Annotated in this window: 53 protein-coding genes and 4 tRNA genes (2 of these 57 cut by a window edge); 30 read left to right on the top strand and 27 right to left on the bottom strand. The window is 71.3% G+C overall.

The window, feature by feature from the left end; genetic code table 11:
• From ACIRB1_RS25745 to ACIRB1_RS25725, 5 genes are all read left to right on the top strand, one after another.
• Positions 1–180: the end of a 2-aminoethylphosphonate ABC transporter substrate-binding protein gene (locus tag ACIRB1_RS25745; protein WP_403467121.1), read on the top strand. The gene continues 876 nt to the left of window position 1, outside the view; the window shows 180 of its 1056 coding nt (coding positions 877–1056); its start codon lies beyond the left edge, outside the window; it ends in the stop codon at positions 178–180.
• Positions 181–431: 251 nt separating this feature from the next.
• Complete coding sequence (locus tag ACIRB1_RS25740; RefSeq protein ID WP_352184365.1) at positions 432–1211, top strand: HAD-IIA family hydrolase; 780 nt, start codon at positions 432–434, stop codon at positions 1209–1211.
• Positions 1212–1312: 101 nt separating this feature from the next.
• Positions 1313–1864: a hypothetical protein gene (locus tag ACIRB1_RS25735; RefSeq protein ID WP_403467120.1), complete on the top strand. Its 552-nt coding sequence runs from the start codon at positions 1313–1315 to the stop codon at positions 1862–1864.
• Positions 1865–1870: 6 nt separating this feature from the next.
• Entirely contained in the window at positions 1871–2554 is a 684-nt protein-coding gene (locus ACIRB1_RS25730) for a class F sortase (RefSeq protein WP_403467118.1), read from the top strand.
• Positions 2555–3146: 592 nt separating this feature from the next.
• Complete coding sequence (locus tag ACIRB1_RS25725) at positions 3147–4178, top strand: glycoside hydrolase family 6 protein (RefSeq protein WP_403467117.1); 1032 nt, start codon at positions 3147–3149, stop codon at positions 4176–4178.
• 12 nt (positions 4179–4190) lie between these two features.
• On the opposite strand, the gene ACIRB1_RS25720 is transcribed toward ACIRB1_RS25725, so the two are convergent.
• Together ACIRB1_RS25720 and ACIRB1_RS25715 are read right to left on the bottom strand one after the other, a co-directional pair.
• Positions 4191–4904: a FadR/GntR family transcriptional regulator gene (locus tag ACIRB1_RS25720; protein WP_403467116.1), complete on the bottom strand. Its 714-nt coding sequence runs from the start codon at positions 4902–4904 to the stop codon at positions 4191–4193.
• A 281-nt stretch (positions 4905–5185) separates the two neighbouring features.
• A tRNA-Lys gene (locus tag ACIRB1_RS25715) sits at positions 5186–5259 on the bottom strand.
• Between the two features lie 176 nt (positions 5260–5435).
• Between ACIRB1_RS25715 and ACIRB1_RS25710 the strand changes: the two genes are divergently transcribed.
• The 5 genes from ACIRB1_RS25710 to ACIRB1_RS25690 all read left to right on the top strand — a co-directional run bounded on the left by ACIRB1_RS25710 (position 5436) and on the right by ACIRB1_RS25690 (position 10932).
• Complete coding sequence (locus tag ACIRB1_RS25710; RefSeq protein WP_403467115.1) at positions 5436–6764, top strand: peptidoglycan-binding protein; 1329 nt, start codon at positions 5436–5438, stop codon at positions 6762–6764.
• Between the two features lie 56 nt (positions 6765–6820).
• Positions 6821–7948, top strand: a complete 1128-nt coding sequence (locus ACIRB1_RS25705; protein ID WP_352184371.1) for an SPFH domain-containing protein — start codon at positions 6821–6823, stop codon at positions 7946–7948.
• Positions 7949–8045: 97 nt separating this feature from the next.
• Complete coding sequence (locus ACIRB1_RS25700; protein WP_352184372.1) at positions 8046–8654, top strand: lytic polysaccharide monooxygenase auxiliary activity family 9 protein; 609 nt, start codon at positions 8046–8048, stop codon at positions 8652–8654.
• 76 nt (positions 8655–8730) lie between these two features.
• On the top strand, positions 8731–9195 hold the full coding sequence (locus ACIRB1_RS25695; RefSeq protein ID WP_403467114.1) for a DUF3592 domain-containing protein: 465 nt from the start codon (positions 8731–8733) through the stop codon (positions 9193–9195).
• Between the two features lie 39 nt (positions 9196–9234).
• Complete coding sequence (locus ACIRB1_RS25690) at positions 9235–10932, top strand: long-chain-fatty-acid--CoA ligase (RefSeq protein ID WP_403467160.1); 1698 nt, start codon at positions 9235–9237, stop codon at positions 10930–10932.
• On the opposite strand, the gene ACIRB1_RS25685 is transcribed toward ACIRB1_RS25690, so the two are convergent.
• The 6 genes from ACIRB1_RS25685 to ehuB form a co-directional block, all read right to left on the bottom strand.
• Positions 10894–10967: transfer RNA gene (locus tag ACIRB1_RS25685), tRNA-Lys, on the bottom strand. The two genes, ACIRB1_RS25690 and ACIRB1_RS25685, sit on opposite strands and share 39 nt — an antisense overlap.
• 98 nt (positions 10968–11065) lie before the next feature.
• Entirely contained in the window at positions 11066–11824 is a 759-nt protein-coding gene (locus ACIRB1_RS25680; RefSeq protein ID WP_403467113.1) for an IclR family transcriptional regulator C-terminal domain-containing protein, read from the bottom strand.
• Positions 11825–12044: 220 nt separating this feature from the next.
• Entirely contained in the window at positions 12045–12842 is a 798-nt protein-coding gene (gene ehuA, locus ACIRB1_RS25675) for an ectoine/hydroxyectoine ABC transporter ATP-binding protein EhuA (RefSeq protein ID WP_403467112.1), read from the bottom strand.
• The gene (gene ehuD, locus ACIRB1_RS25670; protein ID WP_352184377.1) at positions 12832–13482 is read right to left on the bottom strand and encodes an ectoine/hydroxyectoine ABC transporter permease subunit EhuD; all 651 of its coding nucleotides are present in this window, start codon (positions 13480–13482) and stop codon (positions 12832–12834) included. The genes ehuA and ehuD overlap by 11 nt, the downstream gene beginning before the upstream one ends.
• Entirely contained in the window at positions 13479–14186 is a 708-nt protein-coding gene (gene ehuC / locus ACIRB1_RS25665) for an ectoine/hydroxyectoine ABC transporter permease subunit EhuC (RefSeq protein ID WP_352184378.1), read from the bottom strand. Before ehuC ends, ehuD begins: the two co-directional genes overlap by 4 nt.
• Complete coding sequence (gene ehuB, locus ACIRB1_RS25660; protein ID WP_403467111.1) at positions 14183–15100, bottom strand: ectoine/hydroxyectoine ABC transporter substrate-binding protein EhuB; 918 nt, start codon at positions 15098–15100, stop codon at positions 14183–14185. Before ehuB ends, ehuC begins: the two co-directional genes overlap by 4 nt.
• 47 nt (positions 15101–15147) lie before the next feature.
• Between ehuB and ACIRB1_RS25655 the strand changes: the two genes are divergently transcribed.
• A complete protein-coding gene (locus ACIRB1_RS25655) occupies positions 15148–15642 on the top strand; it encodes a DUF3830 family protein (protein WP_352184380.1) in 495 nt (164 codons plus the stop codon).
• 60 nt (positions 15643–15702) lie between these two features.
• Here ACIRB1_RS25655 and ACIRB1_RS25650 read toward each other — a convergent pair whose 3' ends face one another.
• Together ACIRB1_RS25650 and ACIRB1_RS25645 are read right to left on the bottom strand one after the other, a co-directional pair.
• Entirely contained in the window at positions 15703–17079 is a 1377-nt protein-coding gene (locus tag ACIRB1_RS25650) for an amidase (RefSeq protein WP_352184381.1), read from the bottom strand.
• Positions 17080–17101: 22 nt separating this feature from the next.
• Positions 17102–18064 carry a D-2-hydroxyacid dehydrogenase gene (locus tag ACIRB1_RS25645; protein ID WP_403467110.1) on the bottom strand — a complete coding sequence of 321 codons (963 nt, stop codon included), beginning with the start codon at positions 18062–18064 and terminating at the stop codon, positions 17102–17104.
• Between the two features lie 147 nt (positions 18065–18211).
• On the opposite strand from ACIRB1_RS25645, the gene ACIRB1_RS25640 reads away from it, so the two are divergent.
• The 3 genes from ACIRB1_RS25640 (at position 18212) to ACIRB1_RS25630 (ending at position 21055) form a co-directional block, all read left to right on the top strand.
• A complete protein-coding gene (locus ACIRB1_RS25640; RefSeq protein WP_352184383.1) occupies positions 18212–18997 on the top strand; it encodes an aspartate/glutamate racemase family protein in 786 nt (261 codons plus the stop codon).
• Positions 18994–19728, top strand: coding sequence for an aspartate/glutamate racemase family protein (locus ACIRB1_RS25635; protein ID WP_403467109.1), 735 nt, complete (start codon positions 18994–18996; stop codon positions 19726–19728). The genes ACIRB1_RS25640 and ACIRB1_RS25635 overlap by 4 nt, the downstream gene beginning before the upstream one ends.
• 205 nt (positions 19729–19933) lie before the next feature.
• Positions 19934–21055, top strand: a complete 1122-nt coding sequence (locus ACIRB1_RS25630; RefSeq protein WP_352184385.1) for an LLM class flavin-dependent oxidoreductase — start codon at positions 19934–19936, stop codon at positions 21053–21055.
• Here the strand turns inward: ACIRB1_RS25630 and ACIRB1_RS25625 are convergent.
• Positions 21043–23130: an EAL domain-containing protein gene (locus ACIRB1_RS25625; RefSeq protein ID WP_403467108.1), complete on the bottom strand. Its 2088-nt coding sequence runs from the start codon at positions 23128–23130 to the stop codon at positions 21043–21045. The genes ACIRB1_RS25630 and ACIRB1_RS25625 overlap by 13 nt on opposite strands.
• 375 nt (positions 23131–23505) lie before the next feature.
• Between ACIRB1_RS25625 and ACIRB1_RS25620 the strand changes: the two genes are divergently transcribed.
• Positions 23506–24828 carry a M6 family metalloprotease domain-containing protein gene (locus tag ACIRB1_RS25620; protein WP_403467107.1) on the top strand — a complete coding sequence of 441 codons (1323 nt, stop codon included), beginning with the start codon at positions 23506–23508 and terminating at the stop codon, positions 24826–24828.
• A gap of 109 nt (positions 24829–24937) precedes the next feature.
• Complete coding sequence (locus ACIRB1_RS25615; protein ID WP_403467106.1) at positions 24938–25216, top strand: DUF6059 family protein; 279 nt, start codon at positions 24938–24940, stop codon at positions 25214–25216.
• On the opposite strand, the gene ACIRB1_RS25610 is transcribed toward ACIRB1_RS25615, so the two are convergent.
• From ACIRB1_RS25610 to ACIRB1_RS25580, 7 genes are all read right to left on the bottom strand, one after another.
• Positions 25217–25290, bottom strand: a tRNA-Lys gene (locus ACIRB1_RS25610).
• Complete coding sequence (locus tag ACIRB1_RS25605; protein ID WP_403467105.1) at positions 25281–25895, bottom strand: bifunctional DNA primase/polymerase; 615 nt, start codon at positions 25893–25895, stop codon at positions 25281–25283. The genes ACIRB1_RS25610 and ACIRB1_RS25605 overlap by 10 nt, the downstream gene beginning before the upstream one ends.
• Before the next feature lie 254 nt (positions 25896–26149).
• Positions 26150–26521 (bottom strand): hypothetical protein, encoded by a 372-nt coding sequence (locus ACIRB1_RS25600; RefSeq protein ID WP_266769010.1) that lies wholly within the window; start codon positions 26519–26521, stop codon positions 26150–26152.
• A 381-nt stretch (positions 26522–26902) separates the two neighbouring features.
• Positions 26903–28237 (bottom strand): AAA domain-containing protein, encoded by a 1335-nt coding sequence (locus ACIRB1_RS25595; protein WP_403467104.1) that lies wholly within the window; start codon positions 28235–28237, stop codon positions 26903–26905.
• Positions 28234–29832, bottom strand: coding sequence for a hypothetical protein (locus tag ACIRB1_RS25590; protein ID WP_403467103.1), 1599 nt, complete (start codon positions 29830–29832; stop codon positions 28234–28236). Before ACIRB1_RS25590 ends, ACIRB1_RS25595 begins: the two co-directional genes overlap by 4 nt.
• A gap of 64 nt (positions 29833–29896) precedes the next feature.
• Positions 29897–31096 (bottom strand): hypothetical protein, encoded by a 1200-nt coding sequence (locus tag ACIRB1_RS25585; RefSeq protein WP_403467159.1) that lies wholly within the window; start codon positions 31094–31096, stop codon positions 29897–29899.
• On the bottom strand, positions 31047–32036 hold the full coding sequence (locus tag ACIRB1_RS25580; RefSeq protein WP_403467102.1) for a phosphatase PAP2 family protein: 990 nt from the start codon (positions 32034–32036) through the stop codon (positions 31047–31049). The genes ACIRB1_RS25585 and ACIRB1_RS25580 overlap by 50 nt, the downstream gene beginning before the upstream one ends.
• 218 nt (positions 32037–32254) lie before the next feature.
• Between ACIRB1_RS25580 and ACIRB1_RS25575 the strand changes: the two genes are divergently transcribed.
• Entirely contained in the window at positions 32255–32851 is a 597-nt protein-coding gene (locus ACIRB1_RS25575; protein ID WP_403467101.1) for a histidine phosphatase family protein, read from the top strand.
• Between the two features lie 16 nt (positions 32852–32867).
• On the opposite strand, the gene ACIRB1_RS25570 is transcribed toward ACIRB1_RS25575, so the two are convergent.
• On the bottom strand, positions 32868–34340 hold the full coding sequence (locus ACIRB1_RS25570; RefSeq protein ID WP_403467100.1) for a hypothetical protein: 1473 nt from the start codon (positions 34338–34340) through the stop codon (positions 32868–32870).
• Positions 34341–34610: 270 nt separating this feature from the next.
• Here ACIRB1_RS25570 and ACIRB1_RS25565 point away from each other — a divergent pair, with 270 nt between their 5' ends.
• Both ACIRB1_RS25565 and ACIRB1_RS25560 read left to right on the top strand, forming a co-directional pair.
• Positions 34611–35045 carry a hypothetical protein gene (locus ACIRB1_RS25565; protein WP_403467099.1) on the top strand — a complete coding sequence of 145 codons (435 nt, stop codon included), beginning with the start codon at positions 34611–34613 and terminating at the stop codon, positions 35043–35045.
• 142 nt (positions 35046–35187) lie between these two features.
• Complete coding sequence (locus tag ACIRB1_RS25560; protein ID WP_403467098.1) at positions 35188–36060, top strand: spermidine synthase; 873 nt, start codon at positions 35188–35190, stop codon at positions 36058–36060.
• A 27-nt stretch (positions 36061–36087) separates the two neighbouring features.
• On the opposite strand, the gene ACIRB1_RS25555 is transcribed toward ACIRB1_RS25560, so the two are convergent.
• Entirely contained in the window at positions 36088–36630 is a 543-nt protein-coding gene (locus ACIRB1_RS25555; RefSeq protein WP_352184397.1) for a hypothetical protein, read from the bottom strand.
• Between the two features lie 111 nt (positions 36631–36741).
• On the opposite strand from ACIRB1_RS25555, the gene ACIRB1_RS25550 reads away from it, so the two are divergent.
• The 3 genes from ACIRB1_RS25550 to ACIRB1_RS25540 all read left to right on the top strand — a co-directional run bounded on the left by ACIRB1_RS25550 (position 36742) and on the right by ACIRB1_RS25540 (position 40423).
• On the top strand, positions 36742–37446 hold the full coding sequence (locus ACIRB1_RS25550) for a response regulator transcription factor (protein WP_352184398.1): 705 nt from the start codon (positions 36742–36744) through the stop codon (positions 37444–37446).
• Entirely contained in the window at positions 37443–38846 is a 1404-nt protein-coding gene (locus ACIRB1_RS25545) for a sensor histidine kinase (RefSeq protein WP_403467097.1), read from the top strand. The genes ACIRB1_RS25550 and ACIRB1_RS25545 overlap by 4 nt, the downstream gene beginning before the upstream one ends.
• A 107-nt stretch (positions 38847–38953) precedes the next feature.
• A complete protein-coding gene (locus ACIRB1_RS25540) occupies positions 38954–40423 on the top strand; it encodes a cellulose binding domain-containing protein (RefSeq protein ID WP_403467096.1) in 1470 nt (489 codons plus the stop codon).
• A 243-nt stretch (positions 40424–40666) separates the two neighbouring features.
• Here ACIRB1_RS25540 and ACIRB1_RS25535 read toward each other — a convergent pair whose 3' ends face one another.
• Together ACIRB1_RS25535 and ACIRB1_RS25530 are read right to left on the bottom strand one after the other, a co-directional pair.
• Positions 40667–42094, bottom strand: a complete 1428-nt coding sequence (locus ACIRB1_RS25535; RefSeq protein ID WP_403467095.1) for a GH1 family beta-glucosidase — start codon at positions 42092–42094, stop codon at positions 40667–40669.
• A 143-nt stretch (positions 42095–42237) separates the two neighbouring features.
• The gene (locus ACIRB1_RS25530) at positions 42238–43281 is read right to left on the bottom strand and encodes a LacI family DNA-binding transcriptional regulator (protein ID WP_403467094.1); all 1044 of its coding nucleotides are present in this window, start codon (positions 43279–43281) and stop codon (positions 42238–42240) included.
• Positions 43282–43773: 492 nt separating this feature from the next.
• On the opposite strand from ACIRB1_RS25530, the gene ACIRB1_RS25525 reads away from it, so the two are divergent.
• The 5 genes from ACIRB1_RS25525 to ACIRB1_RS25505 all read left to right on the top strand — a co-directional run bounded on the left by ACIRB1_RS25525 (position 43774) and on the right by ACIRB1_RS25505 (position 50144).
• Positions 43774–45093, top strand: coding sequence for an extracellular solute-binding protein (locus ACIRB1_RS25525; protein ID WP_352184403.1), 1320 nt, complete (start codon positions 43774–43776; stop codon positions 45091–45093).
• A 275-nt stretch (positions 45094–45368) separates the two neighbouring features.
• The gene (locus tag ACIRB1_RS25520; RefSeq protein ID WP_352184404.1) at positions 45369–46361 is read left to right on the top strand and encodes a sugar ABC transporter permease; all 993 of its coding nucleotides are present in this window, start codon (positions 45369–45371) and stop codon (positions 46359–46361) included.
• Between the two features lie 14 nt (positions 46362–46375).
• Positions 46376–47296, top strand: coding sequence for a carbohydrate ABC transporter permease (locus tag ACIRB1_RS25515; RefSeq protein WP_352184405.1), 921 nt, complete (start codon positions 46376–46378; stop codon positions 47294–47296).
• Between the two features lie 165 nt (positions 47297–47461).
• Positions 47462–48916 carry a GH1 family beta-glucosidase gene (locus ACIRB1_RS25510; RefSeq protein WP_403467093.1) on the top strand — a complete coding sequence of 485 codons (1455 nt, stop codon included), beginning with the start codon at positions 47462–47464 and terminating at the stop codon, positions 48914–48916.
• 172 nt (positions 48917–49088) lie between these two features.
• Entirely contained in the window at positions 49089–50144 is a 1056-nt protein-coding gene (locus ACIRB1_RS25505) for a LacI family DNA-binding transcriptional regulator (RefSeq protein WP_352184407.1), read from the top strand.
• 32 nt (positions 50145–50176) lie between these two features.
• Here ACIRB1_RS25505 and ACIRB1_RS25500 read toward each other — a convergent pair whose 3' ends face one another.
• Positions 50177–50749 carry a TetR/AcrR family transcriptional regulator gene (locus ACIRB1_RS25500; protein ID WP_403467158.1) on the bottom strand — a complete coding sequence of 191 codons (573 nt, stop codon included), beginning with the start codon at positions 50747–50749 and terminating at the stop codon, positions 50177–50179.
• A 130-nt stretch (positions 50750–50879) separates the two neighbouring features.
• Here ACIRB1_RS25500 and ACIRB1_RS25495 point away from each other — a divergent pair, with 130 nt between their 5' ends.
• The gene (locus tag ACIRB1_RS25495; protein WP_403467092.1) at positions 50880–51647 is read left to right on the top strand and encodes a serine/threonine protein kinase; all 768 of its coding nucleotides are present in this window, start codon (positions 50880–50882) and stop codon (positions 51645–51647) included.
• Between the two features lie 95 nt (positions 51648–51742).
• On the opposite strand, the gene ACIRB1_RS25490 is transcribed toward ACIRB1_RS25495, so the two are convergent.
• From ACIRB1_RS25490 to ACIRB1_RS25475, 4 genes are all read right to left on the bottom strand, one after another.
• A tRNA-His gene (locus tag ACIRB1_RS25490) sits at positions 51743–51815 on the bottom strand.
• An 82-nt stretch (positions 51816–51897) separates the two neighbouring features.
• A complete protein-coding gene (gene orn / locus ACIRB1_RS25485) occupies positions 51898–52500 on the bottom strand; it encodes an oligoribonuclease (protein WP_352184410.1) in 603 nt (200 codons plus the stop codon).
• A gap of 134 nt (positions 52501–52634) precedes the next feature.
• Positions 52635–53891, bottom strand: coding sequence for a helix-turn-helix domain-containing protein (locus ACIRB1_RS25480; protein WP_352184411.1), 1257 nt, complete (start codon positions 53889–53891; stop codon positions 52635–52637).
• A gap of 377 nt (positions 53892–54268) precedes the next feature.
• The gene (locus ACIRB1_RS25475; RefSeq protein WP_403467091.1) at positions 54269–54592 is read right to left on the bottom strand and encodes a hypothetical protein; all 324 of its coding nucleotides are present in this window, start codon (positions 54590–54592) and stop codon (positions 54269–54271) included.
• Positions 54593–54893: 301 nt separating this feature from the next.
• Here ACIRB1_RS25475 and ACIRB1_RS25470 point away from each other — a divergent pair, with 301 nt between their 5' ends.
• Complete coding sequence (locus ACIRB1_RS25470) at positions 54894–55421, top strand: universal stress protein (RefSeq protein ID WP_352184413.1); 528 nt, start codon at positions 54894–54896, stop codon at positions 55419–55421.
• 141 nt (positions 55422–55562) lie between these two features.
• Positions 55563–55987: the 5' portion of a GPR1/FUN34/YaaH family transporter gene (locus ACIRB1_RS25465; RefSeq protein WP_403467090.1), read on the top strand. Its footprint extends 139 nt past the window's final position; 425 of the gene's 564 nt are visible here — the first part of the coding sequence; the start codon lies at positions 55563–55565; its stop codon lies off the right edge, out of view.

The following is a 55987-nucleotide window of genomic DNA, read 5'->3' as shown; positions in this document are numbered from 1 at the left end:
CAGGTCAGCTCCATCGGCGGCGGCTTCAGCGCCCGCCGGGACGTCAAGGCCACCGACGCCAACGCGACCGCCCTGACCAAGCTGATGACCGGCGTCGAGGTGTTCCAGCCGGACTGGGCGGACATCGAGAAGAACCTGACGTCGTACGTCGAGGACTGGCAGTCCGCCACCGGCAGCTGAGCCAAAGGCCCCCGTCTCCGTCCGTACCCGCACGGCCGACGTGCCCTCGCGCACCGAGACGGTCACCCTGCCGATCCCGGGGGCGTGACCAGCGCCAGGCCGCGTTTCCGCTGCACCGGCGGCAACAACGGGTACCGGGTGATCGACGGAGTCCGGCCGAGCCAGTCCTGACTAGGGTGGGGGGCGCCGGTACGGCGCGGTTCCGGCGCCCCCGCCCCACCGCAGGCACGCAACGCCAGGAGACAGAGCACATGGCAGACCGCAAGCCCATCGAATCGTGGCTCACCGACATGGACGGTGTCCTCATCCACGAGGGCGTGCCGATCCCCGGCGCCGACGCCTTCCTCAAGAAGCTGCGGGAGTCCGGCCGGCCCTTCCTGGTGCTGACCAACAACTCGATCTACACCCCGCGCGACCTGCACGCCCGGCTGCGCCGCATGGGCCTCGAAGTGCCGGTCGAGTCGATCTGGACCTCGGCGCTGGCCACCGCCCGCTTCCTGGAGGACCAGCGGCCCGGCGGCACGGCGTACGTCATCGGCGAGGCCGGTCTGACCACCGCGCTGCACGACATCGGCTACATCCTCACCGACCACGAACCCGACTACGTGGTCCTCGGCGAGACCCGCACCTACTCCTTCGAGGCCATGACGAAGGCCGTACGGCTGATCGACGCGGGCGCCCGCTTCATCTGCACCAACCCGGACGAGACCGGCCCCTCCACCGAGGGCGCGCTGCCCGCGACCGGCGCGGTGGCCGCGCTGATCACCAAGGCGACCGGCAAGAAGCCGTACTTCGCCGGCAAGCCCAACCCGCTGATGATGCGCACCGGCCTGAACGCGATCGGCGCGCACTCCGAGACCAGCGCGATGATCGGCGACCGCATGGACACCGACATCCTGGCCGGCATGGAGGCCGGGATGCAGACGTTCCTGGTGCTCACCGGCCTGACCCGGCCCGAGCAGATCGAGAACTTCCCCTACCGCCCGTCCCAGGTCGTCGACTCCATCGCGGACCTCGTCGACCGCATCTGAACCCACCCTCGTCCCGAGTCGCCCGTTCGGAGCAACGGAACGCCGCCAGGGATGCGCGCGGAGGCGGCGAGGAGGAGTCTCCAGATATCTGGAGGTTCACGATGAGTTCCCTGAAAGTCACTCTCTGTGCGAGTGTCGCGGTGGTCCTCGCGGCACTCACCCCGACGGCGTACGCGGCGGACGGAGGCGGAGTCTCGGTGACCCCCGCCTCCCCGGCCCCCGGCGCCGACGTCTCCCTCAGGATCAGCGGCTGCGCCGGTACGACGGGCACCGCGGCCTCGGCCGCCTTCGTCGCCGACGCGAAACTCACGGGCGCGTCCGGCACCCTCGCCGGCGAGACCCGGGTCCGCGGCACGCTGGAGCCGGGCAGCTACGACGTGAAGATCACCTGCGGGAACCTGACGGTCAAGGGCGCGATCAAGGTCGTGGAGAACGCGTCCCAGTCCCCGACGGCTCAGCCCTCGGAGCAGCCGCCCGCCTCACCCGTCGCTCCCGTGCACGCGGGCGGCGGCGGCACGGCGCACCTGGCGGCCGCGGACGCGCGGGCCGCCGGTCCCGGGACCGCGCACGCGGTGGTGGGTCTCCTGCTGGCCGGTGTCGCCGCGGCGGCCGTGGCGGTGCGCGGCGCCCGCCGGAGCCGCAGGACGGGCTGACCCGCCATGTTCGATCACGACAGGACCGCAGAGCACGGGCGCTCCTCCGGCACCGGACGGCTGCTGACCGGGGTCGCCTGGGCCGTGCTGCTGCTCGGACTGTGGCTGTGGGGACAGGACCTGACCGGCATCCGGCAGGGCATATCCGCGCCGGCGACCGGAGACATGGCGGCCGTCGGACGACCCCCGGAGGCCGAACTCCCGCCTGCCGCCAAGCCGTTGGGCGACGCGCTGCCCCAGCGCATCGACATCCCCCAACTCGCCGTACAGGCACCCGTGGTGGCCCGCCCGCTCGACGCGCGGGGCGCGATCGACCCACCGCCGTTCGACCAGCCCGGCGTGGTCGGCTGGTACGGCGGCGGCGTACGGCCGGGAGCCGCGGGCACCGCGCTGCTGGTCGGGCACGTCGACACCGAGACCCGCCCGGCCGTGTTCTACAAGCTCAGCACCCTCCGCCCGGGCCGCACGATCCGGGTGATCCGCGACGACGGCAAGGTCGCCGAGTTCACCGTCGACGACGTACGCGTCCTGACCCGCGACCACTTCGACGCCCAACAGGCCTACGGCACACGGCAGTCGGGCCGCGCCGAGCTCCGGCTGATCACCTGCGGCGGCTCCTTCGACCAGGCCAGCCGCAGCTACACCGCGAACGTGGTCGTGTCCGCGTATCTCACCGGCACCGGACTGTGACAACCGGGCCCGGCCGACGACCCGCTCCCCCTGAAGCCGCCGACCGGGCTGGTCCTCAACCGCACGCGCACGGGCTGCGGGAGTAACCCGGCGAACGGCGCGGGAGGTCTGGGAAAACTCGTGAATGACGTGGACCGGCCCGGAGCCGGGGCCGTTGGAAAAGACTCTAGAGCGAATGGGCGCCCGGGCCTAGAGGGCAAATGACGCCACGTCTCACACCCGTTGCTCTGTGTCATATGCACTGGTCACTGTCGATCCGCAGGGCCTCTTGCCGAGCTTCGCTCGCACCCCGCGGAACCGTCCTCGCACCCCGTCCGGACCCTTTCGCCAAGTCCCCTACAGGTTCCGAGACTTGGCCGCGGCCCGGTGTCGTCCCCAGCGCGGCGCCGGCGTCGGCGAGCGCCCGCTCGGTGAAACTCCGGCCGCGGGCTTCCGCCGCCCCGGACCCAGCCCGCCGGGCGGACTCCCGGTGCGCAGCCACCCGAAGTGAACGAGGTGTAACGGCTGGTGGACAACACCTCGGCGTTCGCGTGGGCGGCACGTCGCGTATGTCACGATCAGGCCCTGGACCGGTACAGCCGAGGGGAGCTGGATGTACGGCAGCCAGGGGACCCCGGTCCCCTACGGCACACGGGCCTCGGCGCTGGTCCTGGGAGCGGCACTGCTCATCGCGGGATGCTCCTCGTCGGCGGCCGGAGACCGGAACCCCGACCCGGGAGCGAAGATCACCCAGCAACCCGGCACAGCCGACGCGATCTGGGTCGACCCGGACACCAACGCGGCCCGCCAGCTGGCCGCTTACGCCGCGGCGGGCAACACGGCCGACGCCGGGCAGATCAGGAAGATCGCCGAACAGCCGACCGGCGAGTGGATCGGCGCGGACCACCCGAAGGCGCGGGCCCAGGCCGTCACCGAGGCCGCCACCCGCGCCGGCCGCACCGCCCTCCTGGTCCTCTACAACATCCCGCACCGGGACTGCGGCCAGTACTCCCAGGGCGGCGCGAGCGACGGCCGCGCGTACCGGGCGTGGATCGACGAGGTGACCCAGGGCATCGCCGACCGCAGGGCCACCGTGATCCTGGAACCGGACGCCCTGCTCCACCTGGTGGACGGCTGCACCCCGGCCCGCTTCCAGGCCGAACGCTACGACCTGCTCGCCCACGCGATCACGGAACTCACGGCCCTCAAGAACACACGGGTCTACCTCGACGCCGGCAACGCGGGCTGGGCCCACCCCGACGAGATCCACCAGCCCCTCCGGCGAGCCGGCATCGCCAAGGCCGACGGCTTCGCGGTGAACGTGTCCAACTTCTACTCCACCCAGGACTCCATCACCTACGGCAGACAACTCTCGGCGCAGGCGGCCGGCAAACCCTTCGTCATCGACACCAGCCGCAACGGCAACGGCCCGTACACGGCAGGCGACACGGGCGAGAACTGGTGCAACCCCCCGGGCAGGGCCCTGGGCGAAACCCCGACGACGAAGACGGCCGACCCCTTGGTGGACGCCTACCTGTGGATCAAACGCCCGGGTGAGTCGGACGGCGCGTGCAGGGGCGGCCCCAAGGCGGGCACATGGTGGCCGAGCTACGCGTTGCGGCTGGCGCGAGCATCGGATCGCTGAGGGGTTCGCCGGTCATACGCGTTCATTGGGGCAGGCACGGGGGTCGTGCGGCACCGCCGTGGACAGTCTCGTGCGCACGTTGTCGAAGTGTTCTCTTATGGCCTTCTCCGCACGCTTCGCATCCCCGGAGCGGACCGCGTCGAGGATCTCCCGGTGCTGGCGGCAGGTGACTCCGGGGTCCTGGGGGCCGGTCGCGAGGTCGGTGTGGACGCGGTGGAAGGCGTCCCAGAACGCGTCCAGGACCTCGCTCAGCAGCGCGTTGTCCAGCCCCCGGTAGAGCGTGGCGTGGAAGGCGCGGTCGGTGGCCGCGAGCCCGATCCCCTCGGCGGCCTCCCGCTCCATCCGCCGTACCAGCGCGTCGAGTTCGGCGAGATCCCGCTCGGGCAGCCGCCCCGCGAGCCGTGCGACGAGGCCCGACTCCACGGCCTCCCGCAGTTCGAGCAGCTGGAGCAGACTGTCCTCGCCCCGGTGGTGCCCGACGACCGTACGGAACGCGAGGCCCTCGACCATCGGCGCGAGCGACATCGGGCCGACGTACGTCCCGAACCCGTGCCGGATCTCGACGATCCCCATCGCCTGGAGCGCCTTGAGCGCCTCGCGCACCGAGTTCCGGCTCGCGCCGAGAAACACCATCAGCTCGGGCTCGGTCGGCAGCGGGGCCCCGGAGGGCAGCCGACGGTCGAGGATGAGCTTCTTGATCCGCTCCTGGAGGTCACGGGCTGCCATGGCCAGAGGGTATCCGGCCAAACGGGGGGAGAGTTGTGTTCCGCCCGCACGGATGTTCCCGCCACCCGGAGATGCCGCCCACGCACGAGGCCTCCGACGATACGAAGGACCCCGGCGTCGCGAGGGGATGTCGGGGCTGGGCTTTTCGGCCACGGGTCGGCACGGTGGTGGTCTCGGGGTGCGGGTGGCGGAGCCCCCGCCGCACGCGGCGACGCCGTGCGAGAACGACGATGGCGAGGCATGTTCGCGGTTTCCGCGAACGTGCCTCGCCATCGCTAGCGTGCGCCGCCAGGGACTCGAACCCCGGACCCGCTGATTAAGAGTCAGCTGCTCTAACCAACTGAGCTAGCGGCGCCTGCTGACCTGCACAACTCTACCGGACGCGGACGGGTGCTCCGGACCACCGTCCTCCCCGCTCCCGGGCCGGTGTACATCATTCGGACCGTCAACATGCGAGTCCGGAAGACAGTTGAGAAACTGGCGGACGTGCACGAGCGCGGAATTTTCCACCTGGAGTGTGAGGGGCATCGCATGGAGACTCCGGTATTCGAGGAATTCGATCCCGCGAGCGATTGCGACTGCCCCGGATGCGTTCAGCGGCGACGCCTCCTGCCGTATTCCGCGGTCGGCCGCACCGGCGGTCACCGCGCCGCCCAACGCACCCTCGTGATCGCCGCCGCCGCGTCCGCCGCGCTCACCGCGGGGCACACCGCACCGGCCGCCGCCGCCCCCCACACACCCGCCCGGCCCGGTGTCCCCGCAGGTGACAACGGTGACGAACCCGCCACCCCGCAAGGCACCAAGGCCCCTCTCCACGGCCCGGGCGGCAAACCGGCCGGTGCCGTCAAGGCCCCCACGACCACCCGCGCGGAGATCATCAACCGGGCCAAGACCTGGATCGCGGCACAGGTGCCGTACAGCATGTACGCGTACTGGTCCGACGGTTACCGGCAGGACTGCTCGGGGTTCGTCTCGATGGCCTGGGGGCTGCCGGGAAACGAATGGACCGGAAGTCTCGACCAGTACGGGGTGCGTATTGCCAAGGAGGAACTGGAACCCGGCGACATTCTCCTGTTCCACAATCTGGCGAACCCCGAGAAAGGCTCGCACGTCGTCATTTTCGGCGGCTGGACCGACTACACGCACACCTACTACATCGCCCTGGAGGAGACCCCCTCGCACGCCCGCCGCCAGTCCACCCCGTACGCGTACTGGAGCCACTCGGAGAGCTATGTCCCCTACCGCTACAAGGGCGTGACGGGCGGTACGGACGGGGTCACCCCGGTGACGCCGGTGGACGCGGGCAAGCCGGCCACGCCGTATCCGGGAGCGTCATCCTTCGGCCCCGGCGCCAACAACGCGTACGTCACCCAGCTCGGCACGATGCTCGTCGCCCGGGGCGCCGGCTCGTACTACACCTCGGGCCCCGGCCCGCGCTGGTCGGACGCGGACCGCCGGGCCACCCAGGCCTTCCAGCTCGCCCAGGGCTGGACCGGCGAGGACGCGGACGGCCTGCCCGGCCCGAAGACCTGGGAACTGCTCGTCACCGGCAAGGGCAAGAACGTCGGCGGCACGGTGCCCGTGGGAGCGGCGGGCCCGCCCGCACCGTCCTCGCACGGCGTCCACGGCTACCCGGGCAAGGCGCTGTTCCGCCCCGGCGCGAACAACAAGTACGTCACCGAGCTGGGAAAGCAGCTGGTCAAGAAGGGCTTCGGCAAGTACTACACGACCGGCCCGGGTCCGCGCTGGGGCGAGCCGGACCGGCGCAACGTCGAGGCCTTCCAGCGCGCCCAGGGCTGGCGCGGCGGCGCGGCGGACGGCTACCCGGGCCCGGAGACCTGGCGCCGCCTCTTCTCGTGAGCCCCACACACCCAAGCACTGTCATGACGCATCTGGCGCGGAGGCTGGAGGCACCTATGAGCACGACGACCACTTCACAGACGCCCGAGAACGAGGGCCCGCCCGAGGGACCGATGCGTCCCGCGCGGCTCATCCAGAACGAGGCGACCACCGAGATCCCCGTCCACCTGCTGTTCCGCGACGACCCCGACCCGGTGTCGGTCCCGCTCAAGCCGGCCGTCGTGGCGCGCCGGCAGGGCACGGGTGAGCAGCCCCGCTTCCGCCGCCCGGTTCCGGCCACACCGCGCCCGGCCCCCGAGGTCGACCCCGAGCTGGTGGAACGCCCGGCCCGGGTGCTGCCCGGCACGGCGGGCGTGCTCGCCGGTTCCTGCGGCCTGGCCGGCTGCCTCGCGACCTCGTGGTGGGCGGGCGTCCTGCCCCCGCTCGCGACGGAGGCGCTGCGCCTGCCGTTCTACGCCGGTGCCGGACTCGGTCCCGCGCAGTGGGCCGCGTACGCCGGGGCGGGCGCGCTCGGTCTGTTCGGCTTCGGCGGGCTGGCCCGGGGGCGTACCGGACGGGCCTGGGTGCTCGGTCTGTTCGGCCGCTACCGGGGGACCGTCCGGCGCACCGGCCTCATGTGGGTCAACCCCCTGCTGCTGCGCCGCCGGGTCGACGTACGGCTGCGGCACTGGCGCGGTGAGCCGATGCCGGCGGCCGACGCGAACGGGGTCGCGCTGCGGGTGGTGACGCTGGTGGTGTGGCGGGTGCGGGACACCGCGCGGGCCACGCTCGGGGTCGAGGACCACGAGACGTATCTGCGCGAGTGCGTGGAGGCGGCGCTCGCCCGGGTGCCGGTGGAGCCGCCGGGCGGGGGTGCGAAGGGCGCCGCCGAGCTGGCCGCCGACGCGCTGACCCGGCTGGTCGCGGGGGACGCGGCGCCGGTCGGCATCGAGGTGTTCTCGGTGCGCCCGGTCCGCGTGGAGTACGCCCCGGAGGTCGCCGCCGCGATGACCCGCCGCCGTATCGCCACGCTGGACGCGCAGCAGCGGGCGACGATGCTGACGTCGGTCGTCGACTCCGTGGAGGACACGGTGACCCGGCTGACCATGCGGGGTCTGGTGGAGCTGGACGACTACGAACGCAAGGCGTTGGTCAAGGACTTGACCGTCGCGTTCTGCTCGGGACGAGGAGAAGCCACGCCGTGAGCGGTATGGACACGGTCAAGTAAGGGCAATAATCTGGGACTTGGTCTAGACCTGCACGGCTCACGGAACTCCCCACACGTTCTCCAGGAGCGGCAGCATGCGCAAAAAGACCAAGTGGTACGCCGGTGTGCTCGGGCTCGCCACGGCCGGGGCCATCGTGCTCTCGTCCGGGGCCGCCAGCAGCCACGGCTACACCGACCTCCCCATCAGCAGGCAGAAGCTCTGTGCCAACGGCACGGTGACCAACTGCGGCGACATCCAGTACGAGCCGCAGAGCGTCGAGGGTCCCAAGGGCTTCCCGGGTGCAGGCCCGGCCGACGGCCAGATCTGCAACGCAGGGATCAGCCGCTTCGCCCAGCTCAGCGCACCGAAGGCCCCGTCCGGAGCCGCCTGGCCGACGACCAGGGTGACGGGTGGGCAGTCGTACACCTTCCGCTGGCAGTTCACCGCGATCCACGCCACGACGGACTTCAAGTACTACGTCACCAAGGCGGGTTGGAACCAGAACCACAACCTGGCCCGCTCGGACCTCAACACCACCCCGTTCCTCACCGTCCCCTACAACGGCCAGCGCCCCTCGTCGTCCACCATCTCCCACACCGGCACGCTGCCGTCCGGTCTCTCCGGGCACCACGTGATCGTCGCGGTGTGGACGATCGCGGACACGGCGAACGCGTTCTACTCCTGCTCGGACGTCACTTTCTGAGCATTGCTTGAGACAGTCCGGTGTCCCCCGGGGGTAGGTTCCCTCCACCAAGCGGTACCTGACCTCGGGGGACACCATGGAAGCGCTGTTCTACGTCATACCTCTGCTCATGATCGCCCTGGCCGTGGCCGGCGGGGTCGGCGTGGTCCGCGGCTCGCGGCGCGTCAGCAGCGCCTGGGACAGCGGTCTCACGGCCGAGGGCCGCTGTCTGCGGACGTACACGACGACCAGCGGCGGCGGGGACACCATGGTGTCGACGACCCTGCACCACGTCTACGAGTTCACCACCCGCGAGGGCAGCACCGTCCGCTTCGAGGAACAGAACGGCCCGGGGACGGTCCTCGAGGGTGACATCGTCACCATCCACTACACGGCCGAGCACCCCGAGCGGGCCACCGCCCACGCCCCGGCCCGGGGAAAACTCGCGGCAGGCACGGGCTGCGCGCTGGTGTTCCTCGGTGTCTTCATCGTCTTCTGCATCGGCTTCATGCTCGTGGTCCACACCATGTTCACGGCGGCCGACGACTTCCTGGGCCAGTAGCCTCCACATCTGACGGTACGTCAACTACCGTGCGCCCCCATGGAGTCCACGAGGCGTACCGTCGCGGAACTCGTCCAGGCGCGGTGGGGCGACCACCGTCCGGGGCTGTGGTGCGGGCAGCGGGTGCTCACCCATCACGAGGTGGCGGCCGGCGCCGCGGCCAGAGCCGCACTCCTCACCGACCTGCTGCCACCCGGCGCACCGCCCCACATCGGCGTCCTGCTCGACAACACCCCTGAATATCCCCTGTGGTTGAGCGCGGCGGCCCTCGCGGGCGCGGCCGTCGCCGGTATCAACCCCACCCGCCGCGGCCCCGAACTCGCCCGCGACATCCTGCACACCGAATGCCGGGTCCTGGTCACCGAGCGCACCCACCTCCCGCTCCTCGAAAGCCTCCAACTCCCGGACGTGGAGGTGCTGGTGACGGACACCCAGCCCTACGCCGACCTCCTCACCCCCTACGCGGACGCGCAACCGGACGCCTTCTCCCGGGCCACCCCCGAGGGCCGGGTCCTGCTCTACTTCACCTCCGGTTCCACCGGCGCCCCGAAGGCCGCGATCTGCACCCAGGGCCGCCTGGCGGCGGCGGGAAGGTCCCTGGCCGACAGCTTCGGGGTGCTCCCGGACGACGTGCACTACATCTGCATGCCGATGTTCCACGGCAACGCGGTGATCGCCGACTGGGCGCCCGCGCTGGTGGCCGGGGCCGGGGTGGCGCTGCGGCGGCGGTTCTCGGCGTCGCGGTTCCTGGACGACGTACGGGCGTACGGGGCCACGTACTTCACCTATGTCGGCCGTGCCGTGCAGTACGTCCTGGCCACCGAGGAGCGCGCCGACGACCGGGACAACCCGTTGCGCATGGGCTTCGGCACGGAGGCGGGGGCGGTGGACGCGGCGGCGTTCGAGCGGCGGTTCGGGGTGCGGCTGGTGGAGGGGTACGGATCCTCGGAGGGCGGGGCCGCCGTGCAGTGGTCGCCGGGGACACCGGCCGGGGCGGTCGGGCGGGCGGCGCCCGGGCTCGTCGTACTCGATCCAAAGACGCGCGCCGAGTGCCCGCCCGCGGCCTTCGACTCGTCCGGGCGGCTGCTCAACGGGGAAGAGGCGATAGGGGAGTTGGTGAACCGTGCGCCCAACCCCTTCGAGGGATACTGGCGCAACCCGGAGGCGGACGCGGAGCGGCGCCGGGCGGGCTGGTACTGGACCGGTGACCTCTTCTACCGTGACACCGACGGCTACCTCTACTTCGCCGGCCGCACCGACGACCGCCTCCGCGTCGACAGCGAGAACCTCGCCGCCGCGATGATCGAGAACATCCTCGCCCGCTACGACGGCGCCGACGCCGTGGCCGTCTACGCCGTACCGGACCCGGTCACCGGCGACCAGGTCATGGCCACCATCGCCGGCCGCTTCGACCCCCTCGACTTCGCGGAGTTCCTGCTGGCCCAGCCCGACCTGGGCACGAAGATGGCACCCCGGTTCGTGCGGGTGGTGGAGCGGATGCCGGTGACGGCCACCAACAAGATCCATCGGGCGGGGCTCAGGAGGGAGGGGATCCGGTGCGCCGATCCGGTGTGGTGGCGGCCTCCGGGGAAGACGTCCTACCGGCGACTGACCCCGGAGGACGCTGAAAAGTGTGCGAACACGACGGCGGCGGGGCAGCTACGCGTTCTCCGCGAACCTGCCCCGCCGTTGTCATCGTGCGCCGCCAGGGACTCGAACCCCGGACCCGCTGATTAAGAGTCAGCTGCTCTAACCAACTGAGCTAGCGGCGCGTGACTCACGCCTTCCGCTGGATCTGAGTCTCGCGGAGGGCGACGAGAAAATACTACCTGGTCCGGAGGGGTGCTTCGGACCAACGCCGGGGCGGCCGTCAGATGGCCAGGGAGAGAAGGACCGGGCCCGCCTCGCGGTTCAGGGTGTCGGCCGCCTGGCGCAGGCGGTGGGCGTGCTCGACCGGGAGGGAGAGGGCGAGGCAGCCCACCGAGGCGCCGGCCGTGATCGGGACGGCCGCGCAGACCGTGCCCACCGCGTACTCCTGGAGGTCGAGGTGGGGGACGGTCGGCGGCTGGGCCTCCAGACGGGAGAGCAGCAGCCGGTCGCTGGTGATCGTGCGCGAGGTGAGGCGGGCCATCTTGTGCCGGGAGAGATGGTCCCGCCGGCCGTTGTGATCGAGCTGCCCCAGCAGGCTCTTGCCGAGCGCGGTCGCGTGTGCGGAGACCTTGAAGTCGACCCACTCGTTGACGGCCGGGGTGGTGGGCCCGGCCGCGTACTGGGTGATCGTGACCTCGCCGTCGACGTACCGGCTGACGTAGACCGCCGCGCCCAGCGAGTCCCGCAGCCGGTCCAGGGTCCGCTGGATCTGCTCGCGCACCGCCTGTTCCCGGCCGGCGGCGGAGCCGAGCCGGTTGAGGGAATCGCCGGTGATGTACGCGCCGTCGGTGAGCTGCTCGACGTAGCCCTCGCGGCGCAGGGTCCGCAGCAGTGTCGTCAGGCGGTCGACGCCGAGGCCGGTGATGCGGGCGACTTCGGTGTCGGTGACACCGGTGGAGTGCCCGGCGACTGTCTCCAGGATGCGCAGTGCGTCCTGGACCGAGTGGTAGGGCGCGGTCGGCTCGTGCATCAGCGCCACGGTGTTTCTCCCTGCGCTCGCTTTTTGGACCGTGATACCGGACAGCGAATCCCTTCCACGATAGCTGTCAAATGGCCGATGTGGAGAGGCTGTTGGCGAGAATGTGCGCCTCCCTACACCCTCCGAACTGCGGCGCGAATCCTTTGGCATATGCCTGAGTCATGCCACGTGGCGTGGACCTTGGGTGTTCGATCGCTCACCCGACGTAGTTGAATAATTGTCAAAGAATGGCGCCCAGGAATTCCCGGGTCCGTTCCTGTTCCGGATCGCCGAAGATCTGCTCCGGCGAGCCTGATTCGATGACCTTTCCCGAGTCGAACATCAGGACTTGGTCTGAAATATCCCGGGCGAAATTCATCTCGTGCGTCACACAGAGCATCGTGATGTCGGTGGTGCGGGCGATGTCCCGCAGCACGTCGAGCACGCCCGCGACCAGTTCCGGGTCGAGCGCGGAGGTCACCTCGTCCAGCAGCAGGATCTGCGGCCGCATCGCCAGCGCCCGCGCGATCGCGACGCGCTGCTGCTGGCCGCCGGAGAGCTGGGTCGGGCGGGCGCCGGCCTTGTCGGCGAGGCCGACCAGGTCGAGCAGCTCCAGGGCGCGCGCCTCCGCCTCTTCCTTGGGCAGGCCGAGGACGGTGACCGGCGCCTCGGTGACATTGCGCAGCACGGTCATGTTCGGGAACAGGTTGAACTGCTGGAACACCATCCCGATCTTCTTGCGGATCTCCCGGACCTGCTTCTCGGGCGCGGGGAAGAGCCGCTCCCCGTCGACGGTGATCGTGCCCTCGTCCGGCTTGGTCAGGGTCATCAGCAGCCGCAGGATCGTGGTCTTGCCCGATCCGGAGGGGCCGATCAGGGTGACGTGCTTGCCGGACTCCACGGAGAAGTCGAGGTCGTCGAGCACGGTGTTGGACCCGAAGCGCTTGGTGACGTGGTCCAGGCGGATCAACTCGCTGCCGTCCACCGGGGGGTTGGCGTTGGCGTCGGGTTCCTTCGTCAGGGGCGTGTCAGCGGACAAGGCGTCGCTCCAGGGCTCGGATCAGCAGGGAGGCGGGATAGGAGATGAGGATGAAGGCCACACCGATCACGGTGATGGGCTCGGTGAACTGGTAGTGGTCCTGGGAGAACAGCCGGGCCCGGCCCATCAGTTCGAGGACGGTGATCACCATGAGGATCGGGGTGTCCTTGAGCATCGCGATCACGTAGTTGCCGAGCGCCGGGACCACCCGGCGGATCGCCTGCGGCAGGATCACGGCCGTCCAGGTCCTGCGCACCGGCAGGTTCAGCGCCGTCGCCGCCTCCCACTGGCCGACGGGCACCGCCTCGATGCCCGCGCGGTAGACCTGCATCGTGTACGTCGAGTAGTGCAGCCCGATCGCGAAGACACCGGTGGTCAGCGCGGAGAAGGTCAGGCCCCATTCGGGCAACACGTAGAAGAGGAAGAAGAGTTGGACCAGCAGCGGGGTGTCCCGGACGAACTCGGTGACGACCCCGACCGGCCAGCGCACCCAGCGCGTCGGCGTCCGCATCAGCAGCGCCCACACCAGTCCGAGGACGAACGAGATCAGCGATCCGAGGACCAGGATCTGAAGGGTGACCTTCAGACCGTCCCAGAAGTACGGCATGAACTCGCTCACGGCGTTCCAGTCCCACTTCACGAGACCCCACCTCCGACGCCCACGGTCTGGCCGCGCTTGGACCCGTTGGTCGCGGGCCCCTTGCCGATGCCCGCCTTCAGCTTCTTCTCCAGTCCGCGCATCAGCCGGGTGAGGGCGAACGCGATCACGAAGTAGATCAGCAGGATGTACGTGTAGATCTCCGCGCTCTGCTGGAGCGCGAGCCGCACCAGGTTGGCGCTGAAGGTGAGATCGCCCATGCCCATGACCGAGACCAGGGCGGTGCCCTTGAGGAGTTCGATCAGGAGGTTGCAGAAGGACGGGATCATCTCGGGTATCGCCTGCGGCAGCAGGATCAGCCGCATCCGCTGCCAGGGCGTGAAGCTCAGCGCGACCCCGCCCTCCTGCTGCGCCGGGTCGACCGCGTTCAGGGCGCCGCGCACGATCTCCGTGCCGTAGGCGCCGTAGGTCAGGCCGAGGGCGAGGGTGCCCGCCCACAGCGGGACCAGCTGCCAGCCGAAGGCGACCGGCAGGACGAAGAACACCCAGAAGATCATGACGAGGGCGGAGGTGCCGCGGAACACCTCGGTGTAGAAACCGGCGAGGAAGCGGACGATCCACAGCCGGTGGGTGCGGGCGATGCCGACGACGAAGGCCACGGCGGTCGCCAACAGCCCGCTGAGCACGAGGAGTTGGACGGTGGTCCAGACCCCCTTGAGGACGAGTTCCCAAAGGCCCGAGGTCATCCGCTGCAGAGCTCCTTCGCGGTGAGATCCGTCATCTCGGCCTTGGTGAACCCGAAGGGCCGCAGGATGCGGAACAGCTCCCCGCTCTTCTTGAGCTTGTGCAGCTCGAGGTTGAAGGCGTCACGCAGCCGGGTCTCGGTCGGCCGGAACGCGAAGGCGCCGCCGTCGATGCGCGGCTTCCCGTCGACGAGCGGGGCGAAGGGCGTGGTCGACTCGGCCTTCGCGGACTTCTTCACGACCGCGCGGGTGGTGAGTGCCGTACCGGCGAAGACGTCGACGCGCCCCGCCTCCACGGCGTTCAGCCCCGCGACCTGGTCGGGGACGATCAGGATGTCGCTCTGCTTGTACCCGGAGTCGACGGCGTGCTGGATCTGCGCGTAGCCGGTGCCGGTGGCGAACTTCGCCTTCTTGGCGACGATGTCCTTGTAGTTGTGCAGCCCCTTGGGGTTGCCCTTGCGGACGACGAATGCGTCCAGCACCTGGTAGTCCGGGTCGGCGAAGATGACCTGCGCGCAGCGTTCCGGGGTCACGTACATGCCGGCGGCCACCACGTCGAACTGCTGCGAGTTCAGGCCGGGTATGAGCGAGCCGAACTCGGTGGGCACGGGCTGCACCTTGTCGACGCCGAGCCGCTTGAAGATCGCCTCCGCCAACTTCGGTGCCTCACCGGTCAGTTGACCGTCCCGGTCGATGTACCCGAATGGGATCTCACCCGCGATCCCGAGCCGTACGACGCCCTGCGCCTTCAGTCGGGCGAGCAGATCACCGCCGTTCGTCGTCGACGCGGTGGCCACTCGGCTACAGCCGGCCGCGCCCAGCGCACCCGCCGCCGCCACCCCGGCGAGCAGTGCCCGGCGGGTGTGACCCGGCGTGTGACCGGATGTGTGTCTGTCGTTCCCAATTGGTGGAGCCATGGGCGCGCAGCTACCCGACCGCTCCCGGGTTATGCACCCTGGAAGGCATGACGGATCACTTCATCGAGGTCTCACTCGCAAAGCGGAACGTCCACTGCCGGGCAAAACTGCTGGTAGAACGCGCCCCGCTGACGTGCGCGGCGATCTGGAACGCACTCCCGCTCGTCGGCGACGTCTACCACGCCAAGTACGCCCGCAACGAGATCTACGCCCTTTTCCCGCCATTCGCGGAGACGGAACCCCCGCTGGAGAACCCCACGGTCACTCCGATACCGGGCGATCTCTGCTATTTCGCCTTCGCCGGCACGGAACTCGGCACGAAGGCCTACGGCTACGACCGCGAGGTCCGCGCCGGTACGACGGTCGTCGACCTGGCCCTGTTCTACGAACGCAACAACCTCCTCCTCAACGGCGACGTGGGCTGGGTGCCCGGCATCGTCTGGGGCCAGGTGGTCGAGGGCCTGGACGAGATGGCGGAGGCGTGCAACGACCTGTGGCGGACGGGGGCCGCCGGGGAGAGCCTCGGCTTCCGGCGCGCGTAGGGCCTCGCCGGCGCGGCCGCCGCCGGAGTGGTATCCGGCGGCGGCCGTCGGCATCCCGGCTCAGGCGGCCCCGTCCAGCGCGTGCGCCGCGCGGAGCACCAGCTCGTCCCGGTGCCGCGCCCCCACGATCTGCATCCCGATCGGCAGCCCGTCGCCGTCGTTCCCCACGGGGACGGTGACGGCGGGCTGCTGGGTCAGGTTGAAGGGGTAGGTGAACGGGGTCCAGCCGGTCCAGCGGCGGAATCCGGACCCCTTGGGGACCTCGACTCCCGCCTCGAACGCGGTGATCGGCAGCGTCGGCGTGACAAGGAGGTCGTAGCGCTCGTGGAACAGGCCCATCCTGCGGCCGAGTTCCATACGGGCGTCCACCGCCGCCAGATAGTCCAGCGCGGAGAAAGCACCTCCCGTCGCGCAGATCTCCCGCAGTCCCGGGTCGAGCAACTCCCGCTGCTGCGGGGAGAGTTTCTGCGTCACCCGGGCCGCGCCGCTGAACCACAGGGTGTGGAAGGAGTCCACCGGGTCGCTGAAGTCGGGGTCGGTCTCCTCGACGTACGCGCCGAGCGCGGCCAGCCGCTCCACGCCCCGCCGTACCGCCGCCGCGACCGCCGGACGCACCGCGACCTGGCCGCCGAGGGACGGCGAGTACGCGATCCGCAGGCCCTGCACACCGTCCGCGAGCCCCTCCCTGAAGGAGCCCGGCGGGCGGTCCAGGGCCGACCAGTCACGGGCGTCCGGGACACCGATCACGTCCAGCAGCAGCGCCGCGTCCGCCGCGTCCCGCGCCATCGGCCCGACGTGCGAGAGCGTGCCGAACGCGCTCGCCGGGTACAGCGGCACCCTGCCGTACGTCGGCTTCAGCCCGACGATCCCGCAGAAGGAGGCGGGGATACGGACACTTCCGCCGCCGTCCGTGCCCAGCGACAGCGGGCCCGCGCCGAGGGCGACGGCCGCCGCGCTCCCGCCACTTGAACCGCCCGCCGTGCGCGAGGGGTCGTGCGGGTTGCGGGTGACGCCCGACAGCGGGGAGTCCGTGACGCCCTTCCAGCCGAACTCCGGGGTCGTCGTCCTGCCGATGAACACCGCGCCGTGCTCCCGGAGCCGGGCCACGGAGGGCGCGTCCTCGTCCCAACTGCCCTGCTCCGCGATGGTCTTGGAGCCGCGAAGGGTGGGCGTGCCGCGTTGCAGCAGGATGTCCTTCACGGTGACCGGTACCCCGTCGAGGAGCCCGGCCGGTTCCCCGCGCCGCCAGCGCTCGGCCGATGCGGCGGCCTGCGCCAACGCGCCCTCCGCGTCGAGCCGGACGAACGCGTTCACGGCGGGCTGGATCTCCTCGGCCCGCTCCAGGGTCGCGCGGGTCGCCTCCACGGGACTGAACTCCGCTCTGCGGTAGCCGTCCAGGAGTTCCACGGCGGTCAGCTCGGTGAGTTCGGTCGTCATCCGGCCCTCCAGAGTGGGGAGTTCAGTGCCCCGGTACGTACCCGCGCTTCTTGTCGACCACGTTCGGCAGCGGCTTTCCCGCCTCCCATCTCTCGTACGCCGCGACGAACTGCGTCCCGAGCTCGTCTCGCCAGCCGACCGTGTCGCCGCTCATGTGCGGGGACACGATCAGCCCCGGGACCTGCCACAACGGGTTCTCGGGGGTGAGGGGTTCGGCCTCGAAGACATCCAGGGCGGCGCCCGCGATCCAGTGCTTGGTCAGCGCCTCGGCGAGCGCGTCCTCCACGACGAGTTGGCCCCGGCCGATGTTGATGAAGCGCGCCGAGGGCTGCATGCAGCCGAAGCGGCGGGCGTCGAACATGCCCCGGGTGTCGTCGGTCAGCGGGGCCGCCGCGATCACCCAGTCGGCGCGGGCCATCAGCCGGTCGAGCTCGCCGGGGCCGTGGACACCGGTGCGCGGGGTGCGGCCGACGAGCGCGGTCGTCACCCCAAGTGCCTTGAGGGTGCGGACGATCGCCCGCCCGATCGGCCCGGAGCCGACCACGCAGGCACGTGTCCCGGCCACCCGCTGCGCCTCGCGGTGCCGCCAGGTCCGCTCCCGCTGGAGCTCCAGCGTCCTGGGCAGGTCCTTGGCCATCGCGAGGACGAGGGCGGCGACGTACTCGGCGATCGGCTGGTCGAAGACGCCCCGCGCGTTCGTCACCACGGTGTCGGAGTCGGCGAGTTCGGGGCACATCAGATGGTCCACACCCGCGCTCGCCGTGTGCACCCAGCGCGGCCGGGGACCCTCACCCGGCCAGGCGGAGCGCACCGCGTGCGAGGCGAAGTCCCACACCAACAGGACGTCGGCGAACGGGAGTCGGCCGGCGAGCGTCGAGGCGTCGGCGTGCTCGACGCGCACCCGGCCGGTGAGCTTCCCGAGCCTCGGCAGCGGATCGGCGTCCAGCACGAGAAGGGTGGGCAGGGCGGGGGGAGTTGCGGTCATGCGAAGCCGTTTCTCGCGGGGGAGCACAGGGCGCGGCCGTCTGACATGCACGGATTGACCACGCTCGCACTCGAACCTACCTTCGTCAACACGGACGCCCGCACGGACCGTTGTCACCCCGTTTCTCTTGGTGAGGCCGGTGTAGCCATGCATGTTTCCTTCCTGGGCGGTCCCCGCCCGCAGCGCGGTGTCGGTGTCGTCGCCCCCTTCGACTTCGCGCTGGACCGCGAGTTGTGGCGCTGGGTGCCCGACGACATCTCGCTGCATCTCACGCGGACGCCGTTCGTCCCCGTCGAGGTCAGCCTCGACCTGGCCCGGCTCGTCAGCGAGCACGAGACGCTGCACGACGCGGTCCGCACGCTGAACGCGATCGCCCCCGAGGTCGTCGCGTACGCCTGCACCTCCGGGAGCTTCGTCGGCGGGATCGCCGGGGAGCGCGCGATGTGCGAGGCGATGACCCGGGCCGGCGAGGTGCCGTCCCTGACCACCTCGGGGGCGCTGCTGGCCGCCCTCACCGAACTGGGCGCCCGCCGGATCGCCCTGGTCACGCCGTACACGGTGTCCGTCACCCAGTCCCTGGAGGAGTACCTCGCCGAGGCGGGCGTCGAGGTCACCGGCCGCGCCTTCATGGGCCTGACCCGGCACATCTGGAAGGTGCCGTACCGCGATGTCGTCGACATGGCCCGGCAGGCCGTCAAGGGCGAGGCCGACGCGCTCTTCATCAGCTGCACGAACCTCCCGACGTACGACGTGATCCCCCAGCTGGAGGCGGAACTGCGGATACCGGTCATATCGGCCAACCAGGTCACGATGTGGGCAGCCCTGCGCCGACTGGGTACGCGTGCGGTGGGCCCCTATCAGGCGCTGCTCGACGAAGAGGCGCGCCGCCAGGGGCCGGTACTGCCCGAAGAACACCAGGAAGGCTGGTCATGACCGCACTCGGATTCCTCTACCCGGGCCACTCCGCCGAGGACGACTACCCGCGCATGGAACAGCTCCTCGGCAGCGACGTCCGCCTCGACGTGGTCCACACGGACATCGGCGAGGACGCGCACCGCGTCGACGCGCTCCTGGAGATGGGCTCCCCCGAGCGGCTCACGGCAGGCGTCGAACAACTCCGCATGTCCGGCGCCGAGGCCGTCGTCTGGGCCTGCACCAGCGGCAGCTTCGTCTACGGCTGGGAGGGCGCCCAGGGCCAGGTCCGCGCCCTCGCCCGGTCGGCGGGCCTGCCGGCGTCGTCGACGTCCTTCGCCTTCGTGCACGCGGCGCGGGAACTGGGGGTGCGGCGGGTGGCCGTAGGGGCCACGTACCCGGACGACGTGACGGCCCTCTTCGCGGCCTTCCTGCGCGCCGGGGGAGTGGAACCGGTCACGCTGCGCGCCTCCGGCATCATCACCGCCGCCGAGGTCGGCACCTGGGGCTACGACGAGGTGCTCGACCTGGCCCGGGCGGTGGACGGCCCGGACGCCGAGGCGGTCCTCCTCCCGGACACGGCCCTGCACACGGCCGCCCACCTCCCCGACCTGGAGAAGCAGCTCGGCAAGCCGGTCCTCACCGCCAACCAGGTCACCGTCTGGGAGGCCCTGCGGCTGGCGGACCGCAAGGTCAACGCGCCGGACCTGGGCACGCTGTTCACCCGCGAGCCGCTGGTACAGGCGGACTGAGGCGGGCGAGGGGGGCCCGAGGGAGCGGCCCGAAGGGCCCTCCCGAGGGGCGCAGGGAACTGCGCGATCAGCCACGACGCTCCCGCATCCACACAACGAACCCCTCTCCACCCGCGCCCGAACCCCGCCCCGCCTCCGGGAATAAACCGGAGACACCCTCCTGTTAGCTCCGGCAGGACTACGCTCACAACAGGAGGCACCCACCGTGGCGGCAGACGACGAGGTCCGGGGCACGACCGACGAGATCCGGGGGACAGCACAGGGCACCGCCCCCGTCCCCCTCTCCGTACTGGACCTGGTGACCGTGGGCGCCGGCCGCACCGCCACCGAGGCGCTGCGCACCAGCGTCCGCATCGCCCAGCTCGCCGAGTCGCGCGGCTTCCACCGCTACTGGGTCGCCGAGCACCACTCGATGCCGGGCGTCGCCTCCTCCTCGCCCGCCGTGATCCTGGCCCACCTCGCCGCGCACACCGAGCGCATCCGCCTCGGCTCGGGCGGCGTCATGCTCCCCAATCACGCGCCGCTCGTCATCGCGGAACAGTTCGGCACCCTGGAGGCGCTCGCCCCCAACCGCGTCGACCTCGGCCTCGGCCGCGCCCCCGGCACCGACGGCGCCACCGCGGCGGCCCTGCGCCGTACCGAGCGCCTGAACGAGGGCGCCGACGACTTCCCCGAGCAACTCGCCGAACTCACCCGCTTCCTGGACGACGACTTCCCCTCCGGCCACCCCTACGCCCGCATCCACGCGGTCCCCGGCCCGATCCAGTCGACCTCGCCCGGCGGCGTCCAGTCCCCGCACCGCCCGCCGATCTGGCTGCTCGGCTCCTCCGGCTTCAGCGCCCGGCTCGCCGGCATGCTCGGCCTGCCGTTCGCCTTCGCCCACCACTTCTCCGCGCAGAACACCATCCCGGCGCTCGACCTCTACCGCGAGTCGTTCCGCCCGAGTGCGGTGCTCGACGCGCCGTACGCCCTGATCGGTGTCTCCGCCCTCGCCACCGACGACGAGAAGGAGGCCCGCCGCCAGGTGCTGGCCGCCGCCCTCAACATGGTCCGGCTGCGCACCGGCCGCCCCGGCCTCGTGCCCACCCCCGAAGAGGCCGAGGCGTACGAATTCAGCCCCATGGAGCGGGAGTTCATCACCTCCTGGAACGCCAACGTCATCCACGGCACCGCCGACGAGGTCCGCGCGGGCCTCGACGACCTCCAGAAGCGCACGGGCGCCGACGAGTTGATGCTCACGTCCCACGCCCACAACGGCGACCTGCGGCTGCGCTCGTACGAACTGATCGCGGACGCCTACGGGTTGACGGTGGGTCAGGAAGCCTGATTGCAGGCCTTCGTCCCCAGCAGCTCGGAGATACGATCCGGCGTCACCGGGCGGGAGTACAGCCACCCCTGTCCGGTGTCGCAGCCGATACGGCGCAGCCGGGACGCCTGTGCCGAGGTCTCCACGCACTCGGCGGTCACCGAGAGCCCCAGCCGGTGGGCGAGCTGGATCATCGCCTCCACGATGACCTCGTCCGCCGGGTTCGGCGCGACGCCCTCGCCCTCGTACTGGAAGCCGCGCACGAAGGAACCGTCCAGCTTCAGCACGGAGACCGGGAGCCGGCTCAGATACGCCAGGTTCGAGTAGCCGGTGCCGAAGTCGTCGATGGCGATGTGCACCCCCATGTCGCTCAGCGCCTGGAGCGCCTGCAACGGCCGCCCCGCCGACCCCATCACCGCGGACTCGGTCAGCTCCAACTGGAGCAGATGCGGGGCGAGTCCGGTCTCGGCCAGCGTCTCCGCGACATCCGCGACCAGGTCGGAGTCCCACACCTGCCGTACGGCCACGTTGACGCTCACGAAGATCGGCGGCTCGTCCGGGTGGTCCAGCTGCCAGCGCCTTGCCTGGCGGCAGGCGGTGACCAGGACCCAGCGGCCGAGCTGCACGATCGAACCGTCCTCCTCGGCCAGTCCGATGAACCGATTCGGCGTCAGCATGCCGAACTGCGGGTGGTTCCAGCGCACCAACGCCTCGACGCCGCGCAGCCGTCCGGTCTCCATCCCCACCAACGGCTGGTACTCCAGGGTGAATTCACCCCGCTCGATGGCCGGGCGGAGGGTGGAGGCCAGCGCCTGGCGGGTCATGCGGTGCGCGTTGCGCTCCGGATCGAACAGCGTCCAGCGGGACTTGCCGTCCGCCTTCGCCCAGTACAGCGTCGTGTCGGCGGCCTGCATCAGGCCGGTGGCCGTCGTACCGGACGCGTGCCGTTCGACCACGCCGATCGACGCCGACAGCGACAGCCGCTGCCCGGACAGATCGAACGGCGCCTGCAACGCCTTCAGCACCGACTCGGCCAGATCCGCCAGTTGATCGGTCCCGGTCGAGTCCTCGACGAGCAGCGCGAACTCGTCCCCGCCGAGCCGCGCCACCAGCGGCGAACTCGCCCGCGCGTAAGCGGCCTCGTCCGCGCACCGGGTCAGCCGCTCGGCCACGGCGGCCAGCAGCCGGTCTCCGACGCGGTGTCCGAGGGTGTCGTTGACCGCCTTGAAGCCGTCCAGGTCCAGATAGCACAGGCCGATCCGCCCGGTACCGCCCTGCTCGTACGACTCCGCCTCCAGCGCGGCCGACAGCCGCTCGAAGAACAGGGTGCGGTTGGGCAGCCGGGTCACCGGGTCGTGCATCTCCAAGTGCCGTAGCCGCGCCTGGAGTTCACGGCGGGCGCTGATGTCGGTGAGCGACAGCAGCACCCCGTGCTCCTCGGCGGCCAGCGGAGCCGCAGTCACCTGCACCCACAGCACATGCCCATCGGGATGCTTGACCCGCCGCGTACAGCTCACCTTGGCCTGCCGCCCACGCAGCACCTCCCGGTACGCGTGCCAGGTCCGCGCGTCCGACTTCAGATCCATCAGCTCGGCCGCGACCACCCCGACCAGCGCGGCCCCGGGCTTCCCGAGCAGCGCGCCGAACGTGTCGTTCGCACTGACCACCAGACCGTCGCGGTCCACGACGGCCATGGCGAGGGGCGCGGCGGAGAAGGCGGAACCGTAGCGCCCGGCTTCGGGGGAGTCACGGGGGTCGGGGGAGGCGACGGTCTCGCCGGGCCCGCCGGAGTCGCCGGGCAGGCCGAACCCGACCGGTTCACCGGACGGCCCCGGCCCGCGGGACTCGGCGGATTCGGCGGATTCGACGGCTTCGACGGCTTCGTAGGGATCGTGGGGTCCGCCGGACTCGCCGGACGGCGCCCGCTCGGCCGGCTCCCCGGACGGCTCGGACCTGCGGGACTTGCCGGAATCGGGGAAACCGGACCTCTCGGACCCGGTGAAATCTGCGCGAGGTGATGCCCCGCTCTTACTCTCTGTGACGGCTGGCCGGATGAGGTCTGCCGCGGGCGCCGGCCCTTCGGACGTTCCGCTCACCGCTCGCTCCCGCAGTGCACTCGATCTTCGGATGGGTCTCGTCGGGATGGCCGACCGGGCGGGGGGCCGCCGTGCCGTGTCCGTGCAGGAAAGTGTGCCGATCATAGAGGTTGGCCCCCGGCCCTTCCAGCCACTGTCCAGTGTCCCGGAACAAGGGCCCTTTCCGGCAGATCGATTCCGCCCGCACCTGGGCGGGTTCTTCAAATGGCCGATCACATGTGACGTTCCGTGAGTGTTTCCGGATGTCGGTCCGGGCGTGTCTCAGCCGTCCAGGCCCCGCCCCTCACCCTTCTGGTGCAGATAAACAGGGCGTACCCCAACAAACCACCACAGGCTGGGTGTCGGTGTCCCGCGAACCCGCTCCCGGAGGTCCACGTGCCGTGTCAGCTCCCCCTGAAGGGGCTCTCCCGTACGGCGCTCAGGGGGCTCACCCAGTGGCGGACCCGGCCCGGACTGCGCGGCACCGCCGCCGTGTTCACCACGATGTCCGCCCTCGCCGCGACCTCGATCATGTCCAGCCAGTCGGTCGCCGAGCCGTTCTCGACCACACCCTGTGCCCTCAAGCGCACCGACGCCCACCACTCGGAGGGCCTGGACACCTGGAACTCCGCCTATGTGCGCCCCACCCGCCCGCTCAACGCGGTGATGGTCTTCCTCTCCTTCCCCGACGCGACCCCGCGGACCACCCCCGCCGAACTCGCCGCCGACCACTTCCCGGCCACCACCCGCTTCTACGAACGCGCCTCCTACGGCAGGTTCACGCTCCGCGCGCACCCCCTGCGGAACTGGATCCGCATGCCGCACCCCTCGACGTCGTACGCCATACAGCGCGACTGGAACCCGGTGAACCGGGCCGCGTACCTCCGCGACGCGCTTGCCGCCTCCGACCCCCAGGTCGACTTCTCGCGCTACGACGTCGTCTACTTCGTCGCCGACCCGGACGCCCCCGGCGTGGACTCGGACGCGACGAAGGTCGTCAACCTGGACACCCCGCTGCGGGCCGACGGCACGGACATCCGACGGGTCGTCACGGTCTTCGAGAAACACCCGCCGGACCGGCTCGTCCTCGCCCACGAGACCGGCCATATCTTCGACCTGCCCGACCTCTACCACCGGCCGGTGGACGGCAAGGGGGACTGGGACACCTATGTCGGCGACTGGGATCTGATGGGCAGTCAGTTCGGGCTCGCCCCCGACCTGTTCGCCTGGCACAAGTGGAAGCTGGGCTGGCTGGACCCGCGCCAGGTGGTCTGCGTCCGGGGCACCACGCCGACCCGGCTGAGCCTGGAACCCGTGGCCGCCGGACCGGGCGCCGCGGGCAGCGGTACGGCGGGATCGCCGTCGTTCGGACTCGGCCTCGGGACCAAGCTCGCGGTGGTGCGTACCGGGACGGACAGCGCGCTGGCCTTCGAGGCGCGCAGCCCGGTCGGCAACGACAGTACGGCCTGCAAGCAGGGCGTCCTCGTGTACCGGGTGCACGACGGCGCGGCCTCCGGGAACGGCCCGATCGAGGTCGTCGACGCCCACCCGCACACCGAGGCCTGCTGGGAGACCTCCGTCTACCCGCCGCTCGCCGACGCCCCCGTCTCCCTCGGCGAGAGCTTCACCGTGCCCGGCGACAACGTGAAGGTGGAGGTCGAGGGCCGGACCGCCGCGGGCTCCTGGACGGTCGTGATCACCCCCGGCCCGGAGGGCTGAGACCCCCCTCGGCACCCGGCCCTCCGCTCCAGCCGCCCTGAATCCGCGCTGTAGCGCTTCTGCTCATTCTTTCCGGAGGCGAGGCGACACGGGCGGGGAGGCGGGCGGCATGGGTGGGGGAGCCGGAGGCACATGGTGGGGCCGACGCGTCGCGGGGTTCCGCGCATGGTGCGACGACTTGCTGACGGCGTTCGGGCTGCCGTACCTCTGCGCGTGCGCCGACGACGACCTTCAGGAACCACCCGCCGGACACCCGGAACAACTGCGTCCGGACCGCCCGCTCACCGCGTACGAGCTGTGGCTGACGGACCATCTCAGCCAGGTCCCGGACATGCGAAAGGCGCCCTCGGATAACCGAGGACGCCCAGGTCAGCGACCTAATCGCTAGTGCGCCGCCAGGGACTCGAACCCCGGACCCGCTGATTAAGAGTCAGCTGCTCTAACCAACTGAGCTAGCGGCGCCTGCTGACGTCGTAGACCTTAGCATCCTGATCGGCGGGAGGAAAAATCGATATCCGTACGGCCGTCCGGGCCGCCCGCACGGCCGCCCAGAGCAGGATTTCGGCGCCGGGGAGCCAGGGCCGGCGGGTGTCCGGGGCGACCAGCCAGCGCGCGTCGAACGGGGCCGGCGCGGACCCGCCCACCAGTGCCGGGACGGTCACCGCGTCGCCCTTGCCGTGACACAGCAACGGCGGGACCGAGTCCGTACGGCTGTGCTCCCCAGGGTGTGTGCCCCACTCCTCCCAGCTCAGCAGCGAGGGCAGTCGCTGAGCCGTGCCGGGGGTGGCGAACAGGAGCATCCGGCCCCGGTAGGTGGCCACCGGTCCCGAGCCGGGGCCCTCCTCCCACAAGCGGTCGACCATACGGCGGCCGAAGACCGCCGGGGCGCTCACCACATCGAAGGCGGAGCCGCAGGGGAGGACGACCGGGGCGCCCGGTCGTTCCCTCCAGAGGGCGAGGGTGCTGCGCGGATACGTTCCTGCCGAGGCGAGCCAGGCGGCACCGTCCGAGGTGACGCCCGAGATGTCGAAGCGGTCGGCGAAGGGCTCATCCTGTTTGCTGCTCATGCCACATACATCTACCGGCCGTGACCGCCCGCTCTCCGAGGGTTGCCGGAAATCGGGACAGGAGGGGGCGGGAGGGAGTATCTTGCCCGATCGGCATATGCCAGAAGTTCTTTCTGACGCCAGGGGAAGTCACACGAGCCGCATGAGCCACGCGAGCCGCACGGGGCCACACCGGGGCGACGGCTCCGCTGTCCCTCGCCCGGGGAAGTCAAACGAGCCGCACGAGCCACGCAAGCCATGCGAGCCGCCCGGGGTCACACCGGGTCGACGGCCCCGCTGTCCCTGCCCTCGCTGCCGCGCAGCAGATCGCGGCCGAACTCGACCATCTTCTTCGCGTAGTCCTCGGTCCACTCGGCTCGCTCGGCGATGTCCGCCGTCGTCAGCCGGTCGAAGCGGCGCGGGTCGGCGAGCTGGGCCGCCGCGATTGCCTGGAACTCCACCGCGCGGTCCGCCGCGGCGCGGAACGCGTGGGTCAGCTCCGTCGCCCGCGTCAGCAGCTCGCGGGGGTCGTCCATCGACTCCAGGTCGAAGAAGTGCTCCGGGTCCTCGGCCGCCTGCGCGGGCTCGAAGAGCAGGGGCGCGGGGCGTAGCCGCGATTCATTGCGACGCGGCGTGTGCTCCGCCATGTCTTCTCCTCCTCGTACGTCATGAATGACCCGCCTCACGAGCCGGACCACCGTCCATTGTCCCCCGACCGCGCAAGAGGCCCAGGGCATACTCCCGAGGCACCGCTCCCACACCGACTCCTTGCTGCCCAGCCGCCCGACGCCCTACTCATCGCCGACCGACCGGACCAGGAGGAACCGCCGGTCAAGGTCTCCACACCACCTGGTGTTCCGACAGATGTGCGAGCACCGCGTGGTTCGATTCCCAGCCGTCCGGGGCTGTTTTCTTTGGCCGTCTCCGGCGGCGTGCCGGACTCCGTCCGGCGGAGGGGGAGGTGGCCGTGGGTCGGTCGTCGGGCGGTTGCCGCAGCCGGAGGCCGGGACCGCCGTAGCGCTCGCCGGTCAGGGTCTCCACACCACCCGGTGTTCCGACAGATGTGCGAGCACCGCGTGGTTCGCTTCCCAGCCGTCCGGGAACTTCACTGTCACTCCCAGTTGGACCGGCTCCGTCGACGGGTGGTCGTCCAGGAGGTCGGTCACGCCTGCTCGGCAGATGACGATGCAGGCGTGGCGGTGGCGGGAGGCGAGGACGCAGAGGCGGCCCGTCTCCAGGTGGAAGGCGGTGGCGTCGGGGCGGCCGGAGAGCGGGTGGAGGACGACCGTGACGTCGAACTCCCGGCCCTGGAGCCGGTTCGCGGTGTCCACGGTCACGTCCGTGACGCCCAGTTCCGCCAGCGCCGCGCGGAGCGCCGCCGCCTGGTCCCGGTGCGCGGTGCCCACCGCGATGCGGTCGGCGGTCAGGGGGATGGGGTCCGGTGACCGCTCCGACGTGGCCGCGCCGCCCCGGTCCAGGAGACGTCTGACGACCGTCGCCACCGCCCGTACCGCCTCCGGGTCCGTGCGGGGGGTGTGGCGGGCGGGGAGTTCCAGCAGGCCCCAACCCGACTCGGCCGCCTCGTCGATGACCCGGTCGGGACCCGAACCGTCCGACGGGACACCGAAGGCGAGCCGCCGGTCGCCGGGGCCCGTGCCGCTGCGGAAGCGGGTGTACGGGTAGAACGCGTCCGACACGAGGGGTGCCGCCGACGCCGGGAGCCGCCAGGACACCGGCAGCCGGTGCTGCGGCAGTTCGGGGTTGTGCGCGAGCAGTGTCGTCACCGCCGAGGCCGAGGGGTCGTAGGACAGGCCCGCCCACTGCTCCGCGCCGACGATCGCGAACGGGTCCAACTGCCCCGGGTCGCCCACGAACAGCGCCCGCTCGAACAGCCCGGCCACGGCCAGCAGCGCGTCCGAACGCATCTGGTACGCCTCGTCGACGATCGCGTGCCGCCACGGCTCGTCCACCGTGACGTGCGCCCACTTCGCGGCCGTCGAGATGACGACCGGCAGCCCGGTCAGCTCGCCCGCCTTCGCCGACTTCCGTACGTTCGGCAGGTCGTCCAGCGCCTTGTCGTACGGGTCGGCGTCACTGCTGTGCAGGCGGCCGACGGGCAGCTCGCCGTTCTTCTCGGCGAGCCGGACGACCAGGTCGTCGACCTGGGCGTTGGTCTGCGCGACCACCATCAACGGGCGCCCCGCGTCGGCCAGTTCGAGAGCCGCGCGGACGACGAGGGTGGACTTGCCCGCGCCCGGCGGGGAATCGACGACGACTCCGCGTGCCGTGCCGTGCAGGGTGTCGTGGAGGATCGCGTCGGTGGCGCGGCCGGCCTCGGCACCGGGGTCGAACACGGTCGTCACAGGACGTCCTCCTCGGTCACCGGGTCGGCGGACTCCTGGACGGCGCTCTCCTCGCCCGGCGGGCCCCCGTGCGTCCACGGTGTCTCCTCCGGGTCCGGCAGTTTCGCGCCGCCGCGCTGCTCGTGCTCGAAGAGCGTGAAGCAGATCCGGTCGCCCTTCTCCGGCAGCGAACCGGCCTCCGGCTCCTTGCCGCGCCCCATCTTGTCGACGACCCGCAGCACCACCACGGCGCCGTCCTCCTCGTGCCCGACGAACTCCGCCGACTGCGGCTTCCCGCCCAGCGACCGGAACACCTTCGCCCGCTCCCCGAGGTGCGGCCGGTCGTCCGTGCGCACGGTCACCAGCGGGCGCGGACGGGGGCTCTTGCCCTCGCTGTACGCCATGACGACATCCGTGACCTCGCCCGCGAACGCCTCTCCGGCGAGCCGCCGCCCGGCCATCACCAGCGGGTCGTCCAGGGCCTCCTGGGCTTCCAGACGGGCCTGTTCGCGCTCGCGCGTGGCCAGTTTGTTGGCCGCGGTGACCGCGTCGTCACGGCGCGGCTGCGGGGGCTCGCCGGCGATGATCCGGTCCCGGTGGCCGGTGAACGACCAGCGGTCCCGGGTCCACCGGTCGACGGTGTGCGCGCCCTCCGGGAGCGTCCGCAGCAGGTCGATGCCATGCCACACCGCGTCCCAGGTGGGACGGGTCCGGCTCTCGACGAGGGACCTGATCTCCCGCTCGGCGGCGGTGAGTTCACCGAGCCGGTCGTCCGCCTCCAGGCCGTCCTCGGCGGCGGCGAGTGCGGTACGGGCGCGGTCGTAGCGCTCGATGGCCGGGGCGAGCAGCTTGTTGTCGAACGCCGGGTCCGTGGCCGGGCCGGCCGGCGGGCACACCAACTGGCCCTGGGCGTCCCGCCGTAGCTCCGCGTCGAGCGCGGCCTCGGCACCGGAGATGCCCTCCGGCGGGGCGATCCAGGCGAGGAGGGCGCCCAAGTGCTGGTCCTCCAGGCTGGATTGGCCGGTGGCCCAGTGCCGGCCGAGCACCTCGGTGAGCGCGAGCAGCAGCGCGGAACCGGGGACCCGGGCCCGCTCCCCGAAGTGCGTCAGCCAACGCCCCAGCAACGGCACGCGCGGCGGCGCGGGATGCGGGGTCTCCGGGTCCTGCTCGGCGGTCCTGCGGAAGCGCATCGAGCGCCCCAGCAGCCGCACCAGCTCGACGCCCGCGCGGCTCGGCACGATCAACTGAGGTGCGTCCGCGCACAGTTCGACCTCGACCTTGACCCGCTTGCCGGTCTCTGGATCGGTCTCGTTGCGCTCGGCGGCCTCCACGTCGTCCGCGAACGTGTCGATGTACGGCAGGACCACGTCCGCGAGTTCGGCCAGGAACGCGAACCTGAGGTCCCGGTCACGCGGCTGCGGTACGACGAGCAGCCGCGGCGCGTCCCGGTCCGTGCCGACGAGCGCGCCGAGGGGTGCCCCGGCCTCACCGGCGGTGGTGAGCGGCACGAGGACGAGAGGGCGCGCGGAGAGGTGCCGGTGCAGGACGGTGGCGGTGGGCTGGGCCCGGCCGCTGTCAACGGCCTCCAGGCGGGCGAGAGTCGAGATCAGCGACACGGGGTCCCCTCGGGGTGGGCGACCGGGAACGGGGTGCGGGGGTGCGGGCCGTACGGGATCGCGGTCATCGCGCGCCACCGCCCGTCACGCTCTCCAGGGGCTCGACAAGCCGCAGCTCGGGGGCGCTCCCCGGCACCTCTCCTCGTCGCTCGGCCGCGTCCCGCAGCGCCTCGGCGCGCAGGGCCGCCGCCCTCCGCAGCGCCGCCACCGCAGGGTCGTCCGGGTCGCCGGACTCGCCGCGGGCCGCCGACAGGACCTCGTCGACCGTCGTCAGGTCGCCCAGCTCGGCGCGCAGGGAGCGGCCGAGGGTGGTGACCGCGCCCGAGGTGCGGGAGCGGTCGCGGCAGTGGAAGGCCAGCTCGCAGGCGGCCAGGCACTCGGGGGCGTAGGCCGCGGGGACCGACTCGACGGCGGCCGTCAGCTCGGCCGGCGGGCGGTCGGGGGCGAAGCAGATGCCCTCGGGGAGGGTGTCGGCGATGTCCTCGATGCGGGTGAGGCGGGCCAACTGGCGGCCGGTGACCGCGCGTTGCCTCCGGACGTCGACGGCGGAGGCGGTCGGCAGGTTCGAGAAGTCCTTCGGGCAGACCAGGAGGACGCGGTGCCGGACCCGGGGCGCGGGCTCCAGCCGGGCCGCGACCTCCTCCAGCGCCAGCACGTACACCGCGGACTGGCGGGCCGCCGCGCCGACCTTCGCCGGGTCGGCCGAACCGTCCAGCATCGGGAAGGACTTGATCTCCACGACCGTCCAACTGCCGTCCGGGTGCACGACCACCGCGTCCGGCTCCAGGAACGCGGGCGAACCCGCCACGTCCAGGGCGAGCATCGGATGGTCGAGCAGGGTCCAGGCCGCGGCCTCGGAGGCCTCGCGCAGCGCGAGCGCCGTACGCGCCGCGCGCCCCTCGGGGCCGATCGCGGCCAGCTCGGGCACCCGCGCGCGGGTCGGCGGCTCGGCGCCCGGGTCCAGCTTCTCGTGCACCAGCCGCAGCAGCTCAGCGCCGCCGTCCGCCTTCACCCGGGCCTCGAACGCGTTGCCCCGCATGAAGGCGAACTGGGACTGTCCGAAGGCCGACGGCGAGCCGAGCGCGTCGGCCAGCACCGCCTTGTTCACCCCCGCGCCGTCCAGGATCGCGCGGCGCTTGCAGCCCGGGTTCGCGGCCAGGGCCGCGAGGGCGCGCGCGTCCAGCGCCTTGGCAGGGACGTCGGGGCCGCGCAGCTCAGCGAGCCGGTGCCGGAGCGCCGTCCCCCGCGTCCGTGGGGGAGGCACCCGGCTCGGCTCCGGTACCGAGCTGTGACTCGCGCTGCCGTGGAATTCGCTCACCCGGGGAAGTCTGGCATCCGCCACTGACAATTGAGGTCTCTGAGCCGAGAGAGGCGTCACGGGAAGCGCTCGGGGCGGCGTCACGAGAGCGGGCCGCGACGAGCGAGCCGCGTCCCTCGAACCGCGTCCTGATCCGGTCCGCGGCCTTCATCACCTGCGGCGCCAGCAGGAACCCGAGCCCCATCACGACCACACCCGCGACCGCGTCGAGGAGGTAGTGGTTCGCGGTGCCCATGACCACGATCGCCGTCAGCAGCGGATAGGCGAACCCGACGGCCTTGGTCAGCCGGTTCCCGCCGTAGCGCCAGAGCATCACACCGCACCACAGGGCCCAGCCGCAGTGCAGGCTCGGCATCGCCGCGTACTGGTTCGTCATGCCGCCCAGGCCGCGGGGTGCGCTCGCGTCGCCGCCCCACCAGCCGTGCGAGCTGTACTGGGCCATGGTGTCGACGAAGCCGTAGCCGGGGGAGAGGAGGCGGGGCGGGCAGGTCGGGAGGAGGGTGAAGCCGATCAGGCCTATGAACGTGGACGTCATCAGCCAGGTGCGGGCCGCGCGGTAGACCTGCGCGCGCGACCGGAACAGCCATATCAGGATCGCCGGGGTCACCAGGTAGTGCAGTGACGCGTACCAGAAGTCGGCGGGTATCCCGAGCCAGGCCTCGCGTGTGAACAGACGGTTCAGCGGGTGCTCGGCGTTGATGTGCAGGAACTTCTCGATGCGCAGGATCGCCAGGCCGTGGTCGACGGCGCTCGCCGTGTCGCCCCTGGCCAGCAGGCGGCCCGCCGAGTAGGAGGCGTACACCATGAGGATCAGAGGCAGCTCGGTCCACCAGCGCAGCCGGCTTCGCCGGTCCGCCTCGATGCCTGGTGTCTCGGTCTGCGGCATCCGATCGCCCTCCCCCTTCTGTACTACTGGTGTGCTGCCCATGGTCCGGTTTCCCGACAGCCCGGGCGGGACACTTTACGGCGTATGCGCGCGCCCGGTTTCGGGCGCCCCGGACCTCAAAGACGCAGAGATCGCCCCTTGGGTTGCCGTTCTCGAGGGTGAGCGATGATGGAAGGAGCCGCCTCCGCATTTCTCCTTGGCTCCCGGAAAGGTCCCTCATGGCACCGCGCATCCTGTTGGCCCGGCACGGACAGACCGAATGGTCACTGTCCGGGAAGCACACCGGCAGGACCGACGTCCCGCTCCTCGAAGAGGGCCGACGCGGCGCCAAGGTGCTCGGCGAGCGGCTGCACCGCCCGCCTCTTGACGGCCTCCCCGGGGTGGAGGTCCGCACCAGCCCGCTGGCACGCGCGCGTGAGACCTGCGAACTCGCCGGCTTCGGCGACCGCGCCACCGAGTGGGACACCCTCATGGAGTGGGACTACGGCGCCTACGAGGGCATGACCCCGGAGGAGATACGTTCCGTGCGCCCGGACTGGCTGATCTGGCGTGACGGCGTCCCTGAGGGGGAGACCCTCGCCGAGGTCACCGCCCGCGCGGACGAGGTCGTCACCTGGGCGCGAGCGGAGGACCGCGACGTCCTGGTCTTCGCCCACGGCCACATCCTCCGCTCGATCGGCGCCCGCTGGCTCGGCCTGCCGATCGACTTCGCGGCCCGGATACGCCTCAACCCGACGTCCCTGTCCGTGCTGGGCTGGGCCTACGGAGACCCGGCCGTCGAGAGCTGGAACGACGTGGGCCATCTGGTTCCCTAGGCGTCCTCCGGAGCGGCTAGGCCGCGGTTCGAGGCACATTCGAGTGCCTCTCCAGGAAGGTCGACACCCCCGACGCCCTCTTGTGGGGCAACAGCACCCGCGCGGTCCCCGCCAACATTGTCTGAATCCGCGACGACTGCACCAGATCCAGAAGATCAAGCACCCGCATCCCCGCGGTCGCCGCCTCATCGGGACGCCCGCCCCGAGCGAGATCGTCCGCCAGCTCGGCCGTGTACAGGGCGATGTTCCGGGTGAAGTGCGGGTCCTGAAGATGTGCCGCCCGCCGGGCATGCCGCGCGGCCCGGGGCCAGTCGCCCAGGGTGGACCAGCACTGCGCCTCCAGCCCCTCCAGTTCGGCCTCTCCGTAGAAGCTCATCCACTCGGGGTCCGCGTCCGAGTGCCCCCGCGCGAAGAGCGCCTGAGCCCGGGCCAACGCCTGCTCGCACCCGGTGCGATCGGCGAGCCCCGCCCACCCGCCCGCCTCGCGCAGCGCGAGCAGCGACATCAGGCGGGCGGACCCCAGTGGCCGTCCGACCCGCTGCGCGGCCTGCGCGGCGCGCACCGCCTCGCGCGGCCGGCCGGCGTCGCGCGCGAGGAACGCCGTATTGCAGAAGGCGTGTGCCTCAAGGCCGGCGTCTCCGGTCATCCGGGCCGTGGCGAGGGCTTCCGCGTAGTGCGAGCGGGCGTCGTCGAAGCGGCCGGAGTCGTGAGCCAGCCAGCCCACGGAGATGGCGAGTTCACCGGCTCCTGAGTGCAGTCTCTCGGCGACGGACTGCCGGGTGGTGCCCGCGTCGAGCAGGGCGTACGCGGCGCGCAGCGGGGCCGCCGCGCGCCGGTAGAGGCCGTCGGCGCCGTGCCGGTCGTCGAGCAGCCGGATTCTGCGGACGGCCTCTTCCAGGGCGCCCGCCTCGCTCGTACCGGGGCGGCGGACGGAACGTTCCGCTGCCCCGGCGTCGAGGGCGAGCCCCAGCGGGCCCAGCGTGCCGGCGGCCACCGTGACGGTGCCGCCCCTCATGAATGCGCGACGCAGCACGTCGCTCTCCTCGTGGTTCTCGTGGTTCTCGTGCGCTTCGTACGGGTCCTGCGTGTCATACGGCTCGTACACCCTCCGCGTCTCACCCGCCCCGGCCGCGTCAGTCGTGCAGGGGGCCGGGCTCGTGAGGTGCGTGGGGGGCGTGTCCTCGGCGGTGCGCGCCCCGCGTCCGCGTACGGACGAGCGGGGTGCGAAGCCGAGGTCCGCGAGCGTGCGGCCGGGGAACATGTGCAGGAACACCCGTTCGTACGCGTAGTTGGGGCAACGGATCTCACCGGCCTCGACCCGGCCGACGTAGCGCGCGTCGCAGCTGACCCGCTCGCCGATCTCCCGCGCGGACCGGCGGACGGCCGCGGCGAACTCCGCCGGTGAGCGCTGTCCGCGCAGCCGCCGGAAAGCGAGATTGGGTTTCGGTGGTTGGGGGAACGAGGGCGGGGTCACCATTGACGACGCCATGGCCGGGTCCTCTCGTGCGAACCGTCGAACCATGCCGGATTCAGGGTGACTTGTTGAGTGACGCCCTGTTTCCAGCGGGCAAGAACGTACCTGCTGTGCATGGTCCGCCACGCAGGGTTTGGCTACAAACCGGATATCTCATCCACGATCTGCCATGAACTGCCATCCTTTGCGGCGGACTTGTGCCGTAGCCGTTGACGCCTTGACGCGTTGAACTCCATGGACCGGGAGCCACCCGACTCCCGACCCGCTCGTCCAAGGAGGGGTTCCGTGGTGGAGACCGGGATGGAGACACGGCAGAGCGTCGATCCTCGAATGCCGAGCGCGGAGTGCGGTGCGCCACCGTTGGCGGACTCGGCCTGCGATCTGGTGACGGTGCCGACGCGGCAGGGCCTGGAGGCGGTGGACATCCTGCGGCGCGGTGCGTGCGACGGGGTCGGACCCGTTCTGCACGACAACGGCGACGACACCCTCGGCTTCCTGGTCCCGCCGGGCACGGCGGCGGCGTGGGATCTGCCGGGCAGCACCTGTACGGAGACCAACGGCCGCGGTCTGCGGCTCGCCCCCGACCCCGAGCCCCCCGTCGAGGGCTCCGACTGGCTCCTCCCGCCGGGCGACGCCGATCTGGCGACCGACCCGGAGGTGTTGCGGGCGGCGCTGGGCGAGGCGGCGAGGCTGATCGAGGCGGCGGACGGCTGCCGGTAGCTCCGCCGGTGAGGCCGTGGCCGATCGGCGGCCGGTGAGGGCCGGTCGCGCCCACGCGGCGGAGCCGCACATCGGCACACCCCCGAGCCCTTCGGGGCGGGGATGCCGCGCCGGACCACCCCCGCCCGTCGATAATGGGCCAATGGGAAAGTCCAGGAACAGCCGGCGCGGTGGTGCCGGCGCCGCCGAGGCCGTCGTCGAACCCGTCGACGGTGGGCTCGCCGAGCTGATACCCGATCGGGAACGCGCGCGTGCTTGGACGCTGCTGATCGACGGGGCGCCGCAGTCGTACGTCGATCTCGACGACCCCGCCCATCTGTCCTTCGAGTACCAGCGCCGGCTCGGCCACGTCATCGATCTCGCCGCGCCCGCCGGGAAGCCGATCCACGCCGTGCACCTCGGCGGCGGAGCCCTCACGCTCGCCCGGTATGTCGCCGCGACCCGCCCCCGTTCCACCCAGCAGGTCGTCGAGTTCGACGCGGCGCTCGTCCAACTGGTCCGGCGGGAGCTGCCGTTGGACCCGAACGCCCGGATCAGGGTGCGGTCCACCGACGCCCGCGCGGGGCTCGCGAAGGTGCCCGACGGGTGGGCCGACCTCGTCGTGGCCGATGTCTTCAGCGGAGCCCGGACGCCCGCCCATCTGACGTCCACCGAGTTCCTCGACGAGGTGCGCCGCGCGCTCAAGCCCGGCGGGATCTACGCCGCGAACCTCGCCGACGGGCCCCCGCTCACGCATCTCCGGGGCCAGATCGCCACCGTGGCCGCCCGGTTCGCGGAACGCGCGCTGATCGCCGATCCGACCGTGCTGCGCGGCAAGCGGTTCGGCAACGCCGTGCTCGTCGCCTCCGAACTCCCGCTGCCCATCGCCGAGTTGACCCGGCGGGCCGCCTCCGACCCGCACCCGGGGCGGCTCGAACACGGCCGGGAACTCACCGACTTCACCGGCGGGGCGGTCCCGGTGACGGACGCCGCGGCGGTCGCCTCACCGGCACCGCCCCCGTCCGTGTTCCGCTAGCACGCAACCGCAACGCGCCGATCCGGGCTAGTAGTTGCCGACGTCCACCCGCGGTGCCCCGTCGTGCCACGTGCAGATCACCGACACCTTGTCCGTGCCCTTGGTGAACTCCACCCGGAGCCACGAGTCCGTCTTCCACACCTGCATCGCCCAGCCCGTACCCGGCGTCGCCGACACCAGCGTCACGTAGTCCGGGGCGAGATCGAGCACCACCCGCCCGCCGTCCGTGTCGTAGCTCCTGACCTGGCCGGAGGGGGACGCGGCCGGGGGCGGGCTCGTGGCCGCCGTCTTCGTCGGGGCCGCGCTCGGGCTGCGGGTCGGTGTCGGGGCCGGGGTGCTCGACGGGCTCGGGGACGACTCGGGGCGCGGGGTCGCCGAGGCCGGTGGCGTCGCCTCCTGCGCGGTCGCGCCGACCGCCGTGATGGGCAGGGCGCGCGGCGGGTCGTAGGCCGTGCCGGTCATGACCGTGTGGACGCCCCACCAGGACAGCGTGACGGCCGCGCCGGTGGCCAGTGACCAAGCCAGCACGTGGACGAGTCCGTTGGCGAGTCCTCTGCGCATCGCCGCCATACTGCCTCACGCGAGCCACGGGTGTCCCGTCGATGTCCCACCGGTTGTCCACAGGCGGGAGTTGTCCACAGGCCCGGATACGGGTCGCCCGCATGGCGTACGGTGCGGCGCATGGCAAGTGTGCTCGTGGTCGAGGACGACCAGTTCGTACGCTCGGCCCTCATCCGGCATCTGACCGATGCGGCGCACACGGTGCGCAGTGTCGGGACGGCACTTGAGGCGCTGCGCGAGGTCGCCCATTTCCGTTTCGACGTGGTCATCCTCGACCTCGGACTGCCCGATCTGGACGGGTCCGAGGCGCTGAAGATGCTGCGCGGGATCACCGACGTCCCTGTGATCATCGCCACCGCGCGGGACGACGAGACCGAGATCGTCCGGTTGCTCAACGCGGGCGCGGACGACTACCTCACCAAGCCCTTCTCGGTCGAGCACCTCTCCGCCCGCATGTCCGCGGTCCTGCGGCGCTCCCGGGCCGGCACCGGCGAGGCACCGCCGTCCTCGGTGATCCGGGTCGGCGGCCTGGCCGTGGACCCGCTGCGCCGCCAGGCCGAGCTGGACGGCGTCCGACTCGACCTCACCCGCCGCGAGTTCGACCTCCTCGCCTTCCTCGCCGGCCGCCCCGGCGTGGTCGTCCCGCGCAAGGAACTCCTCGCCGAGGTCTGGCAGCAGTCCTACGGCGACGACCAGACCATCGACGTCCATCTGTCGTGGCTGCGCCGGAAGTTGGGGGAGACGGCGGCCCGGCCGCGCTATCTGCACACCCTGCGCGGGGTCGGCGTGAAGCTGGAGCCACCGGGAGCGGAGCCGCTGCGATGAGGTGGGCGCTGGTCAGAGTCTGTCTGGCGATCGCGGCGATGGTCGTCGTCGCCTTCGCCGTGCCGCTCGGCCTGGTCATCAAGGAGATGGCCCGCGACCGCGCCTTCTCGAACGCCGAGCGGGAGGCCGCCGCCGTCGCCCCCGCGCTGTCCATCACCACCGACCGCGACCAGCTGGACAAGGTCGTCGCCTCCGCGGGCGCCGACTCCGGGATGGCCGTCCACATACCGGCCGGGGACGGGAAGGCCGCCGTCGACATCGGCCGTCGGCGCGCCGCCGACAAGGACATCGCGACCGTACGGAAGCTGGGCCGCGCCTCCACCACCGAGGTGCCCGGCGGCTCCGTCCTGCTCCAGCCGGTCGCGCTCAGCTCCGGCGAGATATCCGTCGTCGAGGTCTACGTCCCGGAGTCCGAGGTCAGCAATGGCGTGGGCACGGCCTGGGCGGTGCTCGCGGGCGTCGGCATCGCGCTGATCGTCGGATCCGTCGCGGTCGCCGACCGGCTCGGCGTACGGATGGTGCAGCCCGCGCAGCGCCTGGTCGAGGGCGCGCACCAACTGGGGGAGGGGAAGCTGGGGGCGCGGGTGCCCGAGGAGGGGCCGACCGAACTGCGGCTGGCGGCGGCGGCGTTCAACTCCATGGCCGACCAGGTCGTACAACTGCTGGCCAATGAGCGGGAGTTGGCGGCCGACCTGTCGCACCGGCTGCGCACACCCCTGACCGTGCTGCGGCTCAACGCGGCCTCGCTCGGGGAGGGGCCTGCGGCCGAGCAGACGCGGATGGCCGTCGCGCAGCTGGAGAAGGAGGTCGACACGATCATCCGGACCGCGCGCGAGGCCAAGCCGCAGACCGCGGCGGCCGGGCCCGGTGCCGGGTGCGACGCGGCCGAGGTGGTGCGCGAGCGGATGCGGTTCTGGTCCGCGCTCGCCGAGGACGAGGGCCGCAAGGTGCGGGTGGCCGGAGTGGAGCGGCCGGTGCGGATACCCGTGGCCCGCGCCGACCTGGTCGCGGCCCTGGACGCCCTGCTGGGCAATGTGTTCCGGCACACCCCCGAGGGCACGGCCTTCGCGGTCGACGTGCACAACAGCGAGGACGCGGTGATCGTGCTCGTCTCGGACGCGGGCTCCGGGATTCGGGACCCCGAGGCGGCGATGGCGCGCGGACGCGGTTCCGGCAGCGCGGGGTCGACCGGGCTCGGGCTGGACATCGTGCGCCGGCTCGCGGAGGCGACCGGCGGGGACGTCCGGATCGGCTCCTCGGTGCTCGGCGGCACGGAGGTGCGGATCTGGATTCAGCTGGACGGACGCGAGCCGGAGCGCAACGGCCATCGAGGAGCCGTACGACGGCGTCGGCGCGGCCGATTGGTCTCTACCTTTAACCGTTCCCGATCCCTTCCTTAAGCGCACCCTAAGATCGCCAACCTCCGCCCGGAACAGGCGCTTTGCCTGATTCCGGACCGCTAGCGTGCTGCCGCACCCCACCCCCGTACGGCGAAAGCAGGCACGCGATGAGCACGCACCGGCGCAGGATCAGCAAGAGGAACAAGGTGATCGGCGGAGTGGTCGCCGCCGCGGTGGTCGGTGGCGGCGCGATCCTGCTGACCGGCAGCGCCCAGGCGGCGAGCGTCGGCGCGGCGTACACCAGGACCAGCGAATGGTCCACGGGGTACACCGCGCAGTACGTCGTCACCAACACGACCGGTGCCAGAGAGAAGGACTGGACGCTGGAGTTCGACCTGCCGTCCGGCGCGACGCTCAGCTCGCTGTGGGACGCCGAGTCGAGCGTGAGCGGGCAGCACGTCACCGTGAAGCCGCCGAAGTGGGACACCGACGGTCTCGCGGCCGGCGAGTCCGTCACCGTCGGTTTCGTGGTCAGCGGCACCGCCCAGCCGACCGGCTGTCTCATCGACAACGCCAAGTGCTCGACGGACAGCACCGCGACGCCCGAGCCGAGCGGCCGCCCGACCCAGACGCCTACGCCCACCGCCACCCCCACCCCCACGGCCAAGCCGACCCCCACCCCCACCCCCACGCCCACCGCGCCCACCGCCTCCCCGACCCAGAGCAGCGGCACCGGCACGGCCGCGGGCGCGGGCTTCGCCCCGTACGTCGACACCTCCCTCTACCCGGCGTTCGACCTGCTCGCCAACGTCACCGCGACCGGCGTGAAGACCTACAACCTCGCCTTCATCACCGACGGCGGCGGCTGCACCCCGAAGTGGGGCGGCGTGACGGACCTCGCGAGCGACGGCGTGGCCTCCCAGATCGGCGCGCTGCGCGCCAAGGGCGGTGATGTGCGCGTCTCCTTCGGCGGCGCGTCCGGCTCCGAGCTGGCGACGACCTGCGGTTCGGCGAGCGCGCTGGCGACGGCGTACGGCAAGGTCGTGGACGCGTACGGCCTCACCAAGGCCGACTTCGACATCGAGGGCGGCGCGCTGCCCAACACGGCGGCGAACACCATCCGCGCCCAGGCGATAGCCAAGCTCCAGCAGCAGCACCCGGACCTGGACGTCTCCTACACGCTCCCGGTCATGCCCGAGGGCCTCACCCAGGACGGCGTGAACCTGCTCACCAACGCCAAGGCCAACGGCGTGAAGATCAGCACGGTCAACATCATGGCGATGGACTACGGCCCCGCGTACAGCGGCGACATGGGCACCTACGCCACCCAGGCGGCGACGGCGACCCAGGCCCAGGTCAAGAGCGTGCTGGGCCTGTCCGACAGCGCCGCCTGGAAGGCCGTGGCGGTCACCCCGATGATCGGTGTCAACGACGTCGCGTCCGAGATCTTCAAGGTCGACGACGCGACCCAGCTGGTCGACTTCGCCAAGTCCAAGGGCCTGGGCGGCCTTTCGATGTGGTCCGCGACCCGCGACAAGCAGTGCGCCGGTGGCGCGAAGCCCGCGGCGGACGCGACGTGCAGCTCGATCGTCCAGGGCGCCGGCGCGTTCACCAAGGCGTTCGCGGCGTTCCAGTAAGCGTGTAGGGCAGGGGAGTTGGGCGGATCGGAGATCTCCGATCCGCCCAACGGGCTTACCCGGCAGGTCAATTGAGTGTCCGTCCCGGGCGGCGCGTGGCTCAGAACGGCCCCGGGCCCGCCGAAGCCCCCGAACCCGCCCGATCCGCACCCCGCCGAGGCACCCCGCACACCACACACCGGGGCGCGGCACGCCCCCCATGGCATGCCGCGCCCCGCCCCCGTCCCCCGGTTTCCCCGTGGGTCAGGCGTCCTCCGCCGAGGGGAGCGTGCCCGTGCGGGCCGCCTCGCCGTACCACCGGGCGCTCGACTTGGGCGTACGGGCGAGCGTCGCGTAGTCGACGTACACCGCGCCGAACCGCTTCTCGTACCCGTACGCCCACTCGAAGTTGTCCATCAGGGACCACAGGTAGTAGCCCCGTACGTCCGCGCCGTCCGCGATCGCGCGCCGCACCGCCGACAGATGGCCGTGCAGGTAGGCGATCCGCTCCGGGTCGTGGACGTTGCCCTCCGGGTCGGGCTTGTCGTCGTAGGCCGCGCCGTTCTCCGTGACGTACAGCGGCAGTCCCGGTGCCTCCCGCGTGTACCGGTGGATCAGGTCGTAGAGGCCGGTCGGGTCGATCGTCCAGCCCATCTCCGTGCGCTCGCCGGGGGTCTGGAGGAACGCCACGTCGTCCGCGCCCGGCCAGGGGGAGAACGAGCTCAGACCGTGGCCGTCGGCGCGCGGGCTGCCCGTCGGGGCTGCCTCCGTCGCCTCCACCAGGGTGGGGGTGTAGTAGTTCAACCCCAGGGCGTCCAAAGGTTGGTGAATGAGCGTCAGGTCGCCGTCCCGGACGTACGACCAGTCCGTGACCGACCGGGTCGCGTCGATCAGCGACTTGGGATACGACCCGTGCAGCATCGGCCCGTGGAATACCCCGTTGGCCAGGTCGTCGATCTTCCGGGCCGCCGCCATGTCCTCCGGGGAGAGCGAAGCGGGCCTGACCACCGAGGAGTTGAGGCTCACCGCGATCGAGCTGCCGGCCGGTATCGCGGTGCGCAGCGCCGAAGTCGCCAGCCCGTGCGCCAGGTTGAGGTGATGCGCGGCCTTCAGGGAGGCCGCCGGGTCCGTACGGCCCGGCGCGTGCACCCCCGAGCCGTAGCCCAGGAACGCGCTGCACCAGGGCTCGTTGAGCGTGATCCACTGCTCCACGCGGTCGCCCAGCGCGTCGCCCACGATCTGAGCGTACTCGGCGAAGCGGTACGCCGTGTCCCGCGCCGGCCAGCCGCCCGCGTCCTCCAGCTCCTGCGGCAGATCCCAGTGGTAGAGGGTCAGCGCGGGCTTGATGCCGTGCGCGAGCAGCTCGTCGACCAGGCGGCGGTAGAAGTCCAGGCCCACCTGGACCGCGGGGCCCCGGCCGGTCGGCTGCACCCGAGGCCAGGAGACCGAGAAGCGGTACGCCGTCAGACCCAGGTCCGCCATCATCGCCACGTCGTCGCGGTACCGGTGGTAGTGGTCGACGGCGATGTCACCGTGCTCACCACCGGCCGTACGGCCCGGCGTATGACTGAACGTGTCCCAGATCGAGGGCGTACGGCCACCCTCCCGCACCGCCCCCTCGATCTGGTAGGCGGAGGTCGCGGCCCCCCAGAGGAAGGCAGGGGGAAAGGCCGCGGTCGTCAGGTCGGGCATGGAACCGCTCCCATGGGGTCGAGTGGGCCCATTATGCATGGGAGCGCTCCCATGGGTAAAGGGGCTCGCACCTTCGAGCTCTTCCACTCGCGTCCCGGTGTCTTCCACTCGCCCCCCGCCACGCTAGCGACCCGCGTGCCCCCTCAGGCCGACTCCCGTACCACCAGCCGTGTCGGCAGGACCACTTGGCGGTGGCCGTCGCCGCGGTGGGCTATCTCGTCCAGGAGGATGCTCGCCATGGTGCGGCCCATCTCCTCCAGGGGCTGGCGGACGCTGGTCAGCGGGGGGTCGATGTGCCGGGCCACGATCGAGTCGTCGAAGCCGACGACGGCGACGTCGTCCGGCACCCGCCGCCCTGACGCGCGTAGCTCCAGCACCGCTCCCGACGCCATCACGTCGGACGCGGCGAAGACGGCGTCGAGGCCGGGCCGTCTGCGCAGCAGCTCCCGCATGGCCGCGCGCCCGCCCTCCTCGCGGAAGTCGCCGTAGGCGATCAGGTCCTCGTCGACGGTGATGCCCACGCCCTCCAGCGCCTCGCGGTAGCCGTCGAGCCGGGCCTGGGCGGCGTCCATGTCCAGGGGCCCGGTGATGGTGGCGACGGTCCGGCGGCCGGTGGCGAGCAGGTGCTCGACGGCGATCCTGGCACCGCCGTTGTTGTCGGCGCGGACGTGCCCCAGCGGCTCCCCGTGGCCGCGCCGGCCGGCGAGCACGGTCGGCACGGCGAGTTCGTGCAGTTGGTCGGGCAGCGTGTCGCCGCTGTGGACCGAGAGGATCAGCACGCCGTCCACGCGGTGGGCGGACAGGTAGCCGGCCAGCCGCGCGTACTCCTTCTCGTCCGGCGTCAGGACCAGCAGCAACTGCATCTGCGCGCTGGCGAGTTGGGCCGACACACCGCGGATGATCCCCGAGAAGTAGGGCTCGGAGAAGAGCCGGTCCTCCCCCTCGGCGACGACCACGGCGACCGAGTCGGTACGGCGGGTCGCCAGCGAACGGGCGGCCGGGTTCGGGACGTAGCCGAGTTCGTCGATCGCCCGCTCCACCGCCGCGCGGGCGTGGTCGCTCACCTTGGGGGAGCCGTTGATGACCCGGGAGACCGTGCCGCGGCCGACGCCGGCGAGCGCGGCCACGGCGTTGAGCGTCGGGCGCCGGACGTCCGCGCGCCGGGGCGGCTGCTCGGCAGGGCTCATCGTTCACCTTCCGGCGATCAGTGGGGACTTGCCTCATTCTTGCCCAGAAATTCTGGCGGCGGCCCGGCCGGGCGGTTCCGGCGCCGTACCCGCGCGGCCACTCCTTGGATCACCTGCGTGAATCCTGTGCGCGACGGGTTCGTGTCCGGCCGGTGACGCCTGGTGGAGCGACACATTCACGTGACGTACGGAACACGCTTGCGCAACAAGCCCGTTTTCAAGTCTTGACACCCGGCCCGGCACGAAGGAGTCTTCCGGCATGCCGCGTGGGAGCGGTCCCACGGAACCTCGGGGGCCTCCTCCCGTGTGGACGAAACCACCAACGGCCCGTCCCTCTATCTCGCATGGCACACCGTTGACCAGCACCTTTTCACCGCACGTCCAGTGCTGTGGGCTGGCCGCTGCTCGAAACGAGAGGGCAGGTCCGGATCGTCGAGCCTCGGCGGTCCGATTCCTGAGACCCCGTTCCCCACTGGAACAAGGAGTAGTGGAATGCGCATCACCCGTACCGGCGGCGGCCAAGGCCGCAGAGCAGCGGCCCTAGCCACGACGGTCCTGACAGCCTCGGCTCTGTTGCTGACCGGCTGCAGCAGCGACAGCTCCTCGGACGCCAAGGACTCGAACGGGAACATCACTCTCACGGTGGCCGACTTCGGGCAGTTCGGCTACAAGGAAGCCGGCCTGTTCGCCCAGTACCACAAGCTGCACCCGAACATCACGGTCAAGGAGAACACCACCGCCAACGAGCAGGACTACTACCCGAAGCTCCTTCAGCAGCTGAACACGGGTAGCGGCCTCGGGGACGTCACCGGCATCGAGGTCGGCCGCATCAAGGAGGTCGTCGACACCCAGGCGGCCAAGTTCGCCGACCTCAGCAAGTCCATCAACGTGAGCGACTGGGTCTCCTGGAAGGAGAAGCAGGCCACCGCGTCGGACGGTTCGGTCATCGGCGCCGGCACCGACATCGGCCCGATGTCCCTGTGCTACCGCTCGGACCTCTTCAAGGCGGCGGGCCTGCCCACGGACCGCGAGGCCGTCGCCAAGGCCGTCGCGGGCGGCTGGGAGGACTACCTCAAGCTCGGCGAGAAGTTCAAGGCGAAGGCGCCCAAGGGCACCTACTTCATGGACTCCGCCAGCGCCATGTACAACGCGGTCGTCAGCTCCTCCGCGCAGCAGTACTACGACGCTTCCGGCAAGGCGGTCTACAAGAACAGCCCGGCCGTGCAGCAGGGCTGGAACCTGGCCGCGGAAGCCGCCTCGAAGAAGCTGACCGAGGGTCTGCCCCAGTTCACCGACGCCTGGACGGCGGCGCTGCGCAAGGGCACCGTCGCCACCGTGGCGTGCCCCGCCTGGATGGCCGGCCAGATCTCCATCAACTCCGGTGACGCCTACAAGGGCAAGTGGGACATCGCCCGTGCGCCCGGCACCAGCGCGGGCAACTGGGGCGGTTCCTTCCTGGCCGTGCCCAAGAGCGGCAAGAACGTCAAGGCGGCCACCGACCTGGTCAAGTGGCTGACCGCTCCGGCGCAGCAGGCCGCCGTCTTCAAGGCGATCGGTGTCTTCCCGTCCAACAAGGGCGCCTACGACCTCGCCAGCGTGAAGAACGCGACGCTGCCGTACTTCAACAACGCCCCCATCGGCCAGATCTACGCCGACGAGGCGAAGGCCATCCCCGAGGCCGTGCTCGGCGCGAAGGACGGCACGATCAAGGACACGATCTCCACGCAGATCAACAACATGGAGCAGCGGGGCACCAAGCCCGACAAGGCGTGGAAGGCCGCGACCGACTCGATCGACAAGGTGATCGGCTGACACAGACCGCGGTGCGGGCGGCCCGGCGGCCGCCCGCACCGCGCTGCGTGCGTGGGGCCGCCCGGCGGCTCCCGCCGTAGGCGCGGGGTCGCCCGCAGCGGCCCCGGTCGTCAAGTGCCGGTCTCTTCCGCGGTGTTCGGCGCACACTCACCGGACACCGCCGCACCGTGTCCGCCGGACCGGCGACCCGCCGACGACGTGTCCCGGGCCGGGTGCCCGGCCCCGCGCCAGCCCCCTGCCCGTACCCGGCCGAGATCCAGGGAAGGACCCCCTCCGTGGCAACCACAACCCCCACCCGGGGCGCCCCGACCCCGCCACCCGGCGGCGTCGGCGCCGTGCCGAAAGAACCCAGCGTGTGGCGTACCCGTCTGTGGCGCCTCGACGACAAGGCGTCGCCGTACGCGTACATCGCCCCCTTCTTCCTCATCTTCGGTGCCTTCGGTCTCTACCCGATGCTGTACACGGGCTGGATAGCCATGCACCGGGTGGAGATGACGAGCCTGAACCAGTCCGAGTGGGTCGGCTGGGACAACTTCGCCAAGATCCTCCAGGACTCCGAGTTCTGGACGGCCGTCACCAACACCTTCGTGATCGGCGTCATCTCGACCGTCCCGCAGCTCCTGATGGCCCTGGGCCTGGCCCATCTCCTCAACTACAAGCTGCGCGCCAGCACGTTCTGGCGGACGGTGATCCTCACCCCGTACGCCACCTCGGTGGCGACCGCGGCCCTGGTCTTCGCCCTGGTCTTCCGGGCCGACGGCGGCCTGCTCAACTGGGTGCTGCACTTCGTCGGGGTCGGCAACACCGACTGGGGCAACGGCCAGTGGTCGTCCAAGCTCGCCATCTCGGCCATCGTGATCTGGCGCTGGACCGGCTACAACACGCTGATCTATCTCGCGGCCATGCAGGCCGTGCCCGCGGACCTGTACGAAGCGGCCTCGATCGACGGGGCGACGCGCTGGCAGCAGTTCCGCAAGGTGACCATTCCCTCGCTGCGGCCGACGATCCTGTTCACCATCGTCATCTCGACCATCGGGTCCATGCAGCTGTTCGGTGAGCCGCTGCTGTTGCAGGGCGGCACGCTCGGCTCCACCGGAGGCAGCGAGCACCAGTACGAGACGCTCAGCATCTACCTCTTCAACTACGGCTGGAAGCTCGGGCACCTGGGCCCGGCCGCGGCCGTCGCCTGGGCCATGCTCGTCCTCCTGCTGCTCATTGCCCTGATCAACCTGATCGTCGGCCGGGTCCTGCGCAAGAGCGCGGCGTGACGGGAGCGATATCGATGACCACGACCAGCACCACCCCGACCGCGCCGGACCTCGATCCGGCGCCGCTTCCCGTCACCCCCGGCCCCGGCCGCCGCCGCTTCAAGATCGGCGCCGGCCAGCAGCTCAAGGGCGGCCCGTTCACCTACGCGGCCCTGATCATCGTCGGCCTCGGCTCGGTGTTCCCGCTGTACTGGACACTGGTGGCCGCCTCGCACGACCAGCAGCGGGTCCTCGACAGCCCGCCGCCGCTCCTGCCGGGCGGCCGGCTGTGGACCAACCTCCAGGCGGCCTGGGACCAGGCCCACCTGGGGAAGGCCATCGTCAACACCGTCGTCGTGGCCGGCTCCATCACCGCGGCCACGCTGTTCTTCTGCACCCTCGCCGGGTACGCCTTCGCCAAGATGCGCTTCCGCGGCCGGGGCGCCCTGATGACCGCGGTCATCGCGACCCTGACGATCCCGCCCCAGCTCAGCGTCGTACCGCTGTTCATGATGATGGCGAACATCGGCTGGGGCGGAAAACTGGAGTCGGTGATCTTCCCGACCCTGGTCGGCGCCTTCGGTGTCTTCTTCATGCGCCAGTACCTGCTGGAGGCGCTGCCCTACGAACTCATCGAAGCGGCCAAGGTGGACGGCGCGACCAACATCCGCATCGTGTGGAACGTGGTCCTGCCCGCCGCCCGCCCCGCGATGATGGTGCTCGGGATGCTCACCTTCGTGCAGGCGTGGAACGACTTCTTCTGGCCCTTCCTCGCGCTGAACCAGGACAACCCCACCATCCAGGTCGCGCTCGGCCAGCTCAGCGCCTCCTACACCCCCGACCAGAGCATCGTCATGGCCGGTGCGCTGATCAGCACCCTCCCGCTGCTCCTGGTGTTCGTGATCTTCGGCAAGCAGATCATCGGAGGCATCATGGCGGGCGCCGTCAAGGGCTGACGCCGGGCTGCCAACCGCCTTTCGCGCAGGCCCAGTCCCCCCTTCCGTACGGCCCGCCGCGCGCGGGCCGTACCCGGCCGGGCGCCCGCCGCCGTGCCCCGTCCGCTTCCCCTCACCGCCGGACCCCCGTCCGGCTTTTACTCACTCCACTTCGGGAGCGCTCACATGACCGCCGTACGACATGAGACCAAGGCCGAACCGGCCGCCGCCCTTTCCTTCCCCCCGGGCTTCGTCTGGGGTGCCGCCACCGCCGCCTACCAGGTGGAGGGCGCCGCCGCGGAGGACGGCCGGACCCCCTCCATCTGGGACACCTTCAGCCACACCCCGGGAAAGGTGCGCAACGGCGACACCGGTGACATCGCCGCCGACCATTACCACCGGTACCGCGACGACGTGGCCCTGATGAAGGACCTCGGCCTGAAGGCGTACCGGTTCTCCATCTCCTGGTCCCGGGTCCAGCCCACCGGCCGAGGGCCCGCCGTGGAGCGCGGACTCGACTTCTACCGCCGGCTCGCCGACGAACTCCTCGCGGCCGGCATCACCCCCGTCGCCACCCTCTACCACTGGGACCTGCCCCAGGAGCTGGAGGACGCGGGCGGCTGGCCGCAGCGGGACACCGCGCACCGCTTCGCCGAGTACGCCGAGATCATGGGCCGGACCCTGGGCGACCGCGTCGGCCTGTGGACCACCCTCAACGAGCCCTGGTGCAGCGCGTTCCTGGGCTACGGCTCCGGCGTGCACGCTCCCGGCCGCACCGACCCGGCGGCCACCTTGCGCGCCGCGCACCACCTCAACCTGGGTCACGGCCTGGCGGTCGGGGCGCTGCGCGAGGTCCTGCCGGCCTCCGCGCAGACCTCCATCACCCTCAACCTGCACCAGGTGCGCGCGCTCACCGGCAGCCCCGAGGACGCGGAGGCAGCCCGCCGTATCGACGCGGTCGGCAACCGGATCTTCACCGGCCCGCTGCTGGACGGTGCCTACCCCGAGGACCTGCTCGCCGACACCGCGCACCTCGTCGACTGGACGGAACTGGTGCGGGACGGCGACCTGGCCGAGATCTCCCGGCCCATCGACGTGCTCGGCGTCAACTACTACGCGCCGACCGTCGTCTCGGCCGGCTCCGGTGACGGCACCACCAAGAACGACGGCCACGGCGCGAGCGACCACTCCCCGTGGACCGGCTCCTCGAACGTCGACTTCCACCTCGCCAACGACCAGCTCACGGCGATGAACTGGGCGATCGACCCCAGCGGCCTGCACACCCTCCTGACCGACCTGGCCGCCTCGCACCCCGGGCTGCCGCTGATGGTCACGGAGAACGGCGCCGCGTTCGACGACTACGTCTCCCCCGAGGGCCTGGTCAACGACCCGCAGCGCATCGCCTACCTGCACGCCCACCTCGCCGCCGTCCGCCGGGCCATCGCCGACGGCGCGGATGTCCGCGGCTACTTCCTCTGGTCGCTGCTCGACAACTTCGAATGGTCCTACGGCTATTCGAAGCGCTTCGGTGCCGTCTACGTCGACTACTCCACCCAGCGCCGCATCCCGAAGGCGAGCGCCCACTGGTACGCCGGGGTGATCCGGGGCAACGCGCTGCCGGCCGTCGGCGAGGACGGGTGAGGCCCGGCCGCCCGGTCTGAGGGGCGCCGCCCGGACAGCTGCCGTGTCCCGCCGTACCGATCCACGGCTCGGTGGGCGGGGACCGCGGCCGGCGAGGGACGATGGAGGCGGGGCGTCCGGGCCTCGGCTGTTACATTCCTGGCCTGAAAGCTGCGAACGGAAGGCGGCGACCATGGCGGTCAGCGGTGGGCGGAACCGGGGCGGCAGACGGCCGACCCTGGAGGAGGTCGCCGCCCGTGCCGGGGTGGGCCGCGGCACGGTCTCCCGGGTGATCAACGGCTCGCCCCGGGTCAGCGACGCGACCCGCGCCGCCGTCGAGGCGGCGGTCGCGGAGCTCGAGTACGTCCCGAACACGGCGGCCCGGGCGCTGGCCGCCAACCGCACGGACGCGATCGCCCTGGTCGTCCCCGAGCCGGAGACCCGCTTCTTCGCGGAGCCGTACTTCTCGGACATGCTCAAGGGTGTCGGCACCCAACTGGCCGACACCGAGCTTCAGTTGCTGCTCATCTTCGCGGGCAGCGACCGGGAGCGGCAGCGCCTCGCCCAGTACCTGGCCGCCCACCGGGTGGACGGCGTCCTGCTCGTCTCGGTTCACGCGGACGACCCGCTGCCCGACCTGCTGGCCGCGCTGGAGATCCCGGCGGTGATCAGCGGTCCCCGGTCGGCCACCGAGCCCCTGACCTCCGTCGACTCGGACAACTACGGCGGAGCCCGGTCGGCCGTCGAACACCTCCTGTCCCGGGGCCGCACCCGCATCGCCCACATCACCGGCCGCCTCGACGTCTACGGTGCCCAGCGACGCGTCGACGGCTACCGCGCGGCACTGCTCGACGCGGGTCACGAAGTGGACGAACACCTCATCCAGCCGGGCGACTTCACCGAGGAGGGCGGGCGCCGCGCGATGACGGAACTGCTGTCCCGCAGCCCCGACGTCGACGCGGTCTTCGCCGGTTCGGACGTGATGGCGGCGGGCGCCCGCCAGGTCCTCCGCGAGGAGGGCCGCCGGATACCGGACGACGTGGCCCTCGTCGGCTACGACGACTCGGCCATCGCCCGTCACATGGACCCGCCGCTCACCAGCGTGCGCCAGCCGATCGAGGAGATGGGCCGCTCGATGATCGACCTGCTGCTCGGTGAGATCGCGGACCGCCGCCCGGCGGCAGCACGCGGCCCGGAGCGCCGACAGGCCGTCCTGGCAACGGAGTTGGTGACGAGAGCGTCGTCGTGACAAGGGGCGCGCGGCCGGTCTGACCCCGCCCGCTAACCGGGCCGTACGGCGTCCCAGCCCCGCTCCAGCAGGTCGAACGCCGCGTCCAGCGTGGCCCTCGGGTCCGGGGAGGACTCGGCGAGGGTGCGGGCCTCCAGGGCGAAGTGGGCCAGGGCCGCGCAGCGGGGGTCGTCGGCGGGGGCGCCGGTGGACTCGGCGATCGCCGCCGCCACCGCGTGCTGGTGGCGCATCCACATCCGGCGGTGGTACTCGGTCAACGCCGGTGTGCCGCGCACGAGTTGGTGGAAGGTGGTGAGCTGCTCGCTGCCTTCGGCGGAGAAGAGCAGTGCGCCCAGCAACTGCTCGCGCAGCGCCTGCGGGACCGACGTCCCCGGGGCCCGGTCGCGGACCGCCGCGACCAGGGCGGCCTCCTGGTCCGCGTCCAGGTCGAAGACCAGCGCCTCCTTGCTGGGGAAGTGCTTGAAGAGCGTCGTCGTGGACACGTCCGCCGCCTCGGCGACATCCCGGATGCTCACCTGGTCGTAGCCGTGCTCCAGGAACAGCTCCAGCGCCGCGTCGGCCAGCGCCTGCCGGGTGGCGGCCTTCTTCCTCTCGCGGCGGCCCATCGTCGCTACGGTGGTCGGCGTCTCGCTCATGCCCCCACACTACCGCTCGGTTGCCTCGCTCCAAAAGTCCACTCGTTCCACTTACGCGGTGCCTGTCCCTTTCCGGTGGCGTCCACGAAAGGAGCGCTCCTTGCCCGATCCCCACCCCCTCCTGGCCGTCGACGCAATCCCCGCGACCGTGCCGTACCTCCGCACGGTGGGCGAACTCTTCCGCGCCTTCCGCGACCAGGACTCCGGCTGCGTCTCCTACGGCGTCCAACTCCCGGACGGCGAACGCTGGTTCGTGAAGGAGGCGACAACTCCCGCCGCCCAGAAGTCACTTGACCGCGCCTGGACCTTCCACCGGGCGGTACGGCATCCCGCGATCGTCCCCCAGCTCCACCGCATCACCGTCGCGGACGACCACACGGCGACCGTCATGCCCTGGCACCCCGGCGAGTCCCTCTACGGCCCCGCCCGAGCCCTGCCGCTGACCTCCGTCCTCCGCGCGGTCGACCGCGTCCTGGACGCCCACCTCGCGGTGGAGGCCGCGGGAATGGTCGCCGTCGACCTCTACGACGGCGCGTTCCTCCACGACTTCGGCGCCGACGTCCTCCGCCTCATCGACCTCGACGAGTACCGACCCGGCCCCTTCGTCCTCCAGGAGGACCGCCTCCCGGGCTCGGCCCGCTTCATGGCCCCCGAGGAATGGCGGCGCGGCGCCCGCATCGACATCCGCACGACGGTCTACGCCCTCGCCCGCACCGCCCGCCTGCTCCTCGACGCCCGAGACCGCGAACGGGCATGGCGCGGCACGCCGGCCCAACTCGCCGTACTGGAAAGGGCCACCCGCCCCGACCCCGCCGAACGCTTCGCGGGCGTACGGGAGTTCACGAACGCGTGGCGCGCCGCCACCTGACCTCGCCGTCGTGCCACTCGCCGGTCGGGGATGTGCGTGCCGGAAAACGAATCAGCCGGTGACTCCGTTTCCGGAGTCACCGGCTGATTACTCAGGGTGAGTGACGGGACTTGAACCCGCGACTTCCTGGACCACAACCAGGTGCTCTACCAGCTGAGCTACACCCACCATGCCCGGTCGTTCACTCGAAGGCTTACCGACCGGCCGAGAAAAAGTGTACAGGGTCCGAAGGGGTGCTCGCGCACGCCTTTTACGGCGTGGGCAGGACGTGCTTCGCGGCGATCGTGCGGGCGGTCTCCGAGTCGGGTCCGGGCTGCGGGACGAAGATCGCCTCGCGGTAATAGCGCAGCTCGGCGATGGATTCGCGGATGTCGGCGAGGGCCCGGTGGTTGCCCTTCTTCTCTGGGCTGTTGAAGTACGCCCGCGGGTACCAGCGGCGGGCCAGCTCCTTCACCGAGGACACGTCCACGATGCGGTAGTGGAGGTACTCCTCCAGGGTCGGCATGTCACGGAGCAGGAAACCGCGGTCGGTGCCGACCGAGTTGCCGCACAGCGGGGCCTTGCCCGGCTCCTTGACGTGCTCCCGGATGTACGCCAGGACCTGTTCCTCCGCGTCGGCCGGCGTCGTACCGCCCGCCAGCTCGTCGAGCAGCCCGGATGCGGTGTGCATCTGGCGTACTACGTCCGGCATCGTCTCCAGCGCCCGGTCCGGCGGGCGGATGACGATGTCCACCCCTTCGCCGAGCACGTTCAGCTCGGAGTCGGTGACGAGGGCGGCCACCTCGATGAGAGCGTCGTCTGACAGCGAGAGGCCGGTCATCTCGCAGTCGATCCACACCATGCGATCGTTCATGTGTCTAACCTTAAGGTGCGTCCCGCTCGGCTGAGCCGACCGTGCGGTGACCTTGTGCTCCGGGCAGACGCGAAAACTCCCGGAGACCCCCTGGGGGAGACCTCCGGGAGAGTCCCGTCCTGCCTGTGGCGGTCCTACGTGCCGCTCCGCTGGCCGGGCAGACTCGCCGCCCGACTGGAGGCGTACGCCTCACGCCCGTTCTCCGCCGAGCCGGCCGACGCCGACGCCGACAGCGCGCTCGCCGCCGTACGCCGTGACTGCATCGGGACCGGGCCGTCCGGGTGCAGCGCGGGCGGCAACCCCGCCGGACCCAGCGACGCCGGACCGCCGGGCTGGCCGGGAGCGCCGTCGGTGTCCACCTGCTTGTCGCCCTGGGGCCTGCGGGCCCGGTACGCGGCCCGGTAGGCGGCGGGCGACGAGCCCAACTGACGCCGGAAATGGCCACGCAGAGCCACCGGCGAGCGGAAGCCGCAACGGCCCGCGACCTCGTCCACCGAGTAGTCCGACGTCTCCAGCAGACGCTGCGCCTGGAGCACCCGCTGCGTGATCAGCCATTGCAGGGGAGCGCTCCCGGTGAGCGAGCGGAAGCGGCGGTCGAACGTACGCCTGCTCATGTACGCGCGAGCCGCCAGCGTCTCCACGTCGAACTGTTCGTGGAGGTGCTCCAGCGCCCAGGCGACGACCTCCGCGAGCGGGTCGGCGCCGATCTCCTCCGGTAAAGACCGGTCGAGGTAGCGCTCCTGGCCGCCGCTTCGGCGCGGGGGGACCACCAGGCGCCGGGCGAGCGCGCCGGCCGCCTCGTTGCCGTGGTCCGTCCGCACGATGTGGAGACAGAGATCGATTCCGGCCGCCGTACCGGCCGACGTCAGGACGTCCCCGTCGTCGACGAAGAGCTCCCTCGGATCGACGTGCACCGACGGATAGCGCTTGGCCAGCGTCGGCGCGTACATCCAGTGGGTGGTCGCCGGGCGGCCGTCCAGCAGGCCCGCGGCAGCCAGCACGAAGGCGCCGGTGCACAGGCCGACGATGCGGGCCCCTTCTTCGTGCGCGCGGCGGATCGCGTCGAGCGCCTCCTCCGGCGGTGGCGAGGTGATCGATCGCCAGGCCGGCACGACGACGGTGCCCGCCCGTGAGATCGCTTCCAGGCCATGCGGTGTGGTGAGTTCCAGCCCCCCGGTGGTCCGCAGCGGTCCTTCTTCGCCGCCGCACACAAGGAGGCGGTAGCGCGGAACTCCGGCGTCCTGCCGGTCGATTCCGAACACCGACAGCGGTATGGAACTCTCGAAGATGGGGCCGCCGCTGAACAGCAGCACCGCGACGATCTCCTTGCGGCGTCGCCCGGAAAGCTTCCGGGCTGCGGCTTCCGGCGCGGCAGTGGAGTCGTGGCTCATACTGCTAAGCCCCCCTCGGTGGTCGCGGCTCCTCGGTTGTGTCGCTCCTGCACGTTTCCCCTCGGTCCTGCACGAGTCCCCCGCCGTAAGACGTCAAGATCGAATCTACTGTGTCCAGTGGTGCCGGGGTGACCAGTTCGGCAACCGGCACATTGTCGACATGGCAACTTGGCGTGAAGCATTCGATCACGAAGCGTTGCACTCGTGGGCCGTGCAGGGAAGTGCGCCTCGTCGTAGTGGCCAATCCCCGTAGGGTGCGCAAGCCCTCCCAGACCCTTTCGGTGCAGGTGGAACGGGGGTTGGGGGGTGGTTCGGACAACAGATGCGCGGTGGCCGGAAGTTGGCTGAAAAGCGTCGGGCGCGTGCGCGGAAACCGGTCAGTCGACCGGTGTACTTCCCCCGGCGCGCCGCCCGCCCCTGTGCGCCCCCGCCCCGGCCCGGTGCCGGTGGCCCCGGTGCGGGGGCTGTTCTTCGGCCAGCAGTCGTACGGTGCTCCGCTCGGACCGGCGCAACAGCACCCGGCAGGCGGCGGTGACGGCCGCGAGACCCAGTGCCGTACCCGTGGCGCCGGCGAGGGAGGTGCCGTACCAGAGGAGGACCAGGGGGACGACGACACAGCTGAAGACCGCCCAGCGCACCACATCGGTCGCGGTGTCCGGGCCGGGGCGTGACTCGGAGGTCGTCGTACGGTGTCCGGGCATGGCGTGCTCCCTGGGGCGGCGGCTCGCCGGGTTCAACGCGTGTTCGATGCGTCGGTCACTGTAGGGCACCCCGTCGGTAAGTGAATCCTGTGCAAACCGCCTGTACGGGGCAGCAACCATTGCGTTACGGGCGCCCCCTCGTGCATGCTCCGGGGAACTCCGCCGGAGCGCGTGCGGGATATGGGCGAAGGAGGAGTGCCGCCGTACCCTTGGGGGTATGGGGTTGGGAAGATGATTCCCGGACACAGCTCCGCCGCATCCTGTTGTCCCCTCCCAAGAGGATCAAAACGCCGAGACATCCATGGCCGGTCACGAAGCTTTCGAACCCGCGGACCGCAAGCGGCCCGTCGCCGATCCCACGGCGGCCGAGCCCCTGGCGGCGGAAGAACCACGTCATTCCTGCGATCCCGCCTTCAAGCACGGCGTGGTCGTCGGCTTCGACGGCTCCATGTCCAGTGAGCGTGCCCTCGCCTACGCGATCGGCATGGCCCACCGCTCCGGCTCGGGGCTGATCATCGTCCATGTCGCCAACCGGCTGCCCACCACGGTGTGGGCGGGCTGCGAGCCACCGGTCTTCGTCGATGTGCCGGACCACCGCACCGAGGTGCTGGGTCTGGAGCTGGCGTGCGCCGAGTACCTGGCGGAGGTGCCCTGGATCCTGGTCGAGCGCGGCGGCGACATCTGCCACGAGCTCGAAGAGGTGGGCCGGGAGTACGAGGCGGACGCGATCGTCGTGGGCTCGACGCACGGCATCGTCGGACGCATCTTCGGCTCCGTCGCCGGGCGGCTCGCGAAGCGGGCGCAGCGGCCGGTCATCGTCATTCCCTGACGCGCCGTCCGGATTCCCCGACGCCTCGCCCGAACTCGTCGGCCGGCCCCGAATTCCCTGCTGTGCAGAGGTGTTTGTGCCCTTGTGAAGGGCATATATCGGTCACACCGCACCAACGCACCTGCACGAAGGGAGCCCGCCGTGGACAATGACGTCTCCGCGGGAAGCACCACCTCGATCGTCGGCCGACTCGCCCTGGGAATCACCCTGTTGGCCTTCGGCCTCGGGTACACGAAGGTCATCGACGGCGTCTCCACGGCTGATGCCGTGTCAGTCGCCCACTATGTGGGCGGAGTTGCCCTCTTCCTCGTCGGACTGCTCGCTTTCCGCGACGGCGACACGGTCAGTGGTACGGCGTTCACCGCGTTCGGCGCGCTCTGGTTCACCTGGGCCGTCTCCGCGGGCAACTCCGCGTCGGACAACGCGGCGGGGCTGTTCCTGGTCCTGTTCGCCCTCGTCGCGCTCTCGGTGACGCTCGCGGGCGGGGATCAACTCACCCAGGGGACCTACGGGTTGTTCTTCGTGTCGCTCGTGCTGCTCGCGATCGCTCAGTTCGCCGGGAACGA

Source organism: Streptomyces sp. NPDC096013 (genome assembly GCF_044763565.1).
In the GTDB taxonomy this organism is placed as follows: Bacteria; Actinomycetota; Actinomycetes; order Streptomycetales; family Streptomycetaceae; genus Streptomyces.
The sequence above is the reverse complement of the archived record's forward strand: the minus strand, read 5'-3'. Positions and strand labels throughout refer to the sequence as shown.

Excerpts from the sequence above, each read along its gene's own strand:
- ACIRB1_RS25640 (WP_352184383.1), top strand. The coding sequence starts at position 18,212 with ATGCATGTTTCCTTCCTGGGCGGTCCCCGCCCGCAGCGCGGTGTCGGT.
- ACIRB1_RS25580 (WP_403467102.1), bottom strand. The coding sequence starts at position 32,036 with ATGCCGCAGACCGAGACACCAGGCATCGAGGCGGACCGGCGAAGCCGG.
- ACIRB1_RS25470 (WP_352184413.1), top strand. The coding sequence starts at position 54,894 with ATGGCCGGTCACGAAGCTTTCGAACCCGCGGACCGCAAGCGGCCCGTC.
- ACIRB1_RS25475 (WP_403467091.1), bottom strand. The coding sequence starts at position 54,592 with ATGCCCGGACACCGTACGACGACCTCCGAGTCACGCCCCGGCCCGGAC.
- ACIRB1_RS25575 (WP_403467101.1), top strand. The coding sequence starts at position 32,255 with ATGGCACCGCGCATCCTGTTGGCCCGGCACGGACAGACCGAATGGTCA.
- ehuC (WP_352184378.1), bottom strand. The coding sequence starts at position 14,186 with ATGACCTCGGGCCTTTGGGAACTCGTCCTCAAGGGGGTCTGGACCACC.
- ACIRB1_RS25570 (WP_403467100.1), bottom strand. The coding sequence starts at position 34,340 with ATGGCGTCGTCAATGGTGACCCCGCCCTCGTTCCCCCAACCACCGAAA.
- ACIRB1_RS25510 (WP_403467093.1), top strand. The coding sequence starts at position 47,462 with ATGACCGCCGTACGACATGAGACCAAGGCCGAACCGGCCGCCGCCCTT.
- ACIRB1_RS25705 (WP_352184371.1), top strand. The coding sequence starts at position 6,821 with ATGAGCACGACGACCACTTCACAGACGCCCGAGAACGAGGGCCCGCCC.
- ACIRB1_RS25655 (WP_352184380.1), top strand. The coding sequence starts at position 15,148 with ATGACGGATCACTTCATCGAGGTCTCACTCGCAAAGCGGAACGTCCAC.
- ACIRB1_RS25555 (WP_352184397.1), bottom strand. The coding sequence starts at position 36,630 with ATGGCGGCGATGCGCAGAGGACTCGCCAACGGACTCGTCCACGTGCTG.
- ACIRB1_RS25650 (WP_352184381.1), bottom strand. The coding sequence starts at position 17,079 with ATGACGACCGAACTCACCGAGCTGACCGCCGTGGAACTCCTGGACGGC.
- ACIRB1_RS25525 (WP_352184403.1), top strand. The coding sequence starts at position 43,774 with ATGCGCATCACCCGTACCGGCGGCGGCCAAGGCCGCAGAGCAGCGGCC.
- orn (WP_352184410.1), bottom strand. The coding sequence starts at position 52,500 with ATGAACGATCGCATGGTGTGGATCGACTGCGAGATGACCGGCCTCTCG.
- ehuB (WP_403467111.1), bottom strand. The coding sequence starts at position 15,100 with ATGGCTCCACCAATTGGGAACGACAGACACACATCCGGTCACACGCCG.
- ACIRB1_RS25550 (WP_352184398.1), top strand. The coding sequence starts at position 36,742 with ATGGCAAGTGTGCTCGTGGTCGAGGACGACCAGTTCGTACGCTCGGCC.
- ACIRB1_RS25500 (WP_403467158.1), bottom strand. The coding sequence starts at position 50,749 with ATGGGCCGCCGCGAGAGGAAGAAGGCCGCCACCCGGCAGGCGCTGGCC.
- ACIRB1_RS25515 (WP_352184405.1), top strand. The coding sequence starts at position 46,376 with ATGACCACGACCAGCACCACCCCGACCGCGCCGGACCTCGATCCGGCG.
- ACIRB1_RS25505 (WP_352184407.1), top strand. The coding sequence starts at position 49,089 with ATGGCGGTCAGCGGTGGGCGGAACCGGGGCGGCAGACGGCCGACCCTG.
- ACIRB1_RS25540 (WP_403467096.1), top strand. The coding sequence starts at position 38,954 with ATGAGCACGCACCGGCGCAGGATCAGCAAGAGGAACAAGGTGATCGGC.
- ACIRB1_RS25690 (WP_403467160.1), top strand. The coding sequence starts at position 9,235 with ATGGAGTCCACGAGGCGTACCGTCGCGGAACTCGTCCAGGCGCGGTGG.
- ACIRB1_RS25615 (WP_403467106.1), top strand. The coding sequence starts at position 24,938 with ATGGGTGGGGGAGCCGGAGGCACATGGTGGGGCCGACGCGTCGCGGGG.
- ACIRB1_RS25545 (WP_403467097.1), top strand. The coding sequence starts at position 37,443 with ATGAGGTGGGCGCTGGTCAGAGTCTGTCTGGCGATCGCGGCGATGGTC.
- ACIRB1_RS25740 (WP_352184365.1), top strand. The coding sequence starts at position 432 with ATGGCAGACCGCAAGCCCATCGAATCGTGGCTCACCGACATGGACGGT.
- ACIRB1_RS25720 (WP_403467116.1), bottom strand. The coding sequence starts at position 4,904 with ATGGCAGCCCGTGACCTCCAGGAGCGGATCAAGAAGCTCATCCTCGAC.
- ACIRB1_RS25735 (WP_403467120.1), top strand. The coding sequence starts at position 1,313 with ATGAGTTCCCTGAAAGTCACTCTCTGTGCGAGTGTCGCGGTGGTCCTC.
- ACIRB1_RS25695 (WP_403467114.1), top strand. The coding sequence starts at position 8,731 with ATGGAAGCGCTGTTCTACGTCATACCTCTGCTCATGATCGCCCTGGCC.
- ACIRB1_RS25710 (WP_403467115.1), top strand. The coding sequence starts at position 5,436 with ATGGAGACTCCGGTATTCGAGGAATTCGATCCCGCGAGCGATTGCGAC.
- ACIRB1_RS25635 (WP_403467109.1), top strand. The coding sequence starts at position 18,994 with ATGACCGCACTCGGATTCCTCTACCCGGGCCACTCCGCCGAGGACGAC.
- ACIRB1_RS25605 (WP_403467105.1), bottom strand. The coding sequence starts at position 25,895 with ATGAGCAGCAAACAGGATGAGCCCTTCGCCGACCGCTTCGACATCTCG.
- ACIRB1_RS25560 (WP_403467098.1), top strand. The coding sequence starts at position 35,188 with ATGGGAAAGTCCAGGAACAGCCGGCGCGGTGGTGCCGGCGCCGCCGAG.
- ACIRB1_RS25535 (WP_403467095.1), bottom strand. The coding sequence starts at position 42,094 with ATGCCCGACCTGACGACCGCGGCCTTTCCCCCTGCCTTCCTCTGGGGG.
- ACIRB1_RS25600 (WP_266769010.1), bottom strand. The coding sequence starts at position 26,521 with ATGGCGGAGCACACGCCGCGTCGCAATGAATCGCGGCTACGCCCCGCG.
- ACIRB1_RS25700 (WP_352184372.1), top strand. The coding sequence starts at position 8,046 with ATGCGCAAAAAGACCAAGTGGTACGCCGGTGTGCTCGGGCTCGCCACG.
- ACIRB1_RS25480 (WP_352184411.1), bottom strand. The coding sequence starts at position 53,891 with ATGAGCCACGACTCCACTGCCGCGCCGGAAGCCGCAGCCCGGAAGCTT.
- ACIRB1_RS25645 (WP_403467110.1), bottom strand. The coding sequence starts at position 18,064 with ATGACCGCAACTCCCCCCGCCCTGCCCACCCTTCTCGTGCTGGACGCC.
- ACIRB1_RS25530 (WP_403467094.1), bottom strand. The coding sequence starts at position 43,281 with ATGAGCCCTGCCGAGCAGCCGCCCCGGCGCGCGGACGTCCGGCGCCCG.
- ACIRB1_RS25730 (WP_403467118.1), top strand. The coding sequence starts at position 1,871 with ATGTTCGATCACGACAGGACCGCAGAGCACGGGCGCTCCTCCGGCACC.
- ACIRB1_RS25725 (WP_403467117.1), top strand. The coding sequence starts at position 3,147 with ATGTACGGCAGCCAGGGGACCCCGGTCCCCTACGGCACACGGGCCTCG.